The sequence below is a fragment of the Olsenella phocaeensis genome (genome assembly GCF_048189965.1).
Classification (GTDB): Bacteria; Actinomycetota; Coriobacteriia; order Coriobacteriales; family Atopobiaceae; genus Olsenella_I; species Olsenella_I phocaeensis.
The window spans coordinates 1-57,671 of the sequence record NZ_DBEZHV010000003.1 but is presented as its reverse complement, the minus strand read 5'-3'; the positions used below and the strand labels follow the sequence as shown (position 1 = coordinate 57,671).

The following is a 57,671-nucleotide window of genomic DNA, read 5'->3' as shown; positions in this document are numbered from 1 at the left end:
CAGCTACTCGGGCGACGTGCTCGTGCTCAACGGCACCCACACCGACGGCCTTGCGGGCAAGACTGCGGATAAGCTGGACGGGGCGGGCTTTGGCGCCAGCTCCGGTAACGCCGGGGCGAGCGTTCAGACCACGACCATCACCTACACGACGGGCCACGAGGCAGAGGCGGCGGGAGTCGCGCGGACGCTCGGGCTCAAGGTCACATACAAGGAGAGCAGCGACAGCCAGTACGACGGCTACGATGTCGTGGTCACCCTTGGGGTCGACTACGAATAGATAGCGATGCGGAGCTAGCCCATGCGACATCTGAGGAACAGCGACCAGGAGCAGGCCGAGGGACGCGCCAGCAGGGGAAGGCGCTTCGCCGGCGGGCCTTCCGCAGACATCCTCTCGAGGCGCAACGCCCTTCCCTACTACGCCAAGAAGCGCGCCTCCGCCCGCAGGGGCAGGGTGCTACGCGGCATCCTCGCCAGCGTGGCCGTGCTACTCGTGGCTGCCGTCGTCGGCGTCTGGGGCTACATCATCAGCATAAACGGCAAGTTGGGTGCCGGCGTGAGCAGCGAGCTGCGCTCCGTCCTCACCGAGACCAAGTACAACGAGCCCTTCTACATGCTCCTCCTGGGTGTTGACAAGGACGAGGAGCGCGCGCAGGGCTCGGAGTATGGCGCGGACAACAGCAACTACCGCACCGACACGATCATCCTTGCCCGCGTGGACCCCCAGAACAAGAAGGTGACGCTGGTCTCCATTCCCCGCGACACCTACGTCGACCTGGGGGTCAACGGCAAGCAGAAGATCAACACCGCCTACTCCTATGGCGGCGCGGCCTACGCGACGAAGGTCGTCTCCGAGTTCGCCGGAGTCTCGATCTCCCACTATGCCGAGGTGGACATGGACGGATTCGCGGCCATCGTCGACCAAGTGGGAGGCGTCACCGTCGACCTGCCCGTGGACGTCAAGGACCCCGACTACACTGGCCTCGACCTCCCCGCGGGCGAGAACACCCTGGACGGCCAGACGGCCGCCCTCCTGGGACGCACCCGCCACGCCTACGACAACTACGGAGGAGGCGACTTCTATCGCGCCGCCAACCAGCGCATGCTCATTGGCGCCGTCACCAAGAAGGTGCTCTCCAGCGACCCCATCACCATGGCCAACACGGTTTCGACCATGGCGGGATACGTCACCACCGACCTCGACGTCTCGTCCATCGCAGGCCTTGTCTCGCAGTTCATCGGCATGGACGTGGACGAGGACATCTACTCCGGACTCTGTCCCACGACCGCCAAGTACATGAACGACCTATGGTACGAGATCTGCGACACCGCAGCATGGAAGGTGATGATGGACCGCGTCGACCAGGGTCTTCCACCCTACAGCGACGCCTCGCAGGACACCACCGCAGGCGTGGCGGGGTCGGTGGGCAAGAGCTCGGGCGGCGACTCCGGCACCGCCTCGAGCGCAAGCGAGGGGCCCGTCTACTCTGGGAACGTGAGCGTGCTCAACGCGAGCGGCAAGAACGGCGCTGCGGGCAACGCCGCCAACAAGCTCGTAGGCGCGGGCTTCTCGGCCATGGCGGGCAACGCGGATGGCGAGTCGAGCGTCACGCGCGTCATCTACAACGCCCCGTCGTCCGCCAAGGCTCGTGGCGCAGCCAAGACCCTGGGCTTGGACGACTCCATCATCGAGGAGAACGACGGCAGCTGGAACACCAGTGTCGACGTGATCGTGGTACTGGGAAGCGACTACAAGTCCTAGTGCCGCGGTCAGGAGGACTGGTGCCCCCAGGGATGGCGGTTCTCTTACCCGCTGTGACACGGGGAGTCTCTTGGTCTCCGCAGCAAGCTAGGACGAGCCGGGGGTTAGCCGGCTGGGGTCAGCTGCGGTGTCTTTCGCTTTCAGGGTTCGCAGCCAACCCAGTCGCGGCCCCTCTCCACCGCCCAAGCGTCGAGTGCGCAGTCTGAAGGCTTCAGCTTGCGCACTCGGCTTCCGGCCACCTGGCCCTTCGTGGCGAGAGGGGCGGTCTTCGTTGTCGAGTGCGCAATTCCGGCCTTTAAGCTTGCGCACTCGCGAAGCAGAGACGAAGTACAGGCGAATCATAGGTCACTCTTATTTATACTAATTGCCAGTTAGTATAAATAAGAGTGACTATCAGACGCCACTAGTCATACTCCCAACGTCCGGAGGCGCAGACCATGTCATACCGCTCCCTTGAGAAGATCTTCTATGCGGATGCTTCCTCCGACAGGTTCGCGCACAACGCGCGTCTTGCACGGGAGCGACTCGAAGCCGACTCGACCTTTCGCACAAGCTTGCTGACCCCGAACGGAGAGCTGTTCCTTGCTACCCCGAGAGAGCTCTCCGTGCTCAACGAACGCGTCATGCGCAACGAGCGCGCCGTCTCGGCGGCCATGGGCGCGCTGCCCCCCGTGGCAAGCGCCGCCCTCGTGCGCAGCCTCGTCATCGACGAGGTCGTCAGCACGAACGAGCTGGAGGGCGTTCACAGCACGCGCAGGCAGGTGAGTGATGCCCTCGACCTGGAACTTTCTATGGACGATCCGTCACGGGACCGCCGCTTCAGGGAATTCGCAAAGCTCTACCTGGACCTCAGCGACCATGACCGAGGGTACCCAAGCAGCCCAGAAGACGTGCGCAGAGTCTACGACCTCGTCATGAGGGGCGAAGATATGCATGGCGTCGTGCCTGACGGAAGGCTATTCCGAGCAGGTGGGGTTGAGATCATCGGAGCGAATCAGAAGGTCCTTCATGTGGGAATCGAGCCGGAGGAGAAGATCATCGAGGCCATTGCCCGCATGATCGAGCTCGCGGACAGGAAGGACATGCCCCAGACCTTCAGCGCGATCATCGCGCATTACTACTTCGAATACATCCACCCCTTTTACGACGGGAACGGACGCACGGGGCGCTATCTGCTCGCACTCTACCTCAGCCGGCCGCTCTCCACACTCACATCGCTCTCGCTTTCTAGGGTCATCGCAGAGAACCGAGCCGCCTATTACAAGTCGTTCAAGCAGGCAGAAAGCCCCCTCAACCACGGGGAGCTCACCTTCTTCGTCTGGAACCTCCTCGAGAACATCCTTGTCGCTCAAGAGCAAATCGTTGACGACCTGACCCAGAAGCGAACGGCGCTCGAAGAGGCCTCGAAGCTCCTATCGCAGGTCGTGAGCGAGCGAGGACTGTCCGAACAGGAGGCAAGCGTCCTATTTATGCTCATCCAGCTCCAACTCTTCGCCACGTTCCCCGGAACCAGCCTTGCCGAGGTCGCCTCGCATTCCAATGTCTCACAGCAGCAGGCACGCAAGTACACCAAAAGGCTCGAAGAGCTCGGGCTGATGGTGACGACACGCAGGCGTCCCCTCAGGTTCGAGCTGAGCGAGGAAGTAAAGAGCCTGCTGTAGACATCTTAGGACGAAGTCTCTCCCCCACAGACAAGCGTCGAGTGCGCAAACTGAAAGCTTCAGCTTGCGCACTCGGCTTCCGGCCACCTGGCCCTTCGTGGCGAGAGGGGCGGTCTTCGTTGTCGAGTGCGCAATTCCAGCCTTTAAGCTTGCGCACTCGCGAAGTAGCAAGGCTTAAGCTTGCGCACTCGACGAGCAAATTCGCAGGGCGAGGGGGCTGCGAGGGTCGCACGGCCCACAGGCTCAGCAACCCAGCTCGCTACACGTTGAACATGAACTCCATCACGTCGCCGTCCTGGACGACGTAGTCCTTGCCCTCCATGCGCAGGCGGCCAGCCTCACGCGCGCCGGCCTCGCCGCCCAGCTCGACGTAGTCCTCGTAGCTGATGGTCTTGGCCTTGATGAAGCCGCGCTCGAAGTCGGAGTGGATCACGCCGGCGGCCTCGGGTGCCTTGGCACCGATGCGGACCGTCCAGGCCTTGACCTCCTTCTCGCCCGCCGTGAAGTAGCTCTGCAGTCCTAGCAGGTGATAGGCGGCCTGTGCCAGGGTCTCGAGCCCGCTGTGCTCCAAGCCCAGGGATTCGAGGTACTCGGCCGCCTCTTCGGCGTCGAGCTCGGCGAGCTCCGCCTCGACCTCAGCGCAGATGGGAATGGGCGTCTGGCCGTTGATGGGAGCGGGCACCTCGGAGACCTTGTCCTCGTCGACGTTGGCCACATAGAGCATGGGCTTCATGGTGAGGAGGAAGAGGTCGTGGGCCGCCGCGCGCTCGTCGTCGCTCATGTCGAGCTCGGCCGCACGCTTGCCCTCGTTGAGCCAGTCTTGGAGCCTCTTGGCGATGGCCAGGTTGGGGGCCTTCTCCTTGTCGCGCTTGGCCTCCTTCTCGAGCTTGGGGATGGCGCGCTCGAGCGTGCCGAGGTCCGCCAGGACGAGCTCGGTCTGGATGGTGTCGGCGTCGGAGCCAGGGTCGACGCGCCCGTCCACATGCACCACGTCGGGGTCGGAGAAGTAGCGCACGACCTCGCAGATGGCGTCGGTGTTACGAATATTGGACAGGAACTGGTTGCCCAGCCCCTCTCCCTCGTTTGCGCCCTTCACCAGACCGGCAATGTCCACGAACTCGACCGTCGCCGGAACGATGCGTGCGGGATGCACGATGTCTGCCAGCCTCTGCAAGCGTGCGTCCGGCACGTCCACGATGCCCACGTTGGGGTCGATCGTCGCGAAGGGGTAGTTGGCCGCGAGACCGCCCTTGCGCGTGAGCGCGGTGAACAGGGTCGACTTGCCCACGTTGGGAAGGCCCACGATGCCGATGGAAAGTGCCACGTCCTCAACTCCTATTCCATGCGAGGGACGCCCGCGTCCCCCGCCCTTGCTGGTCTCTAGTCGTCCGCCAGGCGCTCGAGGATGTCGAGGCCGCGCTTGAGCTGCCTCTTGCCCTCCTCCTTGGCCTTCTGGACCTGTTCCCGCTGCTTGGCCGCCGCCCTGGCGCGGCGCTCCGCCTCCTCGTCGCGCACCACGAGCTGTTGCGGGTCGCCCGCCACCATGGTCAGGGCCCCCTCGGGGCACACCTTCGCGCAGGCCCCACAGTTGAGGCAATAGGCTGCCTCAACGGAGAAGCGCCCTCCCGCGTCGAGGTCACAGGCATGCACGGGACAGGCCTTGACGCAGTCCCCGCACATGGTGCAACGGCTTGGATCGCAGCTGGGGACGTCCAGGACGATGGGCCGCGCGAGGCGGGGCCGGCCCTGGAGGGTGGTGAGCAGGGTCTTGCGCTTCTGCGTGAGCACGCGACGTCGGTTGGCCGTGGTCTTGTCGCCCACCATGCGCTCGAGCTCGCGCTGCATGCTGGTGATCTTGCGCGAGTGGTCCTGGATGCGCTGGGCCACCGCCTTGGCACCCAGGAGCGAGGGGTTGCCAGCAAGGAGTGCCGTCTGGCCCGCCTGCACCATGCTGTTCACGAACTGGCCGCGCTTGTAGGCGCGCGTCTGCTCGTGGGTCATTTGTCCCTCGTCGACCTCAAGGCCCACCGAGCCGCCGCTCCACTCCTCGGCCTGCCCGATCTGGTCAACATACGCCGCCTCGCCCGTGGTGGTGCGGCAGCGGTCGCAGATGCCCAGGGGCAGGTAGACGCTCACGTTGTCGAACTCGCTCAGTAGGGCGTGCCAGACCTCGGTAGGCATGACGCCCACGCAGGGCAGCACCACCTCGTTGTCCTTGGGCAGGCGACCGATGGCGCGGGTGCAGGTCACGTAGCATTGTTCGTAGGCGCTGGCCACGCGGACGATCTTGTCATAGAGCTGCTTGGCCATGATTCTCTGGACCAGGAATGCCTCGGTGGGACAGGCCATGGTGCAGAGCCCGCATTTGCGGCAGCTGTCCAGCACCTTTATGGCAGCGCCCTTGATCTGGATGGCATCCACGGGACACACGTCCAGGCAGCGGCTGCAGACGTCATCCCTGCCGGACGAGACGCGCAGGCAGAAGATCGAGTTGACGCGCGGCCGCTCCTTGAACTCGGAGGGGTCGAATTGCCTCACCTTGGACGGGTCGGCGGCAAGTGTGTCGGCGATGCCGCCCAGGGGGTTCGAGACGCTTGCCCAGTCCTGCTGTATGTCGATGAGGTCATCGAGCAGGTCACGCTTCTCGGCCACGTCTAACCTCCCCCTCTAGCTGCGGCGTCCGCCTTTTGCAGTCTGGCATTTTACCACGGCAGAGAGGAGCGCGGCCCTCCCAGCGGAGGCGGCGAGCCAGGCACGGACGGCACGTAACCCGAGGCCAGCGGCTCCTCTCGCCCGTGACCACGTTGAGCCGATAAACTGTTGCTTAGTGGATTGGAGCCGCAGTGATCACCGACAGGGAACGACAGATCCTGGGATGGATACGAGAGAACCCCTCCATCACCCAGAAGGAGCTTGCCGAGAAGGCGCACATCTCGCGCTCGTCGGTGGCCGTGCACGTGTCGAACCTCACACGCAAGGGCGCTATCCTTGGCAGGCGCTACATACTGCAGGAGAGTCCCTACATCGCCGTGGTGGGAGCCGCGTGCATCGACGTCATCGGCTGGCCCGAGCGCGATGCCGATGGCGCGGAGCAGCTCGAAGGCACGGTGCGCAGCGTCGCCAGCGGATCGGCACGCAGCGTGGCACAGTTCCTGGCCCACCTGGACCGCCAGGTGAGGCTCGTGTCCGTCTTTGGCGATGACGCAAACGCCGAGCGACTCATGGATGGCTGCCGACGCGACGGGGTGGACATCAGCGACTCCCTCGTGTCGCGCGGACTCGAGACCGCATCCAACGTCTACATGACCCGTCCCAACGGAACCCGCCGACTCGTCTTGAGGGACGCCAAGGCCTTCGAGCTCCTGACGGCAGACTACCTGGCTGCGCACCTGGACGTGATTGACCGAGCGGCCGTCTGCGTCGTGGACTCCAGCGTCCCGCCCGAGTCGCGCTCCTTCCTCTGGCAGAACGTGCATGCGCCACTCTTCTTCGCGCCCTCCGCCACCGACAGGCGCCAGCCCCTGGAGGACGACCTACAGCGACCCGAGCTCGTCAAGTTGGACGTCAGGCTGCTGGGGGAGGTGCTGGACCGCGAGCTGCGCGACAGGGCATCGATTCGCACGGCGGCGGACGAACTTCTCTCGCGCGGCCCACTCGCGCTGTTCATCCCTTTGGACGAGGGCGGAATGTACTGCGCCAGTCAGTCCGAGCGCGCCTTCCTGCCCTGGGCTGGTGGCCCCATCCCCCAGTCCAACGAGTTTTCGGACGCAATGACCGCAGGCATCGCCTGGGGTTGGGTGCAGGACCTGGGCGTGCGCCGCAGCGCACAAGCAGGCCTGGTGGCGGCATCGGCCTGCGCCAACGCCCGCGGAGCCACGCGCGTCTCGCTCAACGACCGCAGCATGAGGATGCGCCTGGGCATGTCCGTGCGGGAGCCAGGGGAGTAGACACCACCACGGAACGCCAACGGGTTACGTGCCCGAATGGGGCCAATTGCAGGTAACAACGCAGCTGGTGCATCATGAGAGCTCTTCAATCACCGTGGCTAGAAAGTCATGGGGATGGGCTGGAGACGGCATGGTCAACGCATGCGTTCAGGTCTATGCGTGACTCATCCTTCGTCCTACGCTCGAAAACCCTGTATTTCGACAGCGAGCTCGTCGTTGTGAGAACTGACAAATCTCTTGACCTCGTCAAAGCTGGGAATCGAAGTGGAGGCACCTTCACGCGTAACGCTGATGGCACTCGCCCCAGTCGCAAAGCGCAGGCAGTCCCCAAGCTCCCAGCCAAGGTCAATGCCCCGCAGGAAGTAGCCTATGAAGGTGTCACCTGCCGCAGTCGTATCCCTCACTGCAACGTGACAGGAGCCCACGGTGTAGCTCGTCCCGTTTGCAAGCACAACGGCACCTCGCTCCCCAAGGGTCAGCAGCACCTTGAGACTGGGATAGCGACGTGAAAGCGTGGGAAAAATGTCCTCATCTCGCTCGCACTGAGCCACCTGACGTCCTTCGATCTCGTTAATGATCAGCCAGCCAAGATGGCTGAGTTCGCAGCCGAGCACATCGTCGTTCATTGGTGCAGCATTGAGCGCGACGGGTAGTCCTCGGTGATACGCCGCGTCAACAATGTAGGCAAGGAGGTTGACTTCGTTCTGGAGCAGGACCATCCCCTCGCCAAAGGCATCGAGAATTCCATCTATCGTCTTCTCGTTCAACATGCGATTCGCACCGCCAAAGAGAAGAATGCGATTCTGCCCAGAGGGGTCGACCTCGATGATGGCGTGACCGGACTGCCCATCGATTCGTCTCAGGAGTTCGGTATGCACACCAGCCGCAACGAGAGCGTCCACGAGAGCCTGACCGTCATTTCCCACGAGACCGGCATGCCAGAGCTGCGCTCCGGCACGCGCCGCCGCAATTGACTGGTTGAGCCCCTTGCCCCCACAACAGACAGCCATGGAGCTTGCCATGAGTGTCTCACCTGGCTGTACGAAATGGTCGACTTCGTATGTTTTGTCAATGTTGAGCGACCCGATATTTAGGATACGCATCGCATCTGCCTCTTTCGGTGGGTGTTCTGGATGTAACCAAGTACAGGGAACGAACCGCCTATCCCTCAAGGTAGGACATCGCTTTTTTATTTGCCTCATCCGCCAGCGCACGCTCATCGACGCGAGTCAGACGTCCGTCGCGCACGGTCACCTCTCCGTTGACCACAGTGAGGTCAACGGCGCCCTTGAGTCCCACCGTCCCCAGGACAGCCGAGGGGTCAACGCATGCCCCCACGAGCTCGAGCCTGCGACTATCCACAAGAAAGAAGTCGGCACACTTGCCAGGTTCGAGCGATCCTATTTCATCCGCACGACCCAGAACGAGCGCGCCACCCATGGTGGCAACCTTGAGCATCTGATATGCACTGGGGGCGACGTCGCTCGAGTTCAGTCGGTGTAGGAGGAAGGCGACGCGCAGTTCCTCGAGCAGATTCGATCCATCATTCGAGGCAGAGCCGTCCACCCCCAGTCCAACAGGAATACCCATCTCGAGCATCTCTGGGATACGAGCGACGCCAGATGAGAGCTTCATATTAGAAATGGGGCAATGGCATATACCCGTTCCGGTACGAGCCAAAAGCGGCAGTTCATCGGCATTGAAGTGAATGCCATGCGCGTACCACACGTCCGGACCTATCCAACCAAGCTCCTCCATGTAGGCCAAAGGACGGATGCCCCTTGATTCCAGCATGTAAGTCTCTTCGTCCTTGGTTTCGCAGAGGTGGGTGTGCAGGCGCACGCCATACTCACGAGCCAGAATGGCACTCTGGCGCAAGAGCTCTGCCGACACCGAGAATGGTGAGCAGGGCGCCAGGGCAACGCGATGCATAGACTGAAAGGATGCGTCATGGTAGCGCTGGATGCACTCGACGCTGTCAGCAAGGATCTGGTCGACATCTTGTACCACGGAATCTGGCGGCAGGCCACTATCCTTCTTAGAGAGGTCCATACTCCCACGCGAGAGATGCATACGCGCACCCACACGTTCGGCAGCTTGGACCTGCGCTCCCATGAGGTCGCCTGCGCCGGCAGGAAAGACGTAGTTGTGGTCAAAGACCGTGGTGCAGCCGTTCTTCATGAGCTCGCCCAAGCCAACCATGGTCGAGAGGCCAATTACGTCCGCGTCGACGTTCTTCCAAATCTCGTACAAGGTACGCAGCCAGTCGAAAAGCTCCATGTTCTGTACCTGGGGAAGGTTTCGCGAGAAGATTTGGTACAGGTGATGGTGGGCATTTACCAGCCCGGGATAACAAAGCATATCCGTGCCATCAATAACCTCGTCCGCTTCGGGTTCAGCGGGACCAATCGAACGAATGAGGCCATCTTCGCAATAGAGGTTAACTTGCTCGTATACGCTATCCCGAGCGTCGCAGGACACGAGAGTTTCTATGTTACGTACCAGAAGGCGACTCACGACTTCTCCCCTCAGGGCATGCCAAATCGTCGGTCCAACAACCGTAGAGACCTACATGAATGTCGAAAGCAGTTCCTCCGCCGCCCGATCCCCCGCAACTGCAAGGCAATGCGTCACGAACGGCGCATCAAAGTGATGCGGGCGCTCGTCTACCACGACCTTGCCGCGGCAGTATTGCCCACCACACTCAATACGAGTTGGCAGTTTCTTCAGGCTCACCAATCCCGGATCGATAGCAACCAAGACCGCCAGGGGATCATGGACAGGACAGTGGTCAAAAGCAAAGTCTTGAGTCCGGTAGTAGCCCAGGTAGTACTCAAGTACCCCATGGAGATAGTCAACAACACGGCGATTTGAGGCGGAACAATGCGCACGTAGGAACTCGAGACGCTGTCGCGTGATGCGAGTCTTCATGGTAACGTCGAGTCCCACCATGGTCAAATCAAATCCTGCCATGATTACTTGATCGGCCGCTTCAGGATCACCTGCAATGTTTGCCTCCGCGACAGGGCTGGTGTTGCCCGCACCATAAATCACACCACCCATAGAGACAACGTTCTTCACCAGCTTGGGAAGCATGGGCTCCTTCTGCAGCGCCAGAGCGAGATTGGTCATTCGCCCTAGGGTAATAACGGTAAGCTCGCCCGGATTCTCACGTGCCATGCGCACGATGAAGTCGCTCGCAGGCTCATCCAAAGGACACTGCTCCGAGAACGGAAGCTCGACGCCCCCTATGCCGTTTGGTCCATGAACCCGCACGACAGGACCGTCCCAGGTCCCTTCCAGAGGCTGCCCCGCACCTTTGGCAACGGGAATTTCGTAAGACAACTCGGCGAGCTTCAAAAGTCGAAGCACGTTATCGGTTGCCTGGTCAACGCTGGTGTTACCACATCCCGTCGTAATTCCTTCCACGTGAATCTCGGGGCGCCTCAGCGCAAAGAGAATCGCAACGGAGTCGTCAATGCCCGTGTCGCAGTCGATGATTGTCCTGATCATTGAACTTCCTTATTGACGGATTCCAAGCCTTGGAAAGGTTGCCTGGGGGTCTTTATGCCGAATTGTTCGGGCACCTCGGAACCCGAGGGGTTAAGCGATTCGAGTTAGATAGTGCATGAATTTCCGAATCAATGCCTGCCGTCCCTTTGTTCCGCGTCGAACTTGGCGATGGTCTCGAGAACGACCTCGATTTCATGGTCCCAGCCATTCTCAAGGCCCACGTTGGCCGTCTCATAGATGACATCAGAGCGTACGAGGTTGCCAGAGACTGCCGACACCATGGCACCACGCACGCCACGACGATGGCAGACGGTGTAGATGGCTGATGCCTCCATCTCGACATTGAGGCAACCGTATCCGCTCAACTTCTCAATCCACTCTGGCGTCTCTCCATAGAAGGCGTCATCACTCGCACCGATCCCGTAGTACACGCCACATCCCAGACTGGGCGCCATGTCACGCGCCGTGTCGATGAGGCAGCGGGTCAGGTCGAAGTCAGGCACTGCCGGGAAGGTATCGGGCAGATAGAACTTGGAGGTGCCCTCATTCTTCATCGAGCCGGTTGAGACGATGAGGTCACCAATCTTAAGCTCGGGCTGCAGCGCGCCGGTGCTGCCGATACGAATGAGGCACTTCGCTCCGATGTTGATCAGTTCCTCAGCGGCAATTGATGCGGAGGGGCAGCCCATGCCGGTCGAAGTCACCGAAACGCGTACGCCTTTGTAGGTACCCGTAAAGGAACGATGCTCGCGATTGTTGCCCACCAGCTCGGCGTCATCGAGGTACTTGGCCACACGGTCGCTGCGGGCAGGATCGCCGGGCAGCAGCACATAGTCGCCAATGTCACCAGGTTGAAGGTGGATATGGTATTGACGAGCCCCGAGAGTCTTTGCACTCTTGTCCAACAATTCCATGAGTTTTTCTCCTTGTTCCTTACTTTTCCTGTACCGCTGCCTGTGCCCTGGCATAGGCCTTGTTCTTCTTCTGGATCGAATAGATGGTGAGACCAAGAATCGTGGCCACATAAGGCAGCATCCTAATGAACTGCGAGGGCAGGGCCAACAATTGCAGGGTGTTCGAGATGCTCTCGAAGAATGCGAACAGCATCGACGAGAGAAGCGCACCGATGGGAGTCGACTGTCCCATGGCGGCAGCCGCAAGGGCTATGAATCCGCGCCCGGCGACCATACCCCGAGTGAACATGCTGAGATAGCCCATGGACATGTACATTCCACCCATGCCCGTAAGGAGCCCGCACAGAAGAATCGCAACGTAGCGAGTCCTGCGGACGTTGACTCCCACGGATGCGGCGGCATCAGGGTTCTCCCCGATGGAACGTATGCGCAGGCCCAAGGGCGTGCGGTAAAACAAGAACCAGGTGAGAAACACCACCAAGAAAGCGACGTAGGTCACGAAGTTATGGCCCGAGACAATGCTGCCCAATATTGGAATTCTATCTATCAACGGGATGTTGATAGTAGGAAAAGAGAAGCTGAGCAAAGAGGAGCTCGTGCCTTTCTCGCCCGTAAGCGTGAAGAGGGCCATGACTGTCGCCCCAGCCGCGAAGGTGTTTATCGCCGTACCACAGAGGGTCGCGTCCGCTTCCATGTTGAGATGGAAGTAGGCAAAAATCAGACTAACCAGAAGTGCCACTCCAAGGCCACAGGCGACTCCTGCCAGAAGGCCCCCGCCATAGGCACCGCCTATTACGCCTGCCAAGGCGGAGAGCAGCATGATGCCCTCGAGACCAAGGTTGACGACACCCGCCTGGTTGCAGATGCAACCGCCAAGCGAGGCAAGTAGAATTGGCGTGACGACGCGAATCCACATGTACACGAACTCGGCGCTGAAGATGTTTGCAAGAACCGTAGACATCGTCCTGCCCCCTAAGCCTCGACAGAGGCGCTAACGGCAGCGGCCTCGGCCTGTTCCTTCTCGGCGGCACGTACGACCAGCTTCTGGCGCCAACGCTGGAGAAGGGCTCCCGAAACTATGAGCATCATGATGACGCCTTGGATAATCTGCGCAACGTCGTTACTCACGTCGCTGTTCATGGCCATGATGTTTGCACCCGTGTTGATATAGGAGAAGAAGCAGGCGCTAAGCGGAATCAGGAGTGGGTTATCCTTTGCCAGCAGAGCAACGACGATGCCCGTCCAACCAAAACCGGGAGATGTGGTCCATTTGAAGCGGTTGTACATGCCCAAAAGCTCGACGCCGCCACCCATGCCCGCGATGGTTCCAGCAATAACCTGCGCGCCCACCATGACGCCCGTTTCCTTGATGCCGGCATAGTGCGAAAAGGAAGGGTTGCTGCCCGTCAACCTAAGCTGATACCCAAAGCGTGAGCGGTTGGTAAGGACCCAGCAGCCCACGCAGAGGAGCAAGGCCAGGATGACACCCAGATGGATGTTGGTGCCAGGGACGATCTTGGGAAGGAGACTCGTCGGAGCCAGTTCCCATGAGGCGAGCGAGGAACTCGAGGTCTCCTTGAAGTGGTACGTCACGAGGTAGATGACGAAGAACTCGCACACGTAGTTGAGCATGATCGAGGTGACAACCTCACTGACATCCCAGGTCTTCTTGAGAATGGCAGGGATAAACGCAATGAATGCCCCAGCGAGTGCAGCACCAAGGAGCGCAACGAGGGCATGCAGCCCCGTGGGCATGGGGACGGCGAGTGAGGTAGACATTGCCACTCCGGTCCCTATGAAGAATGAGCCCTCCGAAATCATCGAGAATTGTCCCGCCTTGAAAATCAGCATGACCGCCATGGCGGTGAATGTCAGGGGGCAAGCCCCCTCGACGATGTTGCCGATACGACGCATCGAGAGGAACGGTCCCACAAAGAAGTTGTAGAGAGCATTCAATGGGTCGTCGCTCACCGAGAAGATAATCGCTGCAATCACAGCGAGCGTAATCGCCATGATAAGTAGGAGTTTTACGGCATCTACCAAGAGATTGATCTGCTTGTTGTTCATGCGCACACCCCTGCAATCTCTTCGTCAGCCTGTCTGTCGATTCCCAACATGTACCTGCCCAAGTCCTCTTCGGTCACTTCGGAAGTGTCTGCAAAGTACGCCGCTATACCACCGTCGCAGAGAACGATTAGGCGATCGGAGAGACCAAGGAGCTCATTGAGGTCGGATGAGACGAGGAGTACGCACTTCCCCTGGTCTCGCAGGTTGCGAAGCTCCTGCCTGATGAACTCAGAGGCGCCGACATCTACGCCGCGCGTAGGTTGATCGGCAATAACAAGCTCTGGGTTGCTCGAGAGCTCACGGGCAAGAACGACCTTCTGGATATTGCCGCCCGAAAGACTTGATATGGGCTGATCTGGTGACTTACAGACGACCTGGTAACGTTCAACCATGTCAGCGCCATATTCTTGGATGCTTTTCTTGTCGAGGAGGCCAACCTTACCCACGAAACGGTCGCGGTAGCTCTTGTCTGCCATGAGATTGTCAGTGATTGAAAGGTCACCCGCCATGCCCATGGTCATACGGTCTTCGGGAATGTAGCTCACACCCAGTTCGCGCACTTGCCTGATGGACATCCCGGAAACCTCCTTGCCCAAGACCCTGACGGATCCTTGGAAACGCGAAAGATTCCCACTGATGATGTCCACGAGCTCTGCCTGTCCGTTGCCCTCAACGCCGGCCACGCCCAGAACCTCATTGCGCCTGGCGCGGAGTGAGATGCCGTTCAACCGTTGCTTTCCGTAATGATTCCAGTACGAAAGCCCCTCGACGTCCAAAACCACGTCACCCGGCGTTGTCGGAGTCCTGTCCATGTGAAGGACGACGTCACGACCAACCATCAGCCGCGAAATCTCGCGTTCGCTCACGTCCCTTACGTCATAGACGCCCATGGTGCGACCGTGACGGATGATCGTGATGCGGTCGCAGAGCTCGCGCACCTCGTTTAGCTTATGTGAAATGAAAATGACCGTATATCCGTCATCACGTAGGTTCTTGAGTTCTATGAAGAGCTCCTGGGTCTCCTGTGGGGTAAGTACGGCAGTAGGCTCGTCCAGGATTAGAATCTTTGCACCATGGAGCAAGGCCTTCAGGATCTCGACCTTCTGCTTCTGGCCAACTGACAGATCGTATACCGGGGCATCCAGCGGAACTCCAAGATGGTATTTCTCAGACACCTCCTTCGCCTGAGCCTTTGCGGTCTTTCGATCGAGCATGACACCGCGGCGTGGCTCCTGGCCCAACACCATGTTTTCGACTACCGAAAGCGAGGGAACCAACATGAAGTGCTGGTGAACCATGCCGATACCCAGGCTGATCGCCTCGGCAGAAGACGAAATAACCTTCTTCTCGCCGTTCACATATATGTCTCCACGCGTGGGCTGCTCGATGCCGAAGAGCATCTTCATGAGTGTCGACTTGCCCGCTCCATTTTCTCCCGACAGGGCATGAATCTCACCCTTCATAACTGAGAAATTGATATCACTATTTGCGATGACACCGTTTGGATACACCTTGGTGATGTTCTCCATACGCAAAGCCTCTTCGCCGTGCATAGATGCCCTCCCTCAACCGTCAAGTCGTGCGGTCGGACTGCGGTCGTATAATCCGACCGCACAGGTGCTCAACGGCTATCCATCTGTCCGCGAAACGTATTGGCACGCGCCGCTGCTCGCATGCGCCGTCACCAATGGCATCCTCGGGCGACTTTCGCCCCTCTTTCCTACAAGAGGACCTACGACGGACCGGAAGCTACGCCTTTGCGCCATCACGCATCTTGGTGAGCTCCTCAGTGTCCATGTCGAACGCGCTCTTGGGCTTGATTTCACCGGACGCTATCTTCTGCGTAACCTCGTCGACCTTCTTTCGCGTGTCCTCGCTCACAAGCTTCTGATAGTTGTCGTTGTCCGCCAGCCCAATGGCGCCGTACGCAACATCCATGTTGACGGGCGTGCCCACCTTGAGGCTGCCATCCCAAAGACCTGTGGCAGACTTGATGGTGGCCTCATCCAAACGCTTGAGGGAAGAGGTCAGAACGTGCTGAACCAAATCGGGCTGGCTGTCAATGATCTCGCTGTAGATGTCGGTGTCACAGCCGATGAGAGCCTTACCGGTATTGCTGGAAGCTGTGACGGCGCCCATGATGCTCTGCGATGCGGGAGCATAGACGACCTCGGCACCCTGGTTATAGAGCTGGGTGGTCATCTCGAGGCAGGTTGCGACGTCCTCGAAGGAGCCAACGTATGAGGTATTAACCTTAATCGACTCATCGACGTTCTTGACGCCCTCGATATAGCCAACGAGGAAGTCGTTGATGCCTTGGGCATCCATTGACCCGATGAAGCCAGCCACCTTGTTGTCAGGGAAGTTCTCGAGGATGTAGTTGCCCGCGACGGTGCCGGCCAGGAATCCCGCCTCATTGCCCGGGAAGGAAACGCCCAGGATGTTGGGTACGGTCGAGGCGACGTCCAGCAGGACGTAGCTCTTATCGGGATAGTCGGGAGCAACCCCTTCGAGAACCTCTCGCATCGAGAAGGTCGAACAGACGATCAGATCCCAATCCTGGTCAGACACGTCCCTAAGCGTAGCCTCGTAGGTAGTCTCGTCACGGCCCATTTCGACAATCTTGGTCTCGCAGCCATAATCACTCGCGAGAGTGTTGATGCCCCTGGCAGTCGAGTCGTAGAAGCCCTTGTCGCCAAGGTTGCCGCTCACCAAGAAGATCACTTTCTTGCCCTTGGCGCCATCGGACGAGGAACCGTCCTTGGCAGGGGCGACATCAGAATCGGATCCACCCTTACTGCAACCAGCAAGAACGAGAGCACTAACGGTACCGAGGCTGACGGTGACGAACGAACGACGATTCAGCATTATTCCTCCTAAGTACAAAGCCCTTTACTGGCAACGCTGGGGATGCGACCGCACCCCCACCACACCGTACGGACCGCCTGTAAAAGCGCGGGACAAGCCAGGTCCCTCCTTTCGGAACGAATAGCTCAACGGATGGCACCTGCAAACGTGAGAGGGAAGGCGGAGGCTCACCAGAATTGTCAGAGATGACGCTGTGCGCCCTCTCGCCTCATTTCCAGGCGATAGCAATCGCTCCTGAGGTAGTTCTTGAAGTGTCCTATAGGGGCTTCTTTGCCATAGGCAATCTCGCTCAGGCAAAGCACGAGGTCCGCATCACGACACCAATCCGGCGCGCCCTGCGCTATCGTGATATCGGTATGCGTATCCACAACCTGAGACTGAATCGTATCGAAGAGGAATTCATCCATGGCGGCTTCATCGCTGGGATCAACGGAGGACTCCTCAAGGTAGCCGGCTGGGATGAGCCAGATGGACTTGGCGACCGGAGACTGGTCGCTGTAGTAGAGGATGTCAGAGGTGAGCACCAAGGCACCCTCGGGTATGCCCAACTGAACGCTCAGCCAGTGTCCGGCAAGGGTGAAGCGCCAGCTCGCATGATGATGAGTGATGGGAAGAGTGCAGAAGGTCTCACAAGCATTGGTGTAGGTCTGCAAGCCTTCAAGCTGAACTTTGCCCTGGGGGGCGATTTCCGCACAACGACCCTGGCCCTTTATCAGCAGGCCGTCCTCTACAAGGTAACGCATGGCCTTGCGGATGGTGCCCCGGCTCATGCCAAAGTGTTCGGCAAGCTGGCTCTCGCTGGGAAGCTGCATGCCCTCCCGCACCTCATCCGAACGGATGAGGTTATAGAGCGTATCGTAGATGCGCACGTAGAGAGGCATCCCGGGATTCTTGTCGCCGTCAGGAACCGGAATGTCGTGCAGGGCGACCACCTGAGTCTTAGGCTCATGCTCAATCATGCTCGCACCCCCGCCTCTGCCTTGTCGCGAGCAATCAGTAGCCGCATGCCCTCGACGGCCACGTCGATTGCCAGATTCAGGGGGTCCAACGCCCAATTCGCTTCGTCATCGGAATAGTACCCTGCCTCACAACCGTTGCCCAAAACTGCCGCCGCCCGCATGCGCAGGGATCCCGCAATGACAAAAAGCGTGGCGCAGGACATCTCGCCCGCAAGGGCACCTCCTTGGGCATAGGCGTCCCACCTATCCCTAAGCTGGCGCTCCATAGGACCGGACCCAGTCAAGAATTGAGAAGAGAATCGCGCCTTCGTGACCACAACACCCACGTGACTGGTGGCATCTCTCCCCCTCCCCACATCGCAGAGGGCAGCTAGAACGTCTGTGTCCGGCACGGCAGGATACTCTTCGAGCGCATACTGCCTACCCACCCCCTCCATACGCACGGCACCGTTGGGAAAAATGAGGTCTCCCGTATGGACGGATGGCACAAGCGCCTCGCAAGTGTCTACCTTGACAAGGGTTCGCGCGCCGCATTCATGCAGCTCCTCGACTGCAATGCCCAAGGCGGGTCCACCCAGTCCGGAAGATGTGACGGAAACCCTTGTCTGGTCGAGCAGGCCCGTGAAAGTGCGGAACTCCCGGTTGCAGGCAACCTCAACGGCATCGTCAAGAGAGTCCGCGATACGGACGGCGCACTCCGGCGTTGCAGGCAAGAACACGTACTCCCCGACATCACCTTCCTGGATGGCGAGGTGCATCATCTGCTTGCTCATCGCTGCGACCTCCCTAGATCTTGAATCGGTCAGCATGGATAAGCATGCGAAGCCCTGCTATGGCGACCTCGATTGCACGCCTCTCCCATGCAGCTGGATAATCCTGCTTGTCGTTGGAATATGTCTGATAGTTAGTTGCACAGATCATTATCGAGGCGCAGCGCAGGCCTTTGGCGGAACCCAGGAGGAACAGCGGCGCACACTCCATGCTCGTATTCGTTGCCCCAGCTCTCTCATAAGAATCCCACCGAAAGGAGAGCTCGTCATGAACGGGCTTGGTTTCGGGCGCAGCCTCGGTGTAGAAGGAGTCTTTTGTGATTGTGACACCCGTGTTGTAAGGAAAGCCACTTTGGCTAGCTGCTTGCTCCAGGCATCGAAATAGCTGATAGTCCGGAACGGCGGGAAAATCGCGGGGCAGAAAATAATCTCCGGTACCCTCCATTCGCACCGCGCCCCTTGGAATTATTACGTCACCAATCTTTGAGACGGGCGAGCTCGAGGCACAGGAGCCCACTCGTATGAAGGTGTCCGCACCGCATTCGCTCAGCTCTTCAACGGCGAGCGCCATAGCAGGCCCACCAATGCCCGTGGACGTGACGGTTACAGGAACACCTTCAAGAGTGCCATAGAAGGTTAGATAGCCGCCACGATGGGCCACTTCGTGGGAATTATCAAAATACTCGGAAATCAAGGCAGCACGCTCGACGCTGCCGGGAATCAGGACATATCGACCGACTTCATTTGCGCTCACACCGGTATGAAGCAGGCGCTTCCCCATCAGACACCCCCTGATTTCCAGTAGCCATGCATGCAAAATCCGTACGGGTGACTTCAAATCCGTCTAGTGAGAATGTATGACGCATTCACAAACTTGACTATACAAGTTGGCGTGAACGGTACAAATATTCCGCCAACCGGAATTGTTTTAGCTGTTAGTTGGTACTGATAGATTTAACTTGTCCATCCATTGATATGGATAAGTTAAGACAGCAACAGAGAAATAACAGCAAGTCCTACGAATTCGCGTGCGTCATCAGGATGGCGGCCGACGAATGGCCCGAAGCTAGGTGCCGGCTCACCAATGGGGCCATCAACATCTGCGTACAGGTGGCTATCGGCCCATCGAGTGGATTGTTTTTGCAGAGTGCGCCAGCCCCTAGTTAGCCACGCCAGGGGCTGATTTCCAGGTCCTTTGGGTTCACATGCTCTAGCGTGTCCTCATGGCTGACGATGACCTCGTCCGATCTAGGATGCTTGCATGCAATCCACCCTCACCCACAGGCAATCCGAGCGTCAGGCCTTGGTCAGCCCAATAAGAACGCCGCCAAAGGCGACCAGAGCCATGCCCGTGACGACGAAGGCAAGGCCTCGGGCCGACCTGTGCTCGTGGAGCAGGACCAGGCCACCAACGGTCGACACGATGACGTTCATCTGGGCAAGGGTCCAACCCACGGCGAGGCCGTTCATCTGGTTGGACAGCAGAACGCATGCGTTCGCGATGGCGAAAAGCGCTCCCGCGAGCATGTTCTCCCAAGTCTTGCGTCCGAGTACCGCCTCAGGGCTGCCGACCAGCCTGCCCTTGGATGAGACGAGCCCTACCGCGAACGAGCTTGTGACCATGAACAGTGACTGCGGCAGCAGGAGGTCCAGGGCATCGACGGCAAAGATGCTGCTCGTCGAGGCATAGGCGACGCTCAGACCGGCGGACAGCATGACGCAGGCCATGCCTCGTGCGTTCGCCGACCAGCCCTCGTGCCCAGGACGAGATGCGGCGGACTCGATGGCGGATGCGTCCTCGCGAGAGCAGAGAACCACGCCCGCAGCCACGAGCACGAGGGCGAGCAGGCCCAAGGCCAGCTGGGACTGCCCCCGCCACTCACCAAGGAACAGCACGCCAATCGCCGACGTGCCCAGGAGCTGGACGCCAGTGGACACGGGCACCGAGCGCGACACGCCCAGGATGCCAAAGCTATAGAGAAGCAGGGCCTCCGACGCGCTCCAGGCAATACCATCGATGGCAGCCGCCACGACAAGCCCCGACGACCAGGCGACCGGACGGACCAGCGACATGACAAGGGCGAGAGGCAGCGTAGGGAGGGCAAGCCCCAGTTGCTTGTTTGCGACGCTGCCGCCCACCAACTGCGAAACGCAGCCCATGAGGCCAAAGCCGAACGCGGGCACAAGACCCACTAGAATCGCCAGCATCCCTCTCCCCCGTCCATGTCGCAGACGACGCGCGACGACGTCGTGCAGCAGACCGCATGCGTACGGGGGACGCGACGGCATTCCCGCACCGCCCGCATCCCCCGTGCCCACAGAAATCGTCGTAACCCGGCAGGACTATCGCCTATGCATCCAAGCGCTCAACGCCGTCGCGCGTAACGCGCGCATGGAACAACGGGATGGCCGTGGGCTCCTCCGTGCGAATGTCCAGCGCGGAGAGAAGGATGCGCTCCCCCTCGTCGCACAGCGCCTCGTCGGCGGCATACAGCGTTGCGAGCAGGTCCCCCTCAGCGACGGCGTCACCACTCTTCTTGGCCAGGACGATGCCCGCGGAGTAGTCTATCGCGTCCTCCTTGCGCGCACGACCGGCACCCAGCGCCACCGACGCTATGCCACAGCGCTCGGTGTCCATCGCATAGAGCCAGCCAGAGCGCTGCGCACGCACCTCACGGGCCACGCGCGGCTGCACGAGACTGTCGAAGGCGTCGTCGAGCAGGGAGGCGTCACCGCCCTGGGCGGCAACCATCTCCTTGAGCTTCGCGAAGCCCGCTCCGTTTGCGATCTGCTCGCGTGCCATGTGCCGGCAGTCATCCATCTGCCCCTTGCCCGCCAGGAAGAGCATGTTGCCCGCCAGCTCGACGCAGATGTCAGTCAGGTCCTTGGGACCCCTGCCCTGCAAGGTCGCCGCAGCCTCGGCAACCTCCAGGGCATTGCCTATGCAGTTGCCCAGAGGCCTGCCCATGTCAGTGATCATCGCGACGGTGGTGCGGCCGACGTGCTCGCCGATCTCGACCATAGACCGAGCCAGCTCTATGGCGTCGTCGACGGTCTTCATGAACGCCCCGCTGCCGCACTTGACATCGAGGAGGATCTTGTCGGAGCCAGCCGCTATCTTCTTGCTCATGATGCTGGAGGCGATGAGCGGCAGGCTGTCGACGGTGGCGGTGACGTCGCGCAGGGCATAGAGCTTCTTGTCGGCCGGAACGAGGTTGCCCGTCTGGCCGATGATGGCCACGCCGACCTCGCTCACGATCCTCACGAAGCGGTCGCGCTCGACCGAGGTGGAGAGGCCGGGAATGGACTCGAGCTTGTCAAGGGTGCCGCCCGTGTGCCCCAGCCCACGGCCGCTCATCTTGGCGGTCTTCACTCCAAGCGAGGCAACGATGGGCGCGACGACCAGCGAGGTCTTGTCGCCCACGCCACCGGTGGAATGCTTGTCTACCTTTATGCCGGGAATGGGAGAGAGGTCCACCACGTCGCCCGACGCGACCATGTCCATGGTGAGCGTCGCAGTCTCGCGAGCGCTCATCCCCCTGAAGTAGATGGCCATGCACAGGGCAGAGGCCTGATAGTCGGGTATCTGGCCCGAGACATAGCCGTCGACGAAGAACTTGATCTGCTCGTCGCTCAGCTCCCCGCCATTGCGCTTGGTCTCGATGACGTCGTACATCCTCATTGGCCATCAGCCTCCCTTTGCGCCGCCTCGAGGTCATGGGGGCCAAAGCCCAGCGGCAGCAGGTCTTCCAACAGATAGGTCCTGATCTGGCGCGGCGAGGCGGCCAGCACCACCCTGAAGCTCCGAGGGTCGCAGAACTCCTCCATCACCTGGCGGCACACGCCACAGGGCGCACACCAGTTGCTGATGGGAAGCCCCTCGGCCCCACCGACGATGGCGATGGCCTCGAATTCCCTCGCCCCCTCGCTCACCGCCTTGAAGAACGCGGTACGCTCCGCGCAGTTCGTGGGCGTGTAGGACGCATTTTCGATGTTGCAGCCACGCCACACCCTGCCCTCCGAGTCGAGAAGGGCGGCGCCCACGGAGAAGTGCGAGTACGGGGCGTATGCCTCCTCTCGCGCGGCGATGGCCTCCCGAACGAGCGCTACCTCGTCCATCATGCCTCCCTTGACGGGGCGCTCGGCTGGCTGCGAGGTGCCCCGACGGTCTTCCTTCGGACTCCCGTAGCCCGAGAGGTCCCCGTACCGCACGACATGCTAGCGCGCACCCTTCCTGTAGGGCACGCCATCGGCCTTGGGTGCCACGGAGCGACCCACGAAGAGCACCAGCACGATGATGGTCAGGATGTAGGGCAGCATCGCCATGAGCTGGCTGGGGATTGCGATGTCACCACCGCCCAGTATCACGGTGAGGGCCTGGGCCAGGCCAAACAGCAGGCAGGCACCGTAGGCTCCATGCGGCTTCCACTTGCCGAAGATGACGGCGGCGAGCGCGATGAAGCCCTGGCCGCTGATGGCCGTCTGGGTGAACTGCGAGACGATGGCCAGCGTGACCGAGGCGCCACCGAAGCCCGCCAGCATGCCCGAGACGATCACGCAGACGTAGCGCGTGCGCTCGACGTTTATGCCCAGGGTGTCGGCGGCAGCAGGGTGCTCGCCCACGGCGCGGACGCGCAGGCCCCACTTGGTCTTGTAGAGGACGAACCACATGATCACCGCGGCAACTAGGCCCAGGGCAACCGTCACGTCCACGTTGAGGCTCGCATACGGCGTGCCGGCAAGGGCCTTGTCGCCGAAGAGCTTGGGCAGCGTGGTGTAGACGGGTGTCATTGCCGCGTTGTCAAAGAGGCGGCGGCAGAAGAAGAGGGCGAGCCCGGGCGCCAGGAGGTTGATTGCGACGCCCGAGACCGTCTGGTCAGCCCTGAAGGTGATGGACGCGAAGGCGTGGAGGAGGGCAATGATCGCACCGGTGAGGCCTGCGACCAGAAAGCCCAGCCAAGGGTTCCCAGTGAAATACGAGACGGCAGAGGCCGTGAAGGCGCCGACCATCATCATGCCCTCTATGCCGATGTTCACGACGCCCGAGCGCTCCGAGATGACGCCCGAGAGGGCGCCGAACACGAGCGGCGTCGAGTACATGAGGGTGATGCCGATGAGTAGAAACAGGCTGCTAGGCATTTGCGACCCCCTTCTCCCTGCGCTCAAGCCAATCGGCAACCATGGGAACGACCTGCGAGAGGGCCATGAGGAACACGATGGTACCGATCATGATGTTGATGATGTCGGATGGCGCCCCCATGACCTGCTGGACGCTCTGCCCGCCATAGATGAGGCCGCTGAACAGGAACCCGGCGAAGATGCACCCTATGGGCGAGGAGCCGGCAATGAAGGCCACCGAGAGGCCGTTGAAGCCATTGTTCTCGAATGCGGCCAGGGTGGATATGTTATGCGGCTCCAAGCCGGTCACTGCCAGAGCGCCCGCCAGGCCGCAGAGGGCGCCCGAGATGAGCATGCAGGTAACTATGTTGCGGTTCACGTTGATGCCGGCGAACTGGGCCGCCTCGCGGTTGAGGCCCACGGCGCGCATCTCGTAGCCCATCTTGGTGCGCTTCAGCAGCACTGCGATGAGGATGGCACAGGCCACCGCGATGAGGATGCCCACGTTGACGTCGGTCTTCACGAGCACCTCGTAGAGCCAGGGGGTCCCCTTGAGGGTGGCGAGCCCCTCCTCCGAGAGCTTCCACTTGGGGAGGATCATGGTGTAGCTGGAAGGATTGACGGCATAGGTGCTCGTCGACTCCGGCTGGTGGAAGGCGGGCACGTTGACCACGAAGTTGCAGGCGTAGAGGCTGATCCAGTTGAGCATGATGCTGGTGATGACCTCGTTTATCCCGAACTTCGCCTTGAGCCAGCCAACGAGGGCGCCACATGCGGCCCCGCCGAACGTCCCCGCGAGAATGACGAGGGGGACCTGCAGGACGGGCGGGAAGTCGCAGCTGATGCCAACGATCGCCGCGCAGATGGTGCCAGTCACGTACTGACCTTCGGCACCGATGTTGAAGAGGCCCGTCTTGAAGGCGAAGGCCACGGCCGTGCCGGTCAGAATCAGGGGGGTTGCCTTGATGACGACGTTGGAGATGTACTTGGGCTTGCCGATCATGCCGTTAAACAGGGCCGCGAAGGACGGTCCGGGCGCATAGCCCGCGATCGCGAGCACTATGGCTGCGATCAGGAAGCCTACGGCGATTGCCAGTATCGATGCCGCGATGGGCTTCCTCAATAGCTTGACGATGGTTTTCATTTGCTCCCTCCTCCTGCCATCAGGAGGCCGATCTGCTCCTCGGTGACCGTTCCCTGCTCGAAGCTGCCAACGATCTGCCCGTCGTGTATGACGGCGATTGTGTCGGACACGTCCATGACCTCGTCGAGCTCGAGCGAGACGAGGAGGATGGCGGCGCCGCGGTCGCGCTCGCGAATCAACGACTTGTGCACGAACTCGATGGCGCCGACGTCCAGGCCTCGCGTGGGCTGGACGGCCACGAGCAGGTCAGGCTCACCAGAGACCTCGCGGGCGATGATGACCTTCTGCTGGTTGCCTCCAGACAGGCCTGCGGCCGGCTGGGACTCGCAGCCCTCGGGACGGATGTCATACTCCTCGATGAGGCCGCGAGCGAACTCCTCGACCTTTGCCAGGTCGAGCATGATGCCCTTGCCGAAGCGCTCTTCGTTGTGACGCTCGAGAACCGAGTTCTCGGCGACGCTGAAGGGCAGGACGAGACCCCAGCGATGGCGGTCTGAGGGCACGGTGGCCACGCCAGTCTCGATGGTGTTCCTGGGCGTGGTGTTCTGAATCTGCTTGCCCTTTACCTCGATCGTTCCCGACTCCGCATGCACGAGGTTGTCTATGGCGTCCACGAACTCGCGCTGTCCGTTGCCGTCGATGCCGGCGATGCCCACGATCTCGCCCGCATGCACGTCGAGCGAGAGGCCCTTCACGACCTCGATCCCACGGTCGTCCTTGACGTGCAGGTCGCGTATCGAGAGCACGGTCTCGCCCGGCCTGGAGGGCGACTTCTCGACGTGGAGGTTGACGTGGCGACCGACCATCTTGGAGGCAAGCTCCGCCTCGTTAGTCTGCGCCACGTCCACGGTTCCCATGTAGCGACCGCGGCGAATGATGGTGCACTCGTCGGCGGACGACATGATCTCCTTGAGCTTGTGCGTGATGATGATGATCGTCTTGCCCTTGCTGACGAGGTCGCGCATGATCTTGATCAGCTGGCCGATCTCCTGGGGCGTGAGGACTGCGGTCGGTTCGTCTAGGATGAGGGTGTCTGCCCCGCGGTAGAGTGCCTTGAGTATCTCGACGCGCTGCTGCATGCCCACGGTGATGTCCTCGATGAGCGCGTCCGGGTCTACCTCGAGGCCGTACTCCTCGACGATCTTGACGACCTCCTGTCGCGCCTTGGCCATGTCGAGGACGCCCGCCGTGCCGCACACCTCCTCCCCCAAGACGATGTTCTCGGTCACGGTGAAGTTCTCCACCAGCATGAAGTGCTGGTGGACCATGCCGATCCCATGTTTGATGGCCTCGGTCGGGCTGTTTATGCTTACCTTCTCGCCGTTGAGGAAGAGCTCTCCGCCGTCGGCCTGGTACAGACCGTACAGGACGTTCATGAGCGTGGACTTTCCCGCCCCGTTCTCGCCCAGGATGGCGTGGATGGACTGCTTCCTGACGTCGAGGTCAACCCCGTCAAGCGCTCGGAACGAGCCGAACGTCTTGACTATGCCATGCATCTGCACGGCGTATTCCGGACTGACTTCCATGTTTTCTGCTCCCCTGGCGTCGCATCCAAGGGATGGGGCACCCCGCCATCAGGCCAGGGCGCCCCATCCCTGCGTGCTTCTTGACTTGCGGACTAGAGGCTCGCCACGTACTTGTCGTAGGAGTCCTTGTTCATGGGCGGTACGATGCTGCCATCCTTGATCTTCTCGGAGAGCGCGAGCGCGGCCTGATAGACGTCATCGGCAATGAGATCGTGCTTCTCGGGGATGCCGACGCAGTCCTCCTTGAAGCCCAGCTCGATGTTGGAGCCGCCCTTGAGGGTGCCCGCCTCGATCTGGGTCGAGACCTCGATGATGGCCTTGTCGACCCTCTTCAGGGCCGAGGTGATGACGTTGTCGGGAGCGAGGTAGTTCTGGTCACGGTCAACGCCGATCGCGTACTGGTTTGCCTCCTTGGCCGCCTCGATGACGCCCGCACCCACACCACCGGCGGCATGGAACACGATGTCGCACCCGTCGGAGAACATCTTGGAAGCGATCGCCTTGCCCTTGGCCGCATCGGAGAAGCTGTCGGCGTACTGGCCCTGGACCTCGACGCTGGTGCCAGCCTCCTTGTTCGCGTAGTCGACGCCAGCCCGGTATCCGTAGTCGAACTGGTCGATGACCACGCCGGTGATGCCACCGACGAAGCCGATCTTGTTGGTCTTCGTGGTACGTGCGGCGATGTAGCCAACCAGGAAGGAGGGCTCCTGCGCACGGAAGGTCACGCCGGTGAGGTTGGGCTGGGATTCATCGTATGCGTTGTCGATGATTGCGAACTGGACGTCGGGGTTGGTCTGGGCGGAGTGGGCGACGGCGTCGGCCATGTTGAAGCCAATGCCCCAGACGAGGTTGGCCTCGTCGTCGACGGCCTTGTCGAGGTTGGTCGCGTAGTCGGACTCCTGCTTCGACTCGATGTAGCTGACCTCCCAGCCCTTGTCGGACTCGAGCTGCTGCAGACCCTCCCAGGAGCTCTGGTTGAACGACTGGTCCGACACGCCACCGGTGTCGGTGACCATCTCGATCTTGTAGCTGGCGGCATCGGCTCCGGCACCGCCGGCGGACTCGGTGGTCGAGGCCGAGCCCCCACCGCAACCAGCAAGCCCTGCGGTCGCCGCTAGGGCCGCCGTGGCGCCCAGGAAGTTCCTGCGCGTGATTTCGGCTTTGAGCATGACGTGTCCCTTCTCCTTCTTCGAACTTCCCTGGGGGGCCTTGCCCCGCTTGCATATGTCCATGGGGCCTGCGCCCCATGTGGTGCCGCACTCGCACGGAGGCGACTACTCCTCGGGCAGGGCCAAGGAGAGCGCGACCTCCATCATCTGTGTGAAGCTGGTCTGCCTCTCGTCGGCGGACAGCGACTCCCCCGTCATCGGGAGGTCCGAGATGGTGCAGAGGCAGAGTGCCTTCTTGTGGGCCTTCGCCGCATTGAGGTACAGGCCCGCAGACTCCATCTCGACTGCCAGGACACCCATTGAGGCCCAGCGCTCGTTGACCGTGGGGTCTGCGTTGTAGAAGGAGTCGGCCGAGAGCACGTTGCCGACTCGGGTGGGGACGCCCAGCTCCTCCGCCTTGCGGACGGCACGACGCAGGAGGCCGAAGTCGGCGATGGGCGCATAGGTCCCGGGCAGCTTGAACTGTGCGGCGTAGTTTGAGTCGGTGCACGCGCCCAGGCCCACGACCAGGTCGCGCAGGGCGACTCCCTCGGCGAGGCCACCAGCGCTGCCGATGCGGATGATTGCGTCCACGTCATAGAAGTTGAAGAGCTCGTACGAGTAGATTCCTATCGAGGGGATGCCCATGCCGCCGCCCATGACCGACACGGGGTGACCCTGGTAGTTCCCCGTGAAGCCCAGCATGTTGCGGACGCTGTTGAAGCAGGTGACGTCCTCGAGGAAGTGATCGGCCACGTACTTGGCGCGCAGCGGGTCTCCCGGCATGAGGACGGTCTTGGCTATCTGGCCCTCAAGCGCGGCGTTGTGCGGGGTGGGGACGCTAGGCATTCTTTGTTACCTCCATGATCTGGTCGAGTCGGGACGTTCCGTGGTCGCCTGCCGGTGCGCCGAGATAGTCGAGGATGGTGGCCGAGATGTCGGCAAAGGTGCCACTGGTCTTGAGGTCTATGCCGGCCTTCACGCGAGGCCCCGCGATGACCCAGGGAACGTACTCGCGCGAATGGTCGGTGGAGGGGGTCACGGGATCGCAGCCATGGTCGGCGGTGACCATGAAGAGGTCGTCCTCACGCAGCTTGCCCAGGATGGTGGGCACGTGCTCGTCGAAGTAGGCAAGTGCCTTCGCATAGCCGTCCACGTCGTTGCGATGACCGTAGATCATGTCGGTGTCCACGAAGTTCACGAAGCAGAGGCCCTCGAAGTCCCTGTCAAGGAGCTCGATGGTGCGTTCGATGCCCTCAGGGTTACCCGAGGTGGGAATGGACTCCTTGATGCCACGGTGGGCAAAGATATCAAAGATCTTCCCCACGGAGATGACGTCGGTCCCGTTGGCGCTCAGGATGTCGAGCATCGTCTGCCCCGTGGGCTCCAGCGAGAAGTCATGTCTATGCGACGTCCTCGTGTAGTTGCCGTCCTCGCCCACGAAGGGACGGGCGATGACGCGGGCGACGCCGTTCTTCCCAGTCAGGATCGAGCGGGCCATGCGGCAGTACTCATAGAGCTGCTCGCAGGGGACGACGTCCTCGTGCGCAGCGATCTGGAAGACGCTGTCCGCGGAGGTGTAGACGATGAGGGAGCCGGTCTCGACCATCTCCCTGCCATAGTCACGAATGACCTCGGTGCCCGAATAGGGCTTGTTGCACAGCACCTTGCGACCGGTCAGACGCTCAAACTCCTCGATGACGTCCGCGGGGAAACCGTTGGGATAGGTCGGAAAGCGCTCAGGCGAGATGACACCCGCCATCTCCCAGTGGCCAACGGTGGTGTCCTTGCCCTTGGACGCCTCGCGCAACCTTCCAAAGGCACCCTTCGGGGCCTCAATGGGAGCGATGTCCACGTCGTAGACGGAGTCAAGCGCGCCCTCGATGTTGAAGAGCCCGAGGTCACGGAGGTTGGGCATGTGGAAGAACGGACTCGTCGCACAGGCACAGAGGGTGTTGCTTCCCTCGTCGCCATACTCCGCCGCGTCGGGTTCCTCTCCGATTCCGAAGCTGTCCAATACGACGAGGAAGACCCTCTTGGCCATCAAATCACCTATCTCTCTGTGTGTGCCGTATGCTTGCGTGAAAGGGTCAGTGACCTCTCAGATAAACGTCTTGAATAGCATATGTTTATATTCATCAAGCATAAGAAAAACAGTTATGAGCGGTCGCTAGCTCGCCGCAAGTGGCATGTCTGATGAGTGTTCTCATGCATAGGTGATTGTGAGTTGCTAATCTTGTCTTCTTGTAGCTGCTTCTTTATAAGAATTACTGTCCTTGTTTGTATTTTCATAATGTGATACATAGTTTGATACGAAACCATTTGTCCCATCAAACTATATTGAGAATTTGTTTAGTTTTATAAGCTACTGTTTAGTAGACGTGTCCAAGAACGAGCAATCCCGAGTCGGACTTGGCAAGCGCACAAGCCCGACCCGGGACGCAGGCAGGATATGGCAGACGGCAGGAGACTCCCGATGCCGAACGACTAGCTGACGATGGCGACGCTTGCGCTGGTGCCAAGGCGATCTGCACCGGCCTCCACCATGGCAAGGGCCTCATCCTTGCTGTGGATTCCACCCGCCGCCTTGATCTTGCAGGCATTTCCAACGGTCTGGCGCATGAGGCGCACGTCCTCGACCGTGGCCCCACCCGTGCTGAACCCAGTGCTCGTCTTGACGAAGGAGGCACCGGCCTTCACGCAGTCCTTGCAGGCGCGAACGATTTGCTCGTCGTCAAGCAGGCAGCACTCGAGAATGACTTTGACGGGGTGGCCGTCGGCTGCCTTCACGACTTCCGCAACGTCGTTGACGACGTAGTCGTCGTCACCATCGATGAGCTTTCCGACGTTGATGACCATGTCTATCTCGGTCGTGCCGTCGATGACCGCCTGCCGCGCCTCGGCTGCCTTGCCCGTCGTGGTGGCCGCGCCCAGAGGGAAGCCGATGCAGGTGGTGACGCCGACACCGGAACCCTCGAGTCGCTTTGCGGCAAATGAGGTCCAGCAGCCGTTGATCGAGACGGTCGCAAAGCCGTACTCGCGCGCCTCGTCGCAGAGCCTGGCGAGATCCTGCTCAGTAGCGTTCTGCTTGAGGTTGGTATGGTCGATTCGCTCGTGCAGTTCCATGTCTCCTCCTCCGCCCCGGGGCGGCGCGACGCCCTTTGCGTCATGCACCTTATGCTGGCACCCCAATGAGTTGCGCATACGCCAGGAATGGCATCGGCCATAAGAGCAAGTGATTTCCACATGCATGAGCAGTTGCTAATACATACAAGTGGATGCATAGCCTAAGCTGTTATTTCTTTCTGGCGTTTGCGCGATTGTAGCGCCAGTTACGGAAATGGCGCCCAACGACCTTCCAACTCCCACACAATCCAAGGGCGCTTTTGTGCCAACGGTAGCCCTGGACCCGCAGGCGGACGAATCCCGAATGGCTACAGGCAAATCGGAAGGCCTTGTCCAAGGATGCGAGAAGGCGCCCCATGGCCGAAGCCATGGGGCGCCTGTCACTGCCTGGCTCTGAGACCTGCGGCTTAGTACATGCCGCCACCCTGTCCGCCGGCAGCGGCGGCACGGGAGATCGCGTCCTCGATGGTGGTGTCCTTGGGCTCGTCCGAGACGGTGGCCTCGGTGATGAGGATCAGGGACGCCACGGAGGCAGCGTTCTGCAGGGTGGTGCGGGTGACCTTGACGGGGTCGAGGACGCCCATCTCAATCATGTCGCCCCACTCGCCGTTCGCAGAGTTCAGGCCCTCGCCCTCGGGCAGGCTCTTGATCTTCTCGACCACGACGGAGCCCTCGAAGCCGGCGTTGGCAGCAATCGTGCGGACGGGGGCAGAGAGCGCCTTGCGGATGATCTCGACGCCGATGCGCTCGTCGTCATCAGCGACCTCGACGGTGTCGAGGGCCTTGGCGGCCTGCAGGAACGCGACGCCGCCACCGGCGACGATGCCCTCCTCGACGGCCGCGCGGGTGGCCTGCAGCGCGTCCTCGATGCGGTGCTTGATCTCCTTCAGCTCGACCTCGGTGGCCGCGCCGACCTTGATGACGGCGACGCCGCCGGCCAGCTTGGCCTTACGCTCCTGGAGCTTCTCCTTGTCGAAGTCGGAGTCGGTGTGCTCAATCTCGGAGTTGATCTGGCCGATGCGCTCCTGGATGGCCTCCTTGGAGCCCGCGCCGTCGACGATCGTGGTGTTGTCCTTGGTGATCTTGACGGACTTGGCGCGGCCCAGCATCTCGGCGGTGATGTCAGAGAGCTCGACGCCGAGCTCCTTCATGGCAACCTGGCCGCCGGTGACGATGGCGATGTCCTCGAGCATGCGCTTGCGACGGTCACCGTAGCCGGGGGCCTTCACGGCGGCGACGTTGAGGGTGCCGCGGAGCTTGTTGAGGATCAGGGTGGCCAGGGCCTCGCCGTCCACGTCCTCGGCGATGATCAGCAGCGGGGAGCCGCTCTTCTGAATCGCCTCGAGCACGGGCAGGATGTCCTGGATGTTGCTGACCTTCTGGTCGGTCATCAGGACGTAGGGGTTCTGGAGCTCCGCCGTCATGGTGTCGTTCTCGGTGGCGAAGTAGGGCGAGATGTAGCCCTTGTCGAACTGCATGCCCTCGACGGTGTCGATGTCGATGCCGAAGGTCTGGGACTCGTCGACGGTGATGACGCCGTCCTTGCCCACGACGTCCATGGCGTCAGAGATCTTGTTGCCGATCTGGGGGTCGCCGGCCGAGATGGTGCCGACGGCGGCGATCTGCTCCTTGGTCGAGACGTCCTGCGAGGCGACCTTCATCTGGTCGACGGCGGCGGCGACGGCCTTGTCGATGCCGCGGCGGATCGCGATGGGGTTGGCGCCGGCGGCGACGTTGCGCAGGCCCTCGTTGACGATGACCTGGGCAAGCAGGGTCGCGGTGGTGGTGCCGTCACCCACAGTGTCGTTGGTCTTGGTGGCGACCTCCTTCACCAGCTGGGCGCCCATGTTCTCGACGGGGTCCTTGAGCTCGATCTCCTTGGCGACGGAGACGCCGTCGTTGGTGATCGTGGGAGCGCCGTAGGAGCGCTGAAGGGCGACGTAGCGGCCCTTGGGCCCGAGGGTGGTGGTGACGGCGTCAGCCAGCGTGTTCACGCCCTTGGCGAGCTTGGCGCGCGCGTCGGTGCCAAAAGAGATGTCCTTGGCCATTCTGTGTACCTCCAAAGTCTCGCTCGCGGGAGGCGAGCGTCCTGTGCCTGCCTGCTAAGAGCTACTCGCTGATGATGGCGTAGATGTCGTCGGCACGGAGGAGCAGGTAGTCCTCGCCGTCGAGCTTGACGTCGTTGCCGCCGAACTTGCCATAGAAGACCTGGTCGCCCACCTGGACGTCGACGGCGATGCGCTCGCCCTTGTCGTTGAGCTTGCCGGCGCCGACGGCGATGACCTCGCCGCGCTGGGGCTTCTCCTGCGCGCCGGAAGAGATGTAGAGACCGGTCGAGGTCTTCTCCTCCTTGGGGGCGGGCTTGACGAGGACGCGGTCGCCCAAAGGCTTAAGAGTCATGGTGAGTTCCTCCTTCTTGGGGGCATCGCAGATGCCCGATTCGCAGGCAGGGCCACCGCTGACCCTGTCGCTCAGCCAACGCTGTGAATAATACCCAGAACCGATTCCTTATACAACGAGAGAGAAAAAATCTTACAGACGGCACTTAGATTTTCTGCAACGGCAGAAGTCAGGGGAGAGGAGCCGCCAACGAGTGCCGTGGCTCCTCTCCCCTGAGGGAATCTGTCGGGCCGTTGGCGCAGCTACAGGCCCTCGAGCTCGCTCAGCCAGAGGGCGGAGCTGGCGTCGCTGGGCATGCGCAGGTCGCCGCGGGGGCTCACCGCCACCGAGCCCACCTTGGGGCCGTCCGGCAGGCAGCTGCGCTTGAACTGCTGCGAGAAGAAGCGCCGGTAGAAGGTCTTGAGCCAACGCAGGATGGTCTGGTCGTCGTAGTCCTTGCCCAGGGCGTAGCGGGCGAGCCGAAACACCTTGCGCGGGCCAAAGCCACGCCTGAGCGCCTGGTAGAGGAAGAAGTCGTGCAGCTCGTAAGGACCCACCAGGTCCTCCGTGCGCTGCGCGATGCTGCCGTCCTTCTCGGCGGGAAGGAGCTCGGGCGAGACGGGCGTGTCCAGCACGTCCAGGAGCACGCGCCTCAGGGGCTCGGACTCCGTTGTGTCGGCCACGTGCCTCACGAGGTGGCGCACCAGCGTCTTGGGCACGCCGGCGTTGACGCCATACATGGACATGTGGTCGGCGTTGTAGGTGCACCAGCCCAGGGCGAGCTCGGAGAGGTCGCCCGTACCCACGACGATGCCCCCCACCTGGTTGGCGATGTCCATGATGACCTGGGTGCGCTCGCGGGCCTGGGCGTTCTCGTAGGTCACGTCGCGCAGGGCCTCGTCGTGTCCGATGTCGGCGAAGTGCTGGCGGACGGCAGGCACGATGCCCACCTCGCGCAGGGTCGCCCCCAGCGCCCTCGACAGCTCGAGCGAGTTGTCGTGCGTGCGGTCGGTGGTGCCGAAGCCGGGCATGGTCACGGCGACGATGCCGGATCGGTCGAGGCCCAGGAGGTCGAAGGCACGCGCCATCACGAGCAGCGCAAGCGTCGAGTCGAGGCCACCAGACACGCCGATCACCGCGGACTTGGCATGGATGTGCCCGAGGCGGCGGGCCAGGCCGTGCGACTGGATGGCCAGCACGTCCTCGCAGCGCTGCGCGCGCGTCTGGGACGCATCGGGCACGAAGGGGTGCGGGTCGACCCAACGCGTGAGGGGCGTCTCGGCGGGCTCGAGCGAGAAGCTCGAGCGGACGTAGCCCGCAGCCTCGGGCGAGGCGGCCGTGGCAAAGGTCGAGAGGCGACGACGCTCGCCCACGAGGAGTTCGAGGTCGATCTCGGACGTGGCCTGCCGCTCGCCGAAGGGCCTGCCCTCCGCAAGGAGGGAGCCGTTCTCGGCCACCATGTCGTGGGCGGAGAAGACCACGTCCTGCGTGGACTCGCCCCAGCCGGCGCTGCAGTAGACGTAGGCACAGGCCAGGCGCGCGCTCTGCCCCACCACGAGGGAGCGGCGGTAGTCCGCCTTGCCCACCACGGCGTTGGAGGCGGAGAGGTTGCAGATGACCGTGGCCCCCGCCATGGCGTGCGCGATGGAGGGCGGGTTGGCTACCCAGAGATCCTCGCAGACCTCGGCCGCGACCACGAGGTCGGGCAGGCTTTCGCAGCAGAAGAGCTGGCGCGCACCAAAGGGGACGCCAGACTGGCCGGCGAAGTCCACGAGCGTGACGTCGAGGGAACCTGCGACGAAGTGACGACCCTCGTAGAACTCGTTGTAGGTGGGGATGCTGAGCTTGGGCACGATGCCCAAGACATGGCCGCGCGCGACGGCGACCGCGCAGTTGTAGAGCTTGCCGGCGACGCTCACGGGGCAGCCCACGAAGACGAGGGCGTCCAGCGAGGCGGTCTCTTGGGCGAAGGAGGCGACGGCCCTCTCGGCCGCCTTGACGAGGGACTGCTGCCAGAAGAGGTCCTCGCAGGTGTAGCCCGTGACGCAGAGCTCGGGCAGGACCACCAAGCGCGCGCCCGAGCGCACGGCATCGGTCGTCTCGGCCACGCAGGCGCTCAGGTTGAAGTCGACGTCGGTCACGCGGACCTGGGGCGTGCGCGCCGCGACCTTGACGAATCCGTCTTGCATGGCAACCTCGCTTCTCTTGGCCTACCCGCAATCCTAGCAGCTCGAAGCTTGCGAGGCCGGGAGAGAGGGGCGGTCCGCCTCGGCGCTACGCCTCCCAGACCGCACGCCCACCCAGGTAGGTGGCCATGGGGCGCGCCCGCTGGAACTCCTCGGCGGAGACCTCGAGGAGGTCCGCATCCCAGACGACGAAGTCGGCGAGCATGCCAGGCGCGATGGCCCCCAGCTCACGCCCGCGGCCCACCGCCGCCGCAGACCCCGCCGAGTAGGCACGAAGCGCCGCCGCGCGGCCCACCGCATGCCGCGGGTACCAGCCGCCTGTGGGGAGGTGGGTGTCCGGCGCGCTGCGCTCGAAGGCGCACCAGAGCACGTCAAGGCTGTTGGGGGGCACCACGGGGGCGTCGGTGCCAAAGGCCATCGTCACGCCCTGGCGGGCGAACTCGTCGAAGGGCCACATGCGCTCGGCGCGCCACTCCCCCAGGTCTCGAGCGGGCTGGTCGACGTCGATCGTCACGTGCGGAGGCTGCACGGAGGCGACCACGCCGGCACGGACGAGGCGGGCGACGTCTTCGGGGTGGATGTCCTCGATGTGCTCCAGTGTGTTGGCGCCCTGGCTCGGCGTGCCGAAGAGGCACCTCGCCTCCTCGAAGATGCCCACGGCGGCGTGGACGGCCTCGTCGCCGATGGTATGGATGCGCACGGCATGCCCACGCCCGGCTGCGGCCAGCACCAGCTCGCGCATGCGTTCGGGCGCCACGGTGGGACGCCCCACGTCGCCGGCAAAGCGGGGGTTGGCATACTCGTCGCTCACCCAGGCAGTGTGCTGGCTGCTCACCCCGTCGAAGAACTGCTTGAAGCCGGGAGCGCGGAGCAGCGGACCTCGCCAGCGGGACTGCAGGCCCTCGAGAATCGACTGGTCGTCTCCCAGCGTGGGGAAGAGGTGCGCGCGCAGGCTGAGCTCGCCCGCCTGCAGCAGTGCCTCATAGACCTGCGGGTTGATGCCGTCGGCACCCGGCACCAAGGAGAGCGCCATGTCGCAGACGGAGGTGACGCCCATGGCGTTGAGCCTCCGGAAGTAGTCGCGGTAGATCTTGCGAAGCTCGCCCATGGAGAAGCTCCCCAGCACGCGGCCCACGTAGAGCATGCCCGCCGCTTCGCGGAGCACCCCCGTGAGCCTGCCATCGGCGTCGCGGTCGAAGGAACCTCCCGCGGGCGGCTCGGTTCCCTCGTCGATGCCCAAGGCGCGAAGGCCCGCCGAGTTGACCCAGAGGGTGTGGGCGTCGCCGGAGTACATGGCCACCGGGCGGTCGGGGAAGGCGGCGTCGAGCGACGCCTTGGTGGGGGGCACGGGCGAATCCCAGAAGGTCTCGCGCCAGCCGTGGCCCAAGAGCCAGCCGTCAGCCGACCTCGTCCTGGCGAACTCGATCATGTGAGAGACGCAGTCGGCCTCGCTCGTGCCGCGGTACTCGGTGGCGAGCGCGGAGGGGAAGAGCGCCGCGTGCAGGACGTGCTGGTGGGCGTCGTGGAAGCCGGGACAGACGAAGGCGTCGCCCAAGTCGAGGACGCGCGCGCCCGGACCGACAAGCTCGTCGGCCTGGTCGTAGTGGGCGACCTTCGTGATGTGGCCGTCCTCGACAGCGAACGAGAGAGGGTCGGCCTCATCCCCCAGCCCGTCGAAGACCCTTCGCGATGCGACGACCAGATCGGCTGCCATGGTCCTCTCCCCCAACCTCCCACGGGCCCGGGTCTGGGACTTGGCCACGGCCGCGGACGCACGATTTTCTCGCTCATTCTATAGTCCAGTGCGGGACATCATGGCCCGGCAAGGGACGTCGGGGCCCTCGCCGGGGTGTCCCGATCAGAGCAGCGCCTCGCGGATGAGCCCGATGAGGAAGCGTACGCCCTGCAGGTAGGCGCGTCGCGTGATGCGCTCGTCGGTGCCGTGAACGCCGCGCTCGACCTCCTCGTCATCCGCCACGAAGGGGGAGAATCGCAGGCACGAGTCACAAACGCGGTCGTACATCTGGGCATCCGACGCGCCAACGACGATGGCGGGAATCAGCTTGAGCGGCTCTTCCGACTCAGGCTCCCTGAAATAGCGGGCGGCGACGCGCTCGAGGAATCTGAAGCCCGGACCGTCCGAACGCGACACCTGCGACGGGCTGTTGCTCACCTCGGCGAGCAGCTCGACCTCAACAGGCAGGTCTGCCAGGAGCTCCCTCACCCGCGCCACGACCGCCGCGCAGGTCACCCCGGGAAGCATGCGGAAGTTGACGACAGCGCTCATGTCCTGCGGGAGCACGTTTGCCTGCTTGGACCCGCCCTCGATCATGGTGGGCGCCACCGTGGTGGTGACGAGGGGGAAGAGCTCGCGCGAGCCGAGGAACAGCCGGGCGATGGCATCGGCGTTGCGGTCGATTGCGTCCCGCGTGCCCTCCCCCTCACCTGACCTCACCAGAGAGGCGAGCGGCTCCTGGCTCACCCAGGGTGCCACGGCCTCGAGCGTCCTGCGGCTCAGCTCCGTCAGCTCGACGGGCCAAGGGTCCCTGGCCACGCGGGCGATCGCCTCGCCAAGCGTGGCCAGGGAGCTGCCCCCGAAGGGGTTCGATGAGTGGCCGCCGTGGCTCCTCACCGTAAGGCGCAGGTCGGCGTAGCCCTTCTCGGCGAGGCTGACCCTCATGCCGTGGTGGCCTGGGGCCCCGTAGAGCCCGGTGTCCACGATGCGGTAGTCGCCCTCGTCCACCAGCCATGCCAGGCGAATCCCACGCCCGGCGAGCAGCGCGCCCATGCGCCGGGCTCCAGACTGCAGGGTCTCCTCGTCCTGCCCGAGGGCGACGAGGAGCGTGCGGCGAAGCGCCCAACCATGCGAGAGCACGTACTCGATCGCCTCAAAGTACCCCACGACCTGGTCGGTCATGTCCAGCGCGCCGCGTCCCCACACGTACTCCCCATCCACGTGCCCCGAGAACGCGCCATGCGTCCAGTCGCCTTCCGTGCCGGGGACCACGGGAACCACGTCGACGTGACCCATGAACAGGACCGGGTCGAGCGAGGGGTCGCTTCCCGGAAGCGTGAGCAGGAGGGAGTGGTCAACGCGCTCGGCTGTCGCCGCGGCGAAGGTCAGGGGAAAGGAGGCGTGCAGATGGCCCTCGAGACGGTCGAACGCCGACCAGTCGGTCAGCTCCCGGGATGGGCCGTCCACCGTGGGTATGGCGAGCGCGTCACCGAGCCTGCGGCAGGCGGCGTCGCCGTCGAGGTCGGGGTAGTCGTCCTCGTGCGCGAAGTAGCGCCAGACCTCGGCCACGCCCTACTCCCCCGCCTTCGGCCCGTCGAGGTAGCGCGCGAGGAACTCGCGCGTGCGCGGCAGCTCTGGGGAGGAGAACATCTTCCCGGGGTCCCCGGACTCGGCGATGACGCCCTGGTCCATGAACACGACCTTGTCCGAGACGTTCTTGGCGAACTCCATCTCGTGGGTCACAACGACCATGGTCATCCCCTGGGCGGCCAGGTCGCGCATGACGGAGAGCACCTCTCCCACGATCTCGGGGTCGAGGGCAGAGGTGGGCTCATCGAACAGCATGAGGTCGGGCTTCATGCAGAGGGCGCGGGCAATGGCAACGCGCTGCTTCTGCCCGCCCGAGAGGGACGTGACGGCGGCATGCGCGAAGCCCGCGAGCCCAACGGACTCGAGGTTGCGCATCGCCTCGGCCTCGGCCTCCTCCCTGCCCATCTTGCCGAGCGTGACGGGAGCGAGGGTGCAGTTCTGGAGCACGTCCATGTTGTTGAAGAGGTTGAAGCCCTGGAAGACCATGCCAATCTTCTCGCGCAGGCGATTCACGTCCACGTGCCGGGAGGCAAGGTCCTCTCCATGGAACCAGACGTAGCCCGCGTCGGGCGTCTCGAGGAGGTTGATGCAGCGCAGCAGGGTTGACTTGCCGGAACCGGAGGCCCCGATGATCGTCACGACCTCGCCGAGCATGACCTGGAAGTCGATGTCCCTCAGCACGACGTTGCTGCCAAACGACTTGCGCAGCCCCTCGACGCGGATGATTGGGTCCATGGGGCCCTCCTCCCTCTTTGCCATCATCGGAGTCACGACCTCTTGCTCGCGGAAGCCCATGTCCTACCTGCCTCCCATGTCGTTCTTCTCGGCGGGGTGCCTCGGGGAGAGCCTGACGCGGCTGGGGTCTGCCATGCCGCCGGCGGTGCCGTGCGTCGAGGTCATGTCCGACGTGGAGAGCACCGGCCCGGGGCTCTGCACCTCGAGGTGCCGCGCGAACATCGAGAGCAGCTTGGAGGCGACCATGGTGAGGACGAGGTAGCAGACCGCGGCGATGGCGTACACCTCGAGCTGGCGATAGTAGATGCCAGCCACCGTGGTCGTCGCGAACATCAGGTCGAAGACGCCGATGACCGAGAGGACGGAGGAGTCCTTGATGTTGACGACGAGCTCGTTGGACAGGGCGGGGATCGCGTTCTTTATGCCCTGGGGGAAGACGACCTTAGTCATCGCCTGCCACTGCGAGAGGCCCAGCGAGCGTGCGGCCTCGGCCTGGCCCACATCGACCGCCTCGATGCCGCCGCGCAGGACCTCCATCATGTAAGCGGTGGAGTTGAGCGAGATGGTCGTGAGGCCGGCGACGAAGGTGCTCCAGATCGCGCCGATCTGGGACGTGCTCATGCCGGTCCCGCGCAGGATGGCGAAGCCAGCGAAGTAGATCAGCAGGGACTGGACCATCATCGGGGTCCCGCGCACCACGGCGGAGTAGGCCTTGGCGAAGGTGGTGCCCACGACCTTGAGGAAGCGGACGAGGTCGTTGTCGGGGCGGTCAACCGTCTGTATGCGCAGGAAGACCAGGAGTATGGCGAGGAAGAAGGCGATGACCGTGCCGAAGGTGGCGAGCCCAATGGTGGTGGCGATGCCCTTCGCGAAGACGTCGCGGCCCTCGTAGAGCATGTAGATGGCTCCGCCCAGAAAGTCCGTCGGGTTCGAATCAGACGAGATGGCTGCCGACACCGCCGAGCATAGCCCCATCACGGCGCGGTCGACGAAGAGCACGGCAAAGATGGCCACGACTGCATACGAGAGGTACCTCTCCGCTCGCTTGGCGCCGGGACGCACGAACGGGGAGACCCGCATGTAGTCGCGCCACCTGGCGAGCTTGTTGGCGAGCGCGACGAGCGAGAGCGCGACCCACGCCACCAGGGCGTAGTACAGGACGACTTCCACCGCGTAGGCGCCCCTGAGGAAGCTCCAGGGGGAGCGGGGCTGCATCGAAAGCCAGATGCCCGCAAGCGCGAGGACGCTCGTACCCAGGAATACGTATCGGTGGTCTGATGTCACGAAGCTGGCTAGGCGTCCGTGCGACCTTGGCGCGTCTGGCGCGCCAGCCTCGGCAGGCGATGTTTCGGCGGGTCTGGTAAGGCCCTCCCGGTCTGTGCCCATGAGCACAACCTCCTAGGAATTAATGGGGAGAGGAGCGGCGACGCACCTCGTCGCCCGACATGCGGGAGACGAGGTGCGCGTTCCGGGTTGGGAACGACTTGGCGTGGTTGGGAACAGCCTGGTGCGCTGCCCGGACTACGCCGGCTGGCGCTCGACGCAGGCGTCGAAGACGGACTGGCGCTCGTCGGTGGAGACGGTCGCGAGGGCGTCGTTGATCTTGGCGAGGACTGCGTCCTGACCCTTCGCGATGCCGGCGTTGGCAGGAACGGTCTCCGTGAAGCCCTTGCCCTCGGCGAACTGGACGGCGACCAGTCCGGGGTTGGCGCGGAGGAAGCCATCGGTGTTCTCGGTGTTGAAGGTGATGGCGTCGCAGGTGCCCTGGTTGAGCTGCGAGATCTGGGAGGGCACGGAGTCGACCGGCGTGAGGTGGTTGACGCCGGGGATGTCGTCGATCACGTCGTCGAGCATGGTGTCCTTCTGGCCCAGGACGGCGGCACCCGAGAAGTCCTCGAGGCTAGTGGCGCTCGCGTACTGCGAGTCGCTCTTCACCAGAAGGCCAAAGCCACCCTCGAAGTAGGGGTCGGAGAAGTCGATGGCCTGGCGACGCTCTTCGGTGGCGCTCATGCCAGCCATGATGATGTCGATCTGGCCGTTGTTGAGGGCGTCGATGAGGCCGGTGAAGCTCATCTTCACGGCGACCGGCTCCATACCGAGCGCGTTGGCGACCACCTTTGCCATCTGAACGTCGTAGCCGTCAGCGTACGCGCCGCTCACGTTCTGGATGGGAATGGTGTGGTCGCTCGCCTCGGACACCTGCCAATTGTAGGGGGCGTACGCCGCCTCCATGCCGATGCGCAGGGTCTTGCCATCGCCAAGGGTGCCATCGTTCGAGGCAGAGGCAGAGGATGCGGAGCTGTTGTCTGTGGTAGAGCTCTGGGCTGCGGGGCCGCAGGCAGTGAGGACGGCCATTCCGGCGATGCTCAGGGCGCTGATGCCCGAGAGCTTGAGGAAGTCACGACGCGAGACGTGCTGGCGCTTCTCGTCTTGGGTGGCGTTTGTGATGGCTGTGCGAGAGTCGGTAGTCATGGCGGTTCCTCTTTCTTCCTGACTGTCTGTTAAGACCCCTTCCGCGAGCGCAACCGGAGGGGACCCATTCCCCTCCCCCTTGCAACTTAATGCGAGAAAGTTACGTCGCTAGGCATAAGCTACGCCCCTCGGACGCGCGTGACGCAAACTTCGTGGGATATGAAACATCCAGGTAACGCGCGTGATTCTCACCTGCCACAGAGCGACGGCGCGCGGCACTGGCGCGGCTGCATGTGGCGAGGCGCCTCTGTCGCAGCGGCGCTACGGAGCTGGCGGCGCGGTGCGGCCCCCTCCAGCACAGCAGCGGCCCCAGGCTTCGCAACCCCCGGCGCGGCAGCGGTCCCAGGCTTCGCAGCTCCTGACGCGGAAGCTCCTCAGCGCGGCAACGGCAGCTCCTCCGAGTTGTATGCGGATTCCGCACACAACTCAAAATCGGCCCAATACTTCTACCTGCGGAAACGTATTCTCCTGAAAATCTATATCAAATAGTGAAGAGAAAAACCGCACACAAATTTGGAAACTAGCTTTCAGGGTGACGCGGGGATGCCACAATGAGAGTTTGCAGCGGGCACGGGGGAGTCTCGCAGCGGGCACGGGAGTCTCGCAGCGGGCACGGGAGTCTCGCGGCAGACGTCCGGGCGACGACGCAGCAACTCCAGAGCCCAGACCCCCTAGTACACGAGCCGGCCAGGAGAGCGAAGGAAGTCAAAGAGGCGCCTGCGGGCAAAGACGAGCGCCTCGTCCTCACATGCCAGGTCCTCTCCCAGATGTCCCGCAAGCCGACGCATCTGTCGGGCAAAGCTCTCGTAGCTGCCAAAGTGCAGGTTGGTGAAGGTGAGCACCGTGTAGCCAGCCGCGGAGAGGCCATCCGACCGGTCCCTGTCCAGACTCGGCTTCAGGCCCCCGCCATGCCACTGGTCGCTGTCGTATTCCACGACCACCCGCGCGTCCGGGAAGAGAAGGTCCGGGTACCGCCGGACCCCACCCACCAACGCCGCAAGCTCGCCCCCGAAGCTCAGCTCCCTGTTCATCTCGAAGCGTCCCAGCCCGTAGCCCCCGTCGCGTACGGGCAGGCAGAACGCCATGGCCAGGTCCGTCTCGCGCGGGGAGGCGCTGCCCTCGTGCACCATCCCCAGGTCCTCGAGAGCCCTCGCCGCGCAGCGGCGGCAGGTCGAGCGTTCCAGGTAGCCCCTCAGCCGGTCGAGCGACGTGGCCGGCGTCAGACCACTCGCGAAACCGTTGGGAGAGGCAGGATCCAGCGCGTAGCTCCCCACGAGCTCGTGGGCCAGCGCGATTCGACGCAGCCCAGAGAGCTCGGGCGCAAGCAAAAGGTAGGTAAGCTCTGGGCTGGGCAGGTAGATGCCGTCGGCGACCATCCTGAGCGAGCCCGGAGGGAGCGCGCCGGCAAGGAGGTGGTGCCTGACGTTCCTCAGGCCGCTTATCGCAGCGCGGTCGCCCACGAGCAGGTCAAGACGGACGTCCCCGGACGTCGGGTCGACGAGCGCTACCTCCAGGTCGGCGCAACCCACGCGCGAGGAGACGGCAGGGGGAGAGAGGCTGATTCCGCAATCGACGAGCTGCCGCTTGCGGCAGACGCAGCCGTCGAGACGGCCCAGACGGGCGACGGGAGGCGTAACACCACGTATCCGCAGCCGCCTCCAGAGGCGCAGCGCCGTCCAATGTCCAAGAAACAGTTTCATAGTAGATAATCACCTCTCCCCATAACCCCTCCATTGGGAGACATGATATTGGCCGGTATCTCGCAATTCTCATCTTCACGGGAATTCGACTGCAGGCAGCTGCACGCAAGCAATGTGCAGACATGCGCTTTTTGGGTCGCCAGCCACCCGATACGGCAGCATTCAATCGCGCAATCGTCTGCCACGCGAGTTGTATGCGGATTCCGCATACAACTAAAAAACAATACAGGTCATCTACCTGCGGAAATCTAAACAGCTGAAAATTTAAATCAATTAATAAATCAAAAAATAGCAAACAACTTTATTAACTTCTTTTTTAGCGAGAGGAGCTGGCGATACGAGCAACGAGCGGCCGGCAGACGACGCGGTTCACAAGGCGGTCGGCAGACGGAGCGGGCCCCAAGGCGACAGGCGAGCGGTGCGGGGTCACGAGGTGCCAGCGAGACGCGAGCGACAGGCAGCACGAGGTCGTGGGGTGCCGGCGCGACCCGGCGCTCCGTCAGCACCGGGCCGCGAGCCGACGGGAGTGCCAGCCCCTCCTACTCGCCGACCTTCAGCCGTACGACTTCGAAGAGCTCGAAACCTAGCCTCGGGAGCGCCAACCCCTCCTACTTGCCGGCCTTCTTAGGCGGCCAGCCCTCGCCGACGACGGGCGCCAGTTCGGACGACCAGCAGCCCAGCTTGGCGTTGGGATCCGCATCCAAGGTGAGGTCGGCCGTAACGCCGGCCTTCCAGTTGCGCAGCGCGGCCACGGCGATCATTGCGCCGTTGTCCCCGCACACCACCATGGGCGGCACGGTCACGCGCACGCCACGCCGCGGGAGCTTCTTGCGGTACTCGGCCCTGAGCGCGGGGTTCGCCGCCACGCCACCACCCACGCAGAAGTCGCTGACGCCCGTCTCGCCCACCGCCGTGATGGCCTTCGACACCTGCACGTCGATGACCGCAGCCTCGAATGACGCCGCCAGGTCGGGCAGGTTGATGGGACGACCCGCCTTGTTCTCCCCCTCGATGTAGGTGATGACCGCCGTCTTGAGGCCACTCAGCGAGAAGCGGTAGTCGTGGCTGTGCATCATGGCGCGCGGGAAGTGGATGGCCTTCTTGTTGCCCTGCGCCCCGAGCTTCGAGATCACGGGGCCGCCGGGATAGCCCAGACCCAGTGCCTTGGCGACCTTGTCGAAGGCCTCTCCCACGGCGTCGTCGATCGTGGCTCCCAGGAGCTGGTAGTCTCCCCAGCCTCGCACGTGGACCAGCATGGTGTTGCCACCCGAGACCAGGCTAGCCACGAAGGGGGGCTGCAGGTCCGGGGTCTCGAAGAGGTTCGCCAGGAGGTGCCCCTCGAGGTGGTTCACCGGCGTGAGGGGCAGCCCCGCGGCGGCGCAGAGGCCCTTCGCGAAGGCGACCCCCACGACGAGGGCCCCCACCAGGCCGGGTCCGGCCGTGACGCCCACGCAGGCGAGGTCGGACGGTGCCAGCGTGTCGCAGCCGAAGTGCGCGCCCGCCTGAGCCATGACCTCCTCGAAGACGCCGACGACGGCCTCGACGTGCTTGCGGCTCGCTATCTCGGGCACCACGCCGCCAAAGCGGGCGTGGAAGTCGACGGAGGTCGCCACCACGTTGGCGCAGACCACGCCGTTGGAGTCGATGACGGCCATGGCCGTCTCGTCGCAGGACGACTCGATGGCCAGCACCAGGTCGCCCGCCTTGGCCAGCGCGTCGCGGGAGGCGACGTTGCGCTCGCCAGGCACGATGGGCCAGGGTCGGATGGAGGCGCTGGGCTGGGGTTGGTCCGCCACGAGCGACGCGTCCGCCCCAAGGGGCAGCTCGGCGCGCATCAGAAGCGCGTCGGCACCGGGGCCGTAGTAGCCCCGGCGGCGACCCGCCTCGACGAAGCCGAGACGCGCGTACAGCTCGCGGGCAGCGGCGTTGTCCTCCGCCACCTCCAGCGTCATGGCAGTGGCGTTGAGCGTCTGTCCGTCATAGGCAACGCGGCCCAGCAGCCTGGACGCGATTCCCTCGCGGCGGCGCCCCTCGGCCACCACGACCTCCAGCAGCTCGAAGTCGGACCCCGCGAGGCTCGCCCCTGCGAACCCCACGAGCTCGCCCTGGTCGTGAGCCACCCACCAGCTGCGCTGGGGGGCGAAGAGCTCCTCGTAGAACATCTGGCGCGTCCAGGCGCTGTGGTCGCTCCCCTCGTAGGCAGCGTCCTCGAGCGCGGCGACGGCGTCGAGGTCGTTCACGGACATGGGTCGCAGCTGCAGGTGCCGGCCGGCCAGCGCGTCGGCGGTGCCGGTCACCCTCACGCTGGCGGGGGCCGCCAACCCCAGGCGCTTGCGCTCGTTCTCCTCCGCGTCAGAGAGTCGCGTGTACACGGGCAGCACCAGGGCCGGGTCCCCGTCTCCCACGGCCGGCACCCAGTCGGGCGAGAGGAACGACCTCAGGAGGCCCGAGGCGCTGGGGTGCCAGAGCGCCTCGTCGGCGACCCGCGCAAGCCCCGCCGCCTCGAAGCGCGCGCGATACTTCTTGAGCCCGTCGCCCGCAAGAAGCAGCTCGCCCGCGTCCGACCGAGCGGCGAGCTCGGACACGGCAACATCTGTGGCACAGACGCGCTCCACGTCGAAGCGGCGGTGCGCACCGGACTCGTCCAACCGGTACACGCCGGGATACAGCTCCCCGCGCATGGCGTCGCCCAGCACCGCCAGCATGCCGCGGACGCCAGACTCCCACACGCCCCAGGCGACGGCGTCGAGGGTAGAGGCCCCGTGCAGGGGAATCCCGCACCCGCAAGCCAGGCCCTTCGCGGTGGCGATACCAATGCGCACGCCGGTGAACGAGCCGGGGCCGCGGCCCACCAGCACGGAAGTGACGTCGCCCATGGAGAGTCCGGCACGCGCCAGCACGTCGAGCGCCGTCGTGGTGAGCTCGACGTTGGCGCGACGGCGGCAAAGGTGGTCGCCAGAGGCGAGGAGCTCCATCGAACCATCGGCAGCGACGCGCGCGACTGCGCAGGCCAGCATGTCGGTGGAGCTGTCGAGGGCAAGCACGATCTGGGAGCTGGGGTCACCCTGGGCCATGGGACATCACCCGCAATCCGTCGGCCGCGCACGCCGCGGTCGGCTCTTGGCTTTTGCAAAACGCGCACAGTGTAGCGCTACGAGGGAGCGGGCGCAGACACAGGCCACGCCAGCCGCCGTCGGCACATGCGCGGGCAAGCCCACCGCACCGCGGCAAGGGCTCCGTCCGGCCTAGGCCTCCTGGGTCCTCTCGTCCGCATGGGCGTCCACGGCAGCGTCGAGCGCACGGACCAGCTCCCGCCCGCGCCCGTCGTGCGCCACGAAGCGGATGGAGCGCCTCGGCTCCTCCCCCGCCCGGGCCTCGTCGTCCCTGCGCGAGAGGAACACGTCCACGCGCTCCGGGCCGATCTGCCCCAGGAACTGTTCGCCCCACTCGATGAGGCAGGGCCCGTCAACGCCCATGGCGTCGTAGAGGCCGATGTCCTCGAGCTGGTCGGGGTCGTCCAGGCGGTAGAGGTCGAAGTGATAGAGCGGCATGCGTCCCCCGCCATAGACCATCTCGATGGTGAAGGTGGGGCTGGTCACGTCGTCCTTGATTCCCAGGCCGGAGGCGACCCCCTTGGTGAGCTGGGTCTTCCCCGCGCCGAGGTCGCCCGTCAGGACGAGGACGTCGGTGGGTTCGAGCAGGGCGCCCAGCAGTTCGCCCAGAGCGATGGTCTCTTCCTGCGAGGCGGAGTCGAACTCGCCCTCCCCCACGCGCCTGCAGGGCCTACTCATGCGCGGCCTCCTCGACCGGGTGCTCGCGCAGCCACTCGCCCACCATGCGCAGGTCGTTCTCGAGCAGGGGCTGCCAGTCGGAATGATAGATGCAGGCAGCGGGATGGAAGGTGGGCATCACCACGAAGTGGCCCGTCTGGTGGAAGCGGCCACGCAGCTTGGTCACGCCCAGCTCGGTCCTCAGCACCCATTGCGAGGCGAAGTTGCCCAGGCAGACGATGACGTCGGGCCAGACGGAGCGCACCTGCTCGCGCAGGAAGGGCGAGCAGGCCGCGATCTCTTCCGGACGCGGGTTGCGGTTCGAGGGCGGGCGGCACTTCACCACGTTGGCGATGTAGATCTGGTCGCGGGTGAGGCCGGCGAGCGAGAGGAGCGCGTCGAGCTTCTTGCCGGCGGCACCCACGAAGGGCTCGCCCTGCAGGTCCTCGTTCCTTCCGGGCCCCTCGCCGATGAACATGACGCGGGCGCGGGGGTTGCCCACGCCAAACACGAGCTTGTTGCGCGTCTCTCCCAGGGGGCAGAGGTGGCAGTCGCCCAGGGTGGCACGGACCTCCTCGAGGGTCACCTCGCGGGGACGCTGGTTCTGGTGTCCTGGAATCTGAAGCATGGCATCGCCTTCCTAGACGAACACTTTTTCGAGGCGCATGCCAAAGTCGCAGGTTACCTCGTAGTTGATGGTCCCACGGCGTCGGGCCATCTCGTCCGCCGTGATCTCCTCGTCGCCGTCGACGCCCATGACCGTGACCAGGTCGCCGCGCTCCACGGGCTCGACAGGCCGGTATGCGCGCGCGTCGTTGACGTCCACGGCGAACATGAACTGGTCCATGCAGATGCGACCCACCTGGCGGGCACGCTGCCCGCGCACCAGGACGTCCATGTTGTTGGAGAGACTGCGAGAGAGGCCGTCCGCATACCCGATGGGCACCGTGGCGATCTGGATGCTGGGCTTGGGCACGCGGTAGGTGAGCCCATAGCCCACGCCCTCGCCCACGGCGGGACGCGCCACGCGGGTCACGCGGGCGCGCACGCTCATGGCGGGGACGAGCTGGATGCGGGGGACCGTGGTGTCTGCGGGGTGCAGGCCATAGAGGCCGATGCCCACACGGCACATGTCGTTGTGGAGCTCGGGATGGAGGACCGTCCCCGGCGTGTTGTCGCAGTGCACCAGACCGCAGTCCAGGCCGGCGTCGCGCAGCGCGCCCACCGTGTCCATGAAGCGCGTGCTCTGCTGGCGGAAGTCCCAGTCGCCCACCACGTCGGCGGTGGCAAAGTGGGTGAAGGTGCCCGCGCACTCGATGCCGCGGTGGAAGTCGATCATGCGGCGGAACTCCACCGCATCCTCCGGCATCACGCCGATGCGGCTCATGCCGGTGTCTATCGCCAGGTGGTACTTGCCGACCTTGTCCAGCGCCACGGCACGCTCGCCATAGGCGAGCGCGAAGTCCATGTCGTACACCGAGGGCATGATGTCGTACTCGAGAAGCACGTCGATGCTCTGGAGCGGCGACTCGTTGAGCATGAGGACGGGCCACTCGATGCCGGCCTTCCTGAGCTCGACGCCCTCGTCCACCGTGGCCACGGCGAACTGGCTCGCGCCCGAGGCGTGCATGGCGCGGGCGCACTCGACCGCCCCATGCCCATAGGCGTCCGCCTTCACGGCGCACATCATCTGGACGCCCGGGCGCAGGAGCGCCTTGAAGGCCCGCGTGTTCTTGCGCACGGCGTTGAGGTCGACCTCCACCCAGGCCGCGCGCGTCTGTGGTTCCCTGCTCACTGCCATCTTCGCGACTCCTTTTGAGGCTAGTTCTTCTCGCCCATGCCCGTGACCGCCGCGTTGACCTGGTCGAGGAGGGCGTCCTCCGCCAGGCCAATCGCGTCGATGAGGTCGTGGGCCATGACGGCGTTGGCCCCCACGCGCTGCGCCGCGATGGAGCCGGCGTAGCCGTGGACCTCGCAAGCGTAGGCGGCGAGCACGGGGAGGTCGTCGGCCTCCACGTTGGAGCGGGCCAGGTAGGCGGCAATTATGCCGCCCAGGACGTCACCGGAGCCCGCCGTCGCCAGCGCAGCGGGACCGGGCTTGGGCAGGAAGGCGGCGTCCACGCTCACGCAGGCGGTCGCGGACCCCTTCGAGACCACGCAGAGCTCGCTGCCCCCGTCGGACCACACGATGCGACGGGCAGCCTCCATTGCGGCGGTGAGGCTCGCGGGAGGGGTGTCCTGCAGGCCAACCAGGCGTCCCAGCTCCCCGCGGTGCGGGGTGAGCACCAGGGGGCTGTCCCTGCGCAGGAGCTCGGGGAAGTCGTCGAGCGCGTTGGAGGTCAGGCGAGAGATGCAGTTCAGGCCGTCCGCGTCGACCACCAGGGGGACGGGAGTGCCCAGGAGGGCGGACACGACCCCGACGGTGCCCGAGCTCACGCGCATGCCCGGGCCGACGACGGTAGCCGTGCGCTTCGCGGCGAGCTCCGCCACCGCCTCGGCAGCCTTTGCCGAGAAGGTCCCGTCCGCCTCGCAGGGCAGCGCGATGACCGGGATCTCGAGCATCTGGGACTGGACGACGGGCGCGATGGCCGCGGGTACGGCGAGGGTGACGTAGCCCGCACCGGCACGGGCAGCAGCCAGGGCCGCCATCATGGGGGCACCGGGGAAGCGAGAGGAGCCTCCCACCACGAGCACCGAGCCGCGACGGAACTTGTCGTCGGTGCTCGAGGACGGGCGCAGGACGGAGTCGTAGTCGTCCAGGTCGGCCCTCCAGGCAACGGGATCTGCCTCGAGGACCAGACGCTCCGTCTGCTCGGCCAGGGGCGCCACCACGATGGCGCCGCAGGCGTCACGTCCGTCGTCCGAAAGCAGGCCCGGCTTGAGGGCGAGCATAGTCACAGTGAGGTCGGCCGCCACGCAGGCGTCCTCGGCAAGGCCCGTCTGGGCCGAAAGGCCGCTGGGCACGTCGACCGAGACCACCTGGACGTCGCTGCCGTTGAGGCAGTCAATCCAGATGTCGAAGGGTGCGCGAGGGACGCCGCGGAACCCCGTGCCCAGCATGGCGTCGATGGCCACGTCGGCGTCCGAGAGGAGCCCCTCGAGCAGCTCGCGCGGGGGAGCAACCACGATGGACACGCCCGCGACCTGCGCGCTCTTTGCCACCACGCGGGCGAGGTCGCCCTTGATCTGGTCGGGCTCGACGGGAGTCACCGCATAGACCTCGACTCCCTTGGAGAGCAGCTCCTCGGCGGCGACCCAGCCGTCGCCCCCGTTGTTGCCCAAGCCGCAGAGCACGACCGCGCCCTGCGGATGCGCCAGGCGCAGCGCCTCGTTGGCGGCGGCGGTGCCGGCGCGGTGCATGAGCTCGGATATGCTCACGCCCACGTTGGTGAGCCCCGCCTCGACCCTCTTGATGTCCTCGATGTTGAGCACGGGCTGCATGTCAGCCTCCTATCGCGATGCCGGGGAGCGTTGGCGAGCCCGCGGCCTCCCCGGCAGCTTCCGTCTGCACGTCCACCTCATCCGTCACGTCGCCCGACTCCCCTGGCCCTGGGCCCGCAGGCTCGGAGAGGGGCAGCTCTCCCCCGCCGCCCTGGAGGAGCTCGAGCTCGTCGATGACCGACCGTGCCGCTTTGAACGAGGCCTGCATCTGCTTGGCGGCATCGGGCCCCTCGTCAGCGCGGGGGCGTACCGCATCGCTCACCGCGACGGCGTTTGCGGTGGCGATCTCCCTGGTGAGCGAGAGCGAGAGCGCAATCTCGCTCACCCCCTGCTCGCGGGCCAGGGCGAGCGCCGTCCCCGCGAGCCTCGCCTGGGTCCTGCCCGCGGAGTCCAGCTCCACCTCGACGTCGTGCAGTCCCAGGAAGGGGCCGGAGTCCGTCACGCCCAGGGCGCGGGCCACCGCCCCGCGCGCCGCGAAGCGGGCGGCGAGGTGTCCGACGGGGCGGGACGTCGCGGCGCAGTGCGACCGCTCGTCCTCGGAGAACACCCTTCCCGCGAAGGAGGGATGCCTCTCGAGCGCACGCTCCATGCGCGCGACCTCGAGCATGGAGAAGCCCACTCCCGCCGACGCCATGGCTACTCCACCGTGACCGACTTGGCCAGGTTGCGCGGCTTGTCCACGTCGCAGCCGCGCGCGCGGGCGACATAGCGGGCCAGAAGCTGGAGGTGGACGATGGCGACGATGGGCACGAGCTTCTCCTCGGGGACCTCGGGAATCCAGAGCGTGTCCTCGCAGAGGGCGCCCACGGCCTCGTCGCCGTCGGTGGCCACGGCGACGCAGGTGGCGCCGCGGGCCATGACCTCCTGGATGTTGGACACGGTCTTGTCGTGCACGTGGTCGGCGGGGACGATCGCCACCACGGGGAAGCCTGGCTCGAGCAGGGCGATGGGCCCGTGCTTCATCTCGCCGGCGGGGTAGGCCTCGGCGTGGAGGTAGCTGACCTCCTTGAGCTTGAGCGCTCCCTCGTAGGCGGTCGTGGCGTTGACCCCGCGCCCCAGGAAGAGGGCGGAGGCGGCCCGACGGAAGTGCCGGGCGGCGCACTTGTCCTGCCAGCGGCGCGCGATGACCTCGCGCACGAGGTCCGGCAGGGCCTCGAGGTTGTCGAAGTGCCGACGCACCTCGTCGAGGTCCATGGACCCGTTGGCGAGCGCGAGCCTCAGGGCGAGGAGCGCCGCCGCGACCATCTGCGCCGTGTAGGCCTTGGTCGAGCAGACGCAGATCTCTGGCCCGGCCTGCACGTAGAGGGTCCCGTCGCTCTCGCGCGCGGCGCTGGACCCCAGGACGTTGGTGATCGCGAAGACCTTGCAGCCCAAGGCCCTCATGCGGCGGGCGGCGGTGAGGGTGTCGGCCGTCTCCCCCGACTGGGTGATGACCACGCAGAGCGTGCGGTCGCTCACGAGCGGGTCCTTGTAGTTGAGCTCCGAGGCGTACTCGCAGAAGACGGGGACGTGCGCCCAGTCCTCGATCATGCTCCGGGCGATGAGCCCCACGTGGTAGGAGGTGCCGCAGGCGACGACGTACACGCGGTCTATGCCTGCGAGCTCCTCGGAGGTCATGCTGAGCTCGTCGAGCTCGATGCCGTGCTCGCCCAGGCGGCCCTTGAGGAGGCGCTCGATGGCCTCGGGCTGCTCGCTTATCTCCTTTGCCATGAAGTCGGCGTGTCCGCCCAAGGTGGCGGCGGAGGCGTCCCAGTCGATCCTGAGCGTGCTGGGATGGGCCACCAGCTCGCCCTCGTCGTCGAAGACCTCGACCGTCCCGTCCGCGCGCAGGAGGGCGAACTGGTCATCCTCGAGCTGGATGACGTCGGATGACACGGGCGAGAGGGGCATCACGTCCGACGCCGCGTAGGCGCCGTCTTCCGTCGAGGCGAGCACGAGCGGCGAGCCCTTGCGGGCCACGACCAGCTGGCCGGGGACGTCGGAGCACTCCACGACCAGGGCCCAAGAGCCCTGGAGGCGGCGGCACGCGTAGCGCACGGCGCGCAGCAAATCACCCTTGGCGGGGCCCTTCCAGGCGTCCTCCACCAGGTGCGCCACGACCTCGGAGTCGGTGTCGCTCGCAAACTGGTGGCCCGCAAGCCTGAGCTGGGAGCGAAGCTCGCGGAAGTTCTCGATGATGCCGTTGTGGACGATGGCGATGCGCCCGTCGCAGTCGAGGTGCGGATGGGCGTTGCGGTCGGTGGGGGCACCGTGGGTCGCCCAACGCGTGTGGGCGATGCCGGTGGTGCCCGTGAGGTTGGCCGTCCTACAGCGCTCGACCAGAGTGGCCACGCGCCCGGCGCACTTCACGCCATGGAGCTCGCCGTCGGACGCCATCACGTCGATGCCGGCGGAATCGTAGCCACGGTACTCGAGGGCGGCAAGACCCGAGAGAAGGAACTCGGCAGCCTGCCTTCGTCCCGTGTAGCCGACGATTCCGCACATGTGACACCTCCGATTGCGTTGCGTTTCCGTGCTGTCTGGCCATTCTACCAGCACGTAGGACAAGCCCCTCTCGCATGGGCAAAGTCAGGCGAGAGGGGCATGGGCCACGAGCCCGTCGGGCGGTCCCCGTGGCGCTTTGTCGGCCTAGGCCTTGAAGGGCTCCAGGGCCTTGAGCACGATGTCGTCCGCCTGGCGGCAGAGGGCGTCCTCCGGCGCCTCGGCAAGCACGCGCACCAGGGGCTCGGTGCCGCTTGCGCGCACGAGCACGCGACCGTTGCCCTCCAGGAAGCGCTCGGCCTCGGCCACCGCGGCCTTGACCTCGGGCGAGCCCATGGCGGCCTCCTTGTCGCTCACGCGCACGTTGACCAGGAGCTGTGGGTACAGCTTGACCGGCGCGCAGAGGACGGAGAGCCTCTCTCGCTCGGCGCGGATGACCTCCATCACGCGCAGGCTGGTCATGATGCCGTCGCCCGTGCGCTCGATGTCACCGAAGATGATGTGGCCGCTCTGCTCGCCGCCCAGCGAGTAGCCGTTCTGGCGCATGCAGGCATAGACGTTCTTGTCGCCCACGGCCGTGGTCTCGTACTGGAGGTTCGCCTCGTCGAAGGCGCGGAAGAGGCCGAAGTTGCTCATGACGGTGGGCACCACGGTGCCGCCCGCGAGGCGCCCGTGCTTGTGCAGGTACTTGCCGCAGACGTAGAGGATGAGGTCGCCGTCCACGACGCGTCCCCTCTCGTCCACCGCGATGCAGCGGTCCGCGTCCCCGTCGTAGGCGAAGCCCACGTCCAGCCCCTGCTCCACGACGTGGCGCTGCAGACGCTCGATGTGGGTGCTCCCGCAGTCGACGTTGATGTTGAAGCCGTTGGGGGCGTTGTTGATCACGCGGACGTCGGCGCCCAGCGCGTCGAACACGGGCTTGGCCACCGAGCTCGCGGCGCCGTTGGCGCAGTCCAGGCCCACCTTGACGCCCTGGAGCGAGAAGTTGGCGCTGGCGATGAGGTGGGCGATGTAGCGGTTGCGGCCCTGCATGTAGTCGACGGTGCAGCCGATGGCCTCGCCCGTGGCGAGGGGGAGCTCGAGTTCGCCGTCGATGTAGCGCTCGACCTCCTCGAGGACGTCCTCGTCCATCTTGTAGCCCTCGGAGTTGACGAGCTTGATGCCGTTGTCGGTGAAGGGGTTGTGCGAGGCGGTAATCATGACGCCGCAGTCGAACTGGCCGTCCACGGTCTCGTAGCTGACGCCGGGCGTGGGGATGACGTGCAGCATGTAGGCGTCGGCGCCCGAGGCGACCAGGCCCGACACCAGAGCGCTCTCGAACATGTAGCTGGAGCGGCGGGTGTCCTTGCCAATGACGATGCGCGCCTTGCGAGCCTGGCGAGCCCCGTAGTACCAGCCGACGAAGCGGCCGATCTTGTAGGCGTGCTCGACGTTGAGGCCCTCGTTCGCGCGGCCGCGGAAGCCGTCGGTGCCAAAGTACTTCATCTACTCTCCCCTGCTCATGGACCCCGTACGGCGATGCCGCCGGTGCTGCCACGGAAGATACAAGAAGAATGGTAGCAGCATGCCGTCGTGCGATTGTGCACAGCGGGTGGTGCCGCCCGATTGCTCAGGCAGCGCCCCCGACGGACGAGAGGATCTCGCGCGCCTCGTCCTCCGAGAGGTCGACGCGGTGGAACAGGCCGTAGAACTCGCGCGTCTCGCCCACCAGGTCGAGGTCGGCCGTGCGCTCCGGGTACAGCAGGCGCAGGACGAGCAGGCATCCCAGCAGCCTCACGACCGAGGGCGGGCGGCCGAACCACGCGAAGGGCGACTGGGGGAGCCTGTGGACCGCCCCCCTGCGCACGCACGGGACGTTCTGCCAGTCGGGGTCCGCGCAGATCCGGCCGTAGAGGTCAGCGCCCTCCTCGTTGGACATGCTGAACTCGCTGACCAGCACCGCGTCGGGGTCCCAGGAGATGACCTGCTCCAGGTTGACCGTGGGCATCCCCATCCCCCGCCCCGCCGTCCCCGGCATGTCCGCCACGTTGGCGACCCCGATCAGCTCGAGCGCGTCGGTCACGTGCATGCTCCCCACCGGGTCCGTGGTGAGGCCGTCCATCCCCTGGGCCAGGTAGATGGACTTGCGCTCGGACTCGGGAACCGCGTCCGCGCAGGCGCGTATGTACGCGAGCCTGTCCTCGCAGTAGGCCGCCAGCTCCTCGGCGCGCGCCTCCCTTCCCAGGAGCCCGCCCACGTACCTGTACATCTGCGCGCACGACCTGATGTCGTAGTCCACGAGCAGCGTGGGCACGCCCGTCTCGTCGGCGACCGCGTCGGTCATCTCGCGGCCCGCGTCGTCGGCGGTCCAGTGGCAGAGGATGACCTGCGGCCCCTGGCGGAGGATCTCCTCGGGGTTGGGGGTGGCTCCCGCGCCCATCCACACCCCGAGGGGCGGGAGGTCGAGGTAGCGCTCGGGTATGTACCTGCGGTTGTCCCCCACCGGAAGGAAGTTCCAACCCACGAGGCAGTCGGGGTCGAGGAGGTACAGGTCCACGGTCCCTATGGGATTGCTGCAGAACACGCGGTCCACCTCCATGGGCACGCGGACCTCGCGCCCGCCCATGTCGGTCACGCCGCGCGTGGGGCCGCCGGGCAGCGAGCAGCCGGCAAGGGACGCCGGCAGCAGGCAGGACGCCGCCGTGCAGGCGGCGAGGCGCACCGCGCCCAGGACGAGCTCGCGCCGGCCGAGGGACGACCCCCATGGCGCGCGGGACCCTGCCGCACCGCCCCTCCCGGCCGCCCGCTCTCCTCCTGCTCCCATGGTCATGCCCTCCCCCTCCTCGAGACCAGATACACGAACAGCGGCGCCCCGATGAGCGATGTCAGGATGGAGAGGGGTATCTCCGTCGTGTACACGCTCCTGCACACGTCGTCCACCACCACAAGGAAGCTCGCCCCCAGCAGCGCCGACGCCGGGACGAGGACGCGGTGGTCGGGACCGACCAGGAACCGCGACATGTGGGGCACGATGAGGCCCACCCAGCCCACCATGCCCGCGACCGAGACCGCCGCTGAGGTCATCAGCGTCGCCGCGAGGACGACGGCGAGCCTCGTGCGCCTCACGTCCACGCCCATGGCGGCCGCCTCGTCGTCCCCCATGGTCATCACGTCCAGGTGCCACCTGAGCGCGAACAGGGCCGTCCCGCCCACCAGGAGGGGGACGAGGACCCATGGGACGCTCTGGACGCGGACGCCGGAGAGGCCCCCCATGAGCCAGAACGTGATCTCGGGCAGCTGGGAGTTGGGGTCCGCGACGAACTTCACGGCGGACGTGAGGGCCGTGAACAGGCTCTGCACGACCATGCCGCACAGCACGAGCACCAGCGTCCTGCCCGCCCCCTGCGAGGCGCCCCTGGAGATGAGGTACGCGAACGCCACCGCGGCGACGCCGAGGAGAAACGATGTCAGCCGCACGCCCAGCGGGCCAAACGAGAGCAGGATCCCCAGCGCGGCGCCGAACCCCGCCCCCGCCGAGGCCCCGAGGATGTCCGGCGAGACCATGGGGGTCCGGAAGAGCCCCTGGTACGCGCAGCCCGACATGGCGAGCATGGCCCCCACGCAGGCGGCCGTGACGACGCGCGGAAGGCGGAGGCGCACGAGGACGTTCGCCGCCGTGGGGTCGAGGTCCCGCAGGAGGAGGGAGGGCGAGGCCAGCTCGACCGCCCCGTAGCGCCCCAGGGCCATCGAGGCGACGAGGAGGACGGGCAGCAGAGCCACCAGGACGGCGATCGCGACCGCCGCACGGCCGGGACGGCGGCGCGGGACGGCCCCGCGCGCGCTCACAGGAGCCCCCCGCCAGAGGGGTCTACGTCCCGCCCCTCCACCACCTCGACGCCCAGCGACCTCCCGTCCGTGGCGGCGGGCATGCTCACCTCGACGCGCGTGCCGCACGCATGGGCGCAGAGGGTCCCGGCCGCGTCGGCGTTGATGGTGTCGGCCAGCCGCAGGGCGCAGGTCCGAGGCGTGTCGCGCAGGAACTCGTGGTTGTGCATCATCACCATGGGCACGCCATCGCCGAAGCTGAACCAGGTGCAGCACCGCAGCTGGGCGGGGCTCTCCACGTCGAACGACACGGTGGCGGGCGTGCCCGCCTCGGCGCTGGCGGGCACGGACTCGACGTCGCCCACCCGCACGCCCGACGGGGCCGTGAACGAGACGCGGCCGGGAATGACGGCACTCGACGGCCCTCCGGTGGCACGCACGTGGGGCAGGCCGCCGTCCTCCGAGCGCGCCGCAACGGACACGAGCCCCCCATAGAGCGCGAAGTACACCGACGGCCTCGACCCGTCCGCCGCAGGGGTGGGGGCCAGCCGCACGACCAGCGTCCTGCCGTCCGCCCACGCCCGCGCCTGGACGGCGCGGGGGTTGGCCTCCCTGCCGTCCACGAGGACGTCGAGGTCCGCGACGGCGTCGCCGACGACCTCGACGTCCCCGTCGAAGCCGAGGCGGACCTCCACGTACTGGGAGGACTCCGTGAGCTCGCTTCCCGCCGCGACGTCCGCAGACACGCAGCGCGGGGAGCCGGCGTCCACCTGCGGGCGTGCCGCGCAGCCGGGAAGGCACGAGGCCACGAGGGCCCCGGCGAGGGCGAGGGCCGTCGCGAGGCCCGCGAGCCGCGAC

General features: G+C 64.5%; 47 protein-coding genes (1 of these 47 running past the window's edge). 4 read left to right on the top strand and 43 right to left on the bottom strand.

The window, feature by feature from the left end:
* The 3 genes from ACMPH2_RS00570 to ACMPH2_RS00560 form a co-directional block, all read left to right on the top strand.
* Positions 1–277, top strand: partial view of an LCP family protein gene (locus tag ACMPH2_RS00570; RefSeq protein ID WP_303132889.1) — the 3' end only. It extends 1,178 nt beyond the left edge of the window; 277 of the gene's 1,455 nt are visible here — the last part of the coding sequence; the start codon falls outside the window, past its left edge; it ends in the stop codon at positions 275–277.
* Positions 278–298: 21 nt separating this feature from the next.
* A complete protein-coding gene (locus tag ACMPH2_RS00565) occupies positions 299–1,759 on the top strand; it encodes an LCP family protein (RefSeq protein ID WP_303132891.1) in 1,461 nt (486 codons plus the stop codon).
* 437 nt (positions 1,760–2,196) lie between these two features.
* Positions 2,197–3,420 (top strand): Fic family protein, encoded by a 1,224-nt coding sequence (locus ACMPH2_RS00560; protein ID WP_303132893.1) that lies wholly within the window; start codon positions 2,197–2,199, stop codon positions 3,418–3,420.
* Positions 3,421–3,679: 259 nt separating this feature from the next.
* On the opposite strand, the gene ychF is transcribed toward ACMPH2_RS00560, so the two are convergent.
* Positions 3,680–4,744 (bottom strand): redox-regulated ATPase YchF, encoded by a 1,065-nt coding sequence (gene ychF, locus ACMPH2_RS00555; protein ID WP_303132895.1) that lies wholly within the window; start codon positions 4,742–4,744, stop codon positions 3,680–3,682.
* Positions 4,745–4,800: 56 nt separating this feature from the next.
* Entirely contained in the window at positions 4,801–6,072 is a 1,272-nt protein-coding gene (locus tag ACMPH2_RS00550) for a 4Fe-4S binding protein (RefSeq protein WP_303132896.1), read from the bottom strand.
* A gap of 191 nt (positions 6,073–6,263) precedes the next feature.
* On the opposite strand from ACMPH2_RS00550, the gene ACMPH2_RS00545 reads away from it, so the two are divergent.
* Positions 6,264–7,367, top strand: coding sequence for a PfkB family carbohydrate kinase (locus tag ACMPH2_RS00545; RefSeq protein WP_303132898.1), 1,104 nt, complete (start codon positions 6,264–6,266; stop codon positions 7,365–7,367).
* A 176-nt stretch (positions 7,368–7,543) separates the two neighbouring features.
* Here ACMPH2_RS00545 and ACMPH2_RS00540 read toward each other — a convergent pair whose 3' ends face one another.
* The 41 genes from ACMPH2_RS00540 to ACMPH2_RS00340 form a co-directional block, all read right to left on the bottom strand.
* Positions 7,544–8,470, bottom strand: coding sequence for a ribokinase (locus tag ACMPH2_RS00540; RefSeq protein ID WP_303132899.1), 927 nt, complete (start codon positions 8,468–8,470; stop codon positions 7,544–7,546).
* 58 nt (positions 8,471–8,528) lie between these two features.
* The gene (locus tag ACMPH2_RS00535; protein ID WP_417118334.1) at positions 8,529–9,884 is read right to left on the bottom strand and encodes an 8-oxoguanine deaminase; all 1,356 of its coding nucleotides are present in this window, start codon (positions 9,882–9,884) and stop codon (positions 8,529–8,531) included.
* A gap of 51 nt (positions 9,885–9,935) precedes the next feature.
* Positions 9,936–10,880: a nucleoside hydrolase gene (locus tag ACMPH2_RS00530; protein WP_417118333.1), complete on the bottom strand. Its 945-nt coding sequence runs from the start codon at positions 10,878–10,880 to the stop codon at positions 9,936–9,938.
* A gap of 128 nt (positions 10,881–11,008) precedes the next feature.
* Positions 11,009–11,794 (bottom strand): nucleoside phosphorylase, encoded by a 786-nt coding sequence (locus ACMPH2_RS00525; protein WP_303132901.1) that lies wholly within the window; start codon positions 11,792–11,794, stop codon positions 11,009–11,011.
* A gap of 19 nt (positions 11,795–11,813) precedes the next feature.
* A complete protein-coding gene (locus ACMPH2_RS00520; protein WP_417118332.1) occupies positions 11,814–12,755 on the bottom strand; it encodes an ABC transporter permease in 942 nt (313 codons plus the stop codon).
* A gap of 11 nt (positions 12,756–12,766) precedes the next feature.
* Entirely contained in the window at positions 12,767–13,861 is a 1,095-nt protein-coding gene (locus tag ACMPH2_RS00515) for an ABC transporter permease (RefSeq protein ID WP_303132904.1), read from the bottom strand.
* Complete coding sequence (locus ACMPH2_RS00510) at positions 13,858–15,390, bottom strand: ABC transporter ATP-binding protein (protein ID WP_303132905.1); 1,533 nt, start codon at positions 15,388–15,390, stop codon at positions 13,858–13,860. The genes ACMPH2_RS00515 and ACMPH2_RS00510 overlap by 4 nt, the downstream gene beginning before the upstream one ends.
* 220 nt (positions 15,391–15,610) lie before the next feature.
* Positions 15,611–16,729, bottom strand: a complete 1,119-nt coding sequence (locus ACMPH2_RS00505; RefSeq protein WP_417118331.1) for a BMP family ABC transporter substrate-binding protein — start codon at positions 16,727–16,729, stop codon at positions 15,611–15,613.
* A gap of 179 nt (positions 16,730–16,908) precedes the next feature.
* Positions 16,909–17,688: a GntR family transcriptional regulator gene (locus tag ACMPH2_RS00500; protein WP_417118330.1), complete on the bottom strand. Its 780-nt coding sequence runs from the start codon at positions 17,686–17,688 to the stop codon at positions 16,909–16,911.
* The gene (locus ACMPH2_RS00495; protein WP_072499991.1) at positions 17,685–18,461 is read right to left on the bottom strand and encodes a nucleoside phosphorylase; all 777 of its coding nucleotides are present in this window, start codon (positions 18,459–18,461) and stop codon (positions 17,685–17,687) included. The genes ACMPH2_RS00500 and ACMPH2_RS00495 overlap by 4 nt, the downstream gene beginning before the upstream one ends.
* A 13-nt stretch (positions 18,462–18,474) precedes the next feature.
* A complete protein-coding gene (locus ACMPH2_RS00490) occupies positions 18,475–19,239 on the bottom strand; it encodes a nucleoside phosphorylase (RefSeq protein ID WP_417118329.1) in 765 nt (254 codons plus the stop codon).
* A 515-nt stretch (positions 19,240–19,754) separates the two neighbouring features.
* A complete protein-coding gene (locus tag ACMPH2_RS00485) occupies positions 19,755–20,666 on the bottom strand; it encodes a GRP family sugar transporter (RefSeq protein WP_417118328.1) in 912 nt (303 codons plus the stop codon).
* Between the two features lie 142 nt (positions 20,667–20,808).
* Positions 20,809–22,140, bottom strand: a complete 1,332-nt coding sequence (locus tag ACMPH2_RS00480) for a pyrimidine-nucleoside phosphorylase (RefSeq protein ID WP_072499994.1) — start codon at positions 22,138–22,140, stop codon at positions 20,809–20,811.
* Positions 22,137–22,577 (bottom strand): cytidine deaminase, encoded by a 441-nt coding sequence (locus tag ACMPH2_RS00475; protein WP_062529401.1) that lies wholly within the window; start codon positions 22,575–22,577, stop codon positions 22,137–22,139. Before ACMPH2_RS00475 ends, ACMPH2_RS00480 begins: the two co-directional genes overlap by 4 nt.
* A gap of 99 nt (positions 22,578–22,676) precedes the next feature.
* Positions 22,677–23,597 carry an ABC transporter permease gene (locus tag ACMPH2_RS00470; protein ID WP_303132916.1) on the bottom strand — a complete coding sequence of 307 codons (921 nt, stop codon included), beginning with the start codon at positions 23,595–23,597 and terminating at the stop codon, positions 22,677–22,679.
* Complete coding sequence (locus ACMPH2_RS00465; RefSeq protein WP_303132918.1) at positions 23,590–24,720, bottom strand: ABC transporter permease; 1,131 nt, start codon at positions 24,718–24,720, stop codon at positions 23,590–23,592. The genes ACMPH2_RS00470 and ACMPH2_RS00465 overlap by 8 nt, the downstream gene beginning before the upstream one ends.
* Entirely contained in the window at positions 24,717–26,246 is a 1,530-nt protein-coding gene (locus tag ACMPH2_RS00460) for an ABC transporter ATP-binding protein (protein WP_072499996.1), read from the bottom strand. The genes ACMPH2_RS00465 and ACMPH2_RS00460 overlap by 4 nt, the downstream gene beginning before the upstream one ends.
* Positions 26,247–26,338: 92 nt before the next feature.
* The gene (locus ACMPH2_RS00455; protein WP_303132920.1) at positions 26,339–27,415 is read right to left on the bottom strand and encodes a BMP family lipoprotein; all 1,077 of its coding nucleotides are present in this window, start codon (positions 27,413–27,415) and stop codon (positions 26,339–26,341) included.
* 105 nt (positions 27,416–27,520) lie between these two features.
* Positions 27,521–28,243, bottom strand: a complete 723-nt coding sequence (gene deoD, locus ACMPH2_RS00450; RefSeq protein ID WP_417118327.1) for a purine-nucleoside phosphorylase — start codon at positions 28,241–28,243, stop codon at positions 27,521–27,523.
* A complete protein-coding gene (locus ACMPH2_RS00445; RefSeq protein ID WP_303132924.1) occupies positions 28,236–29,438 on the bottom strand; it encodes a phosphopentomutase in 1,203 nt (400 codons plus the stop codon). The genes deoD and ACMPH2_RS00445 overlap by 8 nt, the downstream gene beginning before the upstream one ends.
* Positions 29,439–29,881: 443 nt before the next feature.
* Positions 29,882–30,520, bottom strand: coding sequence for a deoxyribose-phosphate aldolase (deoC, locus tag ACMPH2_RS00440; protein ID WP_303132926.1), 639 nt, complete (start codon positions 30,518–30,520; stop codon positions 29,882–29,884).
* A 407-nt stretch (positions 30,521–30,927) separates the two neighbouring features.
* On the bottom strand, positions 30,928–32,568 hold the full coding sequence (gene groL, locus ACMPH2_RS00435) for a chaperonin GroEL (RefSeq protein ID WP_009278108.1): 1,641 nt from the start codon (positions 32,566–32,568) through the stop codon (positions 30,928–30,930).
* Between the two features lie 61 nt (positions 32,569–32,629).
* On the bottom strand, positions 32,630–32,920 hold the full coding sequence (locus ACMPH2_RS00430) for a co-chaperone GroES (protein WP_009278109.1): 291 nt from the start codon (positions 32,918–32,920) through the stop codon (positions 32,630–32,632).
* 242 nt (positions 32,921–33,162) lie between these two features.
* Positions 33,163–35,088, bottom strand: coding sequence for an NAD(+) synthase (locus ACMPH2_RS00425; RefSeq protein WP_303132930.1), 1,926 nt, complete (start codon positions 35,086–35,088; stop codon positions 33,163–33,165).
* Between the two features lie 85 nt (positions 35,089–35,173).
* Positions 35,174–36,799, bottom strand: a complete 1,626-nt coding sequence (locus ACMPH2_RS00420) for an amidohydrolase (protein ID WP_417118326.1) — start codon at positions 36,797–36,799, stop codon at positions 35,174–35,176.
* A gap of 144 nt (positions 36,800–36,943) precedes the next feature.
* On the bottom strand, positions 36,944–38,389 hold the full coding sequence (locus ACMPH2_RS00415) for a M20/M25/M40 family metallo-hydrolase (RefSeq protein WP_417118325.1): 1,446 nt from the start codon (positions 38,387–38,389) through the stop codon (positions 36,944–36,946).
* 3 nt (positions 38,390–38,392) lie between these two features.
* Entirely contained in the window at positions 38,393–39,145 is a 753-nt protein-coding gene (locus tag ACMPH2_RS00410) for an amino acid ABC transporter ATP-binding protein (protein WP_417118324.1), read from the bottom strand.
* A 63-nt stretch (positions 39,146–39,208) separates the two neighbouring features.
* A complete protein-coding gene (locus tag ACMPH2_RS00405) occupies positions 39,209–40,531 on the bottom strand; it encodes an amino acid ABC transporter permease (RefSeq protein WP_303132937.1) in 1,323 nt (440 codons plus the stop codon).
* Between the two features lie 135 nt (positions 40,532–40,666).
* Positions 40,667–41,617, bottom strand: coding sequence for a transporter substrate-binding domain-containing protein (locus tag ACMPH2_RS00400; protein WP_303132939.1), 951 nt, complete (start codon positions 41,615–41,617; stop codon positions 40,667–40,669).
* A gap of 671 nt (positions 41,618–42,288) precedes the next feature.
* On the bottom strand, positions 42,289–43,317 hold the full coding sequence (locus tag ACMPH2_RS00395) for a PDDEXK family nuclease (RefSeq protein ID WP_303132941.1): 1,029 nt from the start codon (positions 43,315–43,317) through the stop codon (positions 42,289–42,291).
* Between the two features lie 608 nt (positions 43,318–43,925).
* Positions 43,926–46,391 (bottom strand): tRNA (adenosine(37)-N6)-threonylcarbamoyltransferase complex transferase subunit TsaD, encoded by a 2,466-nt coding sequence (gene tsaD / locus ACMPH2_RS00390; RefSeq protein ID WP_303132943.1) that lies wholly within the window; start codon positions 46,389–46,391, stop codon positions 43,926–43,928.
* A gap of 171 nt (positions 46,392–46,562) precedes the next feature.
* Entirely contained in the window at positions 46,563–47,108 is a 546-nt protein-coding gene (gene tsaE / locus ACMPH2_RS00385; RefSeq protein ID WP_303132944.1) for a tRNA (adenosine(37)-N6)-threonylcarbamoyltransferase complex ATPase subunit type 1 TsaE, read from the bottom strand.
* Complete coding sequence (locus ACMPH2_RS00380) at positions 47,101–47,715, bottom strand: uracil-DNA glycosylase (protein WP_062529376.1); 615 nt, start codon at positions 47,713–47,715, stop codon at positions 47,101–47,103. The genes tsaE and ACMPH2_RS00380 overlap by 8 nt, the downstream gene beginning before the upstream one ends.
* A 12-nt stretch (positions 47,716–47,727) precedes the next feature.
* Positions 47,728–48,888, bottom strand: coding sequence for an alanine racemase (gene alr, locus ACMPH2_RS00375; protein ID WP_303132948.1), 1,161 nt, complete (start codon positions 48,886–48,888; stop codon positions 47,728–47,730).
* 20 nt (positions 48,889–48,908) lie between these two features.
* Positions 48,909–50,528 carry an NAD(P)H-hydrate dehydratase gene (locus ACMPH2_RS00370; protein ID WP_417118323.1) on the bottom strand — a complete coding sequence of 540 codons (1,620 nt, stop codon included), beginning with the start codon at positions 50,526–50,528 and terminating at the stop codon, positions 48,909–48,911.
* A gap of 1 nt (position 50,529) precedes the next feature.
* Entirely contained in the window at positions 50,530–51,162 is a 633-nt protein-coding gene (locus ACMPH2_RS00365; protein WP_303132951.1) for a holo-ACP synthase, read from the bottom strand.
* A gap of 2 nt (positions 51,163–51,164) precedes the next feature.
* A complete protein-coding gene (glmS, locus tag ACMPH2_RS00360) occupies positions 51,165–53,012 on the bottom strand; it encodes a glutamine--fructose-6-phosphate transaminase (isomerizing) (protein WP_417118322.1) in 1,848 nt (615 codons plus the stop codon).
* A gap of 144 nt (positions 53,013–53,156) precedes the next feature.
* Positions 53,157–54,494, bottom strand: a complete 1,338-nt coding sequence (gene glmM, locus ACMPH2_RS00355; protein WP_417118321.1) for a phosphoglucosamine mutase — start codon at positions 54,492–54,494, stop codon at positions 53,157–53,159.
* Between the two features lie 124 nt (positions 54,495–54,618).
* Positions 54,619–55,812, bottom strand: a complete 1,194-nt coding sequence (locus ACMPH2_RS00350) for an ABC transporter substrate-binding protein (protein ID WP_417118320.1) — start codon at positions 55,810–55,812, stop codon at positions 54,619–54,621.
* A gap of 2 nt (positions 55,813–55,814) precedes the next feature.
* Entirely contained in the window at positions 55,815–56,834 is a 1,020-nt protein-coding gene (locus ACMPH2_RS00345; protein ID WP_417118319.1) for a FecCD family ABC transporter permease, read from the bottom strand.
* The coding region (locus tag ACMPH2_RS00340; RefSeq protein WP_417118318.1) for a hypothetical protein at positions 56,831–57,671 on the bottom strand (841 nt) is incomplete at its 5' end. The genes ACMPH2_RS00345 and ACMPH2_RS00340, both read right to left, overlap by 4 nt.

What these genes read in the sequence shown, in the direction of transcription:
- ACMPH2_RS00490 (WP_417118329.1), bottom strand. Translation starts at nt 19,239, where the DNA reads ATGGGGAAGCGCCTGCTTCATACCGGTGTGAGCGCAAATGAAGTCGGT.
- ACMPH2_RS00365 (WP_303132951.1), bottom strand. Translation starts at nt 51,162, where the DNA reads ATGGCGTCGGCGGGAGTGGGCTTCTCCATGCTCGAGGTCGCGCGCATG.
- ACMPH2_RS00445 (WP_303132924.1), bottom strand. Translation starts at nt 29,438, where the DNA reads ATGGCCAAGAGGGTCTTCCTCGTCGTATTGGACAGCTTCGGAATCGGA.
- ACMPH2_RS00495 (WP_072499991.1), bottom strand. Translation starts at nt 18,461, where the DNA reads ATGAGCAAGCAGATGATGCACCTCGCCATCCAGGAAGGTGATGTCGGG.
- ACMPH2_RS00460 (WP_072499996.1), bottom strand. Translation starts at nt 26,246, where the DNA reads ATGGAAGTCAGTCCGGAATACGCCGTGCAGATGCATGGCATAGTCAAG.
- ACMPH2_RS00420 (WP_417118326.1), bottom strand. Translation starts at nt 36,799, where the DNA reads ATGGCAGCCGATCTGGTCGTCGCATCGCGAAGGGTCTTCGACGGGCTG.
- ACMPH2_RS00485 (WP_417118328.1), bottom strand. Translation starts at nt 20,666, where the DNA reads ATGCTGGCGATTCTAGTGGGTCTTGTGCCCGCGTTCGGCTTTGGCCTC.
- ACMPH2_RS00510 (WP_303132905.1), bottom strand. Translation starts at nt 15,390, where the DNA reads ATGGAGAACATCACCAAGGTGTATCCAAACGGTGTCATCGCAAATAGT.
- ACMPH2_RS00560 (WP_303132893.1), top strand. Translation starts at nt 2,197, where the DNA reads ATGTCATACCGCTCCCTTGAGAAGATCTTCTATGCGGATGCTTCCTCC.
- ACMPH2_RS00525 (WP_303132901.1), bottom strand. Translation starts at nt 11,794, where the DNA reads ATGGAATTGTTGGACAAGAGTGCAAAGACTCTCGGGGCTCGTCAATAC.
- glmS (WP_417118322.1), bottom strand. Translation starts at nt 53,012, where the DNA reads ATGTGCGGAATCGTCGGCTACACGGGACGAAGGCAGGCTGCCGAGTTC.
- glmM (WP_417118321.1), bottom strand. Translation starts at nt 54,494, where the DNA reads ATGAAGTACTTTGGCACCGACGGCTTCCGCGGCCGCGCGAACGAGGGC.
- ACMPH2_RS00400 (WP_303132939.1), bottom strand. Translation starts at nt 41,617, where the DNA reads ATGACTACCGACTCTCGCACAGCCATCACAAACGCCACCCAAGACGAG.
- alr (WP_303132948.1), bottom strand. Translation starts at nt 48,888, where the DNA reads ATGGCAGTGAGCAGGGAACCACAGACGCGCGCGGCCTGGGTGGAGGTC.
- ACMPH2_RS00465 (WP_303132918.1), bottom strand. Translation starts at nt 24,720, where the DNA reads ATGAAAACCATCGTCAAGCTATTGAGGAAGCCCATCGCGGCATCGATA.
- ACMPH2_RS00395 (WP_303132941.1), bottom strand. Translation starts at nt 43,317, where the DNA reads ATGAAACTGTTTCTTGGACATTGGACGGCGCTGCGCCTCTGGAGGCGG.
- tsaE (WP_303132944.1), bottom strand. Translation starts at nt 47,108, where the DNA reads ATGAGTAGGCCCTGCAGGCGCGTGGGGGAGGGCGAGTTCGACTCCGCC.
- ACMPH2_RS00455 (WP_303132920.1), bottom strand. Translation starts at nt 27,415, where the DNA reads ATGCTCAAAGCCGAAATCACGCGCAGGAACTTCCTGGGCGCCACGGCG.
- ACMPH2_RS00430 (WP_009278109.1), bottom strand. Translation starts at nt 32,920, where the DNA reads ATGACTCTTAAGCCTTTGGGCGACCGCGTCCTCGTCAAGCCCGCCCCC.
- ACMPH2_RS00505 (WP_417118331.1), bottom strand. Translation starts at nt 16,729, where the DNA reads ATGCTGAATCGTCGTTCGTTCGTCACCGTCAGCCTCGGTACCGTTAGT.
- tsaD (WP_303132943.1), bottom strand. Translation starts at nt 46,391, where the DNA reads ATGGCCCAGGGTGACCCCAGCTCCCAGATCGTGCTTGCCCTCGACAGC.
- ACMPH2_RS00530 (WP_417118333.1), bottom strand. Translation starts at nt 10,880, where the DNA reads ATGATCAGGACAATCATCGACTGCGACACGGGCATTGACGACTCCGTT.
- groL (WP_009278108.1), bottom strand. Translation starts at nt 32,568, where the DNA reads ATGGCCAAGGACATCTCTTTTGGCACCGACGCGCGCGCCAAGCTCGCC.
- ACMPH2_RS00565 (WP_303132891.1), top strand. Translation starts at nt 299, where the DNA reads ATGCGACATCTGAGGAACAGCGACCAGGAGCAGGCCGAGGGACGCGCC.
- ACMPH2_RS00540 (WP_303132899.1), bottom strand. Translation starts at nt 8,470, where the DNA reads ATGCGTATCCTAAATATCGGGTCGCTCAACATTGACAAAACATACGAA.
- deoD (WP_417118327.1), bottom strand. Translation starts at nt 28,243, where the DNA reads ATGCCTAGCGTCCCCACCCCGCACAACGCCGCGCTTGAGGGCCAGATA.
- ACMPH2_RS00515 (WP_303132904.1), bottom strand. Translation starts at nt 13,861, where the DNA reads ATGAACAACAAGCAGATCAATCTCTTGGTAGATGCCGTAAAACTCCTA.
- ACMPH2_RS00370 (WP_417118323.1), bottom strand. Translation starts at nt 50,528, where the DNA reads ATGCAGCCCGTGCTCAACATCGAGGACATCAAGAGGGTCGAGGCGGGG.
- ACMPH2_RS00475 (WP_062529401.1), bottom strand. Translation starts at nt 22,577, where the DNA reads ATGGACGAGGTAGCGCTCGTTCGGGAGGCCATCGCCGCGCGAGAGGAG.
- ACMPH2_RS00350 (WP_417118320.1), bottom strand. Translation starts at nt 55,812, where the DNA reads ATGGGAGCAGGAGGAGAGCGGGCGGCCGGGAGGGGCGGTGCGGCAGGG.
- ACMPH2_RS00500 (WP_417118330.1), bottom strand. Translation starts at nt 17,688, where the DNA reads ATGATTGAGCATGAGCCTAAGACTCAGGTGGTCGCCCTGCACGACATT.
- ACMPH2_RS00405 (WP_303132937.1), bottom strand. Translation starts at nt 40,531, where the DNA reads ATGGGCACAGACCGGGAGGGCCTTACCAGACCCGCCGAAACATCGCCT.
- ACMPH2_RS00480 (WP_072499994.1), bottom strand. Translation starts at nt 22,140, where the DNA reads ATGAGGATGTACGACGTCATCGAGACCAAGCGCAATGGCGGGGAGCTG.
- ACMPH2_RS00520 (WP_417118332.1), bottom strand. Translation starts at nt 12,755, where the DNA reads ATGTCTACGGTTCTTGCAAACATCTTCAGCGCCGAGTTCGTGTACATG.
- ACMPH2_RS00470 (WP_303132916.1), bottom strand. Translation starts at nt 23,597, where the DNA reads ATGCCTAGCAGCCTGTTTCTACTCATCGGCATCACCCTCATGTACTCG.
- ACMPH2_RS00380 (WP_062529376.1), bottom strand. Translation starts at nt 47,715, where the DNA reads ATGCTTCAGATTCCAGGACACCAGAACCAGCGTCCCCGCGAGGTGACC.
- ACMPH2_RS00425 (WP_303132930.1), bottom strand. Translation starts at nt 35,088, where the DNA reads ATGCAAGACGGATTCGTCAAGGTCGCGGCGCGCACGCCCCAGGTCCGC.
- ACMPH2_RS00410 (WP_417118324.1), bottom strand. Translation starts at nt 39,145, where the DNA reads ATGGACCCAATCATCCGCGTCGAGGGGCTGCGCAAGTCGTTTGGCAGC.
- deoC (WP_303132926.1), bottom strand. Translation starts at nt 30,520, where the DNA reads ATGGAACTGCACGAGCGAATCGACCATACCAACCTCAAGCAGAACGCT.